Raw genomic sequence first — 57,671 nt, forward strand, 5'->3', positions numbered from 1 at the left:
CCGATTGAGTATAAAACACTAAAACAGGCAGCATGATTTTCTACGTGAGTTGTGTACTAAGTTTGGGGTATTTACATTTATCTGTTAGCATTGTTCTTGGCATGATGAATCGAGTTATGGTTGTTTTTGGCAGAATTATTATAACTCACATCATGCCGTCTAAAAATAATCACGAAAGATCAACACGCCCTAATATTTTATGATTAAAATACTCAACTGAAAACTTATAAGGCGTTAATTTTGTTTTTATGTATATTCATTGCAACATTTTTTTAATTACTTTAAACAATGCGATTAATTCCTACAGCTTATTTATAAAACTATCAAATGATTCAGATACTAAAACTAATTCTTTTTCATCCATCAGCCATATATATATTTCTCCATAATTTTCATTTTTTAATGAAAGTAAAAAACAATTTCCACCCTCATCATAAGCAAAAGGAATCATATCTTTTAAATTAGAAAAGTCATCAATTAAATTAGTGTAAATATCTTCTATAGTTAAATCGCCATATTTTATTGGATTAAAGCCACCTAATAAAAAGAAATTATGTTCACCGTTTTCGGGAGGGTAACCACCATTAAATTTAATGTAAAAATCAATAAATGAAAGTGGAATTTCTTTATCAAAATAGTTGCTAAATTCTTCAATTTCTTCAAAAGATAATTGTTTTTCCGATTCTTCGATTATTAGTTGCATTTGTTATTATCCTTTTTAACTGGAAATATATACTTTTTGATTGTTTTTGTGGGTAAATATTTTACCTTCATTTCAAACTTAAAACACACCGATTTACAACATTGCATAATAGAAATTAGTTATCGCAATCAAAGTAATAATCTTATAATTTGTGTGAATTTTAGAGTAAAATACAATCAATAAATTATATTAATAATCATACTTTGTTTTAGTCATGAAAATAGAACCGTATTGATCATTAATTAAACAAAAATTATACCAGTTTTACATAAATTATTACCCGTTTCGATACAGAAGTTTCTATTGATTCTGCATTTGGAATTGTAGTTCAACATATTTTGTTTAGCTTGGAGAAAGGAAATGTATTTATTAGAAATGGCACCAAAATTTTTATTAGCTTTAATTATTTTACTTGTTTATGTGAAGTTATCGGGTAAAAGCCAAATAGCACCTATGTCACAGCTTGATCAGGTTGGTAGTATGGTTATTGGTGCGTTGGTTGGGGGGGCCTTACTTAGTCCGACAGTATCTTCTTGGGAATCGGCTGGATTAGTGGCTATTTGGGCTGGCTTACTTGTTTTAATTCGATTTATCAAATCTAAAAACTCACGTTTACGCGATGCTATAGATGGCGAACCAATCCAACTTGTTAAAAATGGGCATTTAATAACGGATAATTTTGTTAAAGCCAACTTACCAGTAAGGGATTTTGAAACCTTAGTCAATATACAAGGCATAGCTTCTTTTGATGAGTTAAAAGAAGTTTGGTATGAATTAAATGGTTCGTTAACTGTTATCAAAAAAGGTGATAAAGATATTGCCGTGCTAATCATCGAAAATGGCGGTATTAGCCATGACAATTTAGAACAACTTAAAAAAGATGAAAATTGGGTTAAACAAGAAATTGCAAAACAAGGTTATGAAAAATTAGAAGATATTTTTTGTGCTGAATGGTTTGATAATAAATTAATTGTTTATCCTTATGACGCTGTTCGTGAAGGTAAAAAATAACTATTGTTTGTATCTTAGGGTGGGTAATAATCCACCCATCTTTTAGCTCAATTGGTTAAAAATGTATCTTCAAATTAACGTAGTTGGCTATCTTTGCTGCCACGACGATTATATAGACTTGATGTTTTAGCTAATTGTTTATCGATTTCTTGTTGGCAAGACAAACAATATTGTACGCCAGGCAATGCTGACCTTCTGGCTTCTATAATAGGCTCTCCACATTCAATACAAAAATGAGCACTAATTGTACCGTGATTGAGTTGTCTTCTTGCGTTTTCGATGGCATCAGCAATAGTGCCTTCGATTTGTTGATTAACGGCATCGTCAGACGCCCATCCACTTGCCATAAATGAATCCTTCCATAACTGAAATCGTTGACCAATGATATGGTGTTTTTTTAAACATTTTCAAGTAGTATGCTAATTTAAAGCAGTGTATTTTAGTGTTAATGATTATGCTGAAGTTAAGCAATAAATAGAAGAATTGTTTAACATATTAAGTGGGAGGTTATTATGCAACAATATGAACAAGCAACATTTGCTGGTGGTTGTTTTTGGTGTATGGTTAAACCCTTTGATCAGTATGAAGGGGTTATTAGTATTGTAGCAGGATATACTGGGGGGAATGTTATCAATCCAACCTATCAGCAAGTTTGCTCAGGCACAACAGGGCACACCGAAGCGGTACAAATTAAGTTTGATCCAAAAGTTATTAGTTATAAAAAATTGCTTGAAATTTTTTGGAAACAAATCGATCCAACGGATTCACAAGGGCAATTTGCTGATCGAGGTGATTCTTATCGTCCTGTTATTTTTTATCATAATGAATATCAACATAAAGTAGCATTATCGTCTAAACAAGCATTACAAGATAGTAAGAAGTTTAATAAGCCTATAGGTGTCGCTATCGAGCCAGCAGTTGCCTTTTACCTAGCTGAGGATTATCACCAAAATTATTATACAAAACAATCCCAGCATTATAATCAATATTATCAATTATCAGGGCGATCAAAGTTTTTAGCCCAGCATTGGCAAAAATAAAGAGGCAATTGAATTATGCAAAACTATCCGCAATATAGTAGTAAACAAAAATGGATTCATTGGTTAACATTGATACTGATTGTATTAACGTTTTTATTAGTGTTATTTAAGGTGACATTGTCACATTATTTGGGTGGTATGTTCACTATTTATTTATTGCATAAATCTTTTGGTGTGTTGATATTTGTAATAACATTGTGGCGTTTTACAATTATTAAAACCGAAGGTGTGCCTAATGTCTTGCCCAAAAATCAAAAACTACAACGTATTTTATCTAAGTCCATACAAGGATTTATTTACATTTTTTTAATTATTGTGCCTCTGTCTGGGTACTTAATGAGTAGTCGGTCGCTGAATTTTTTTGGCATCATTTCTATTCCGGCTATTGATATGCCTAACATGTTTTATGATTTTTTTCATATTATGCATAAGTTCAGCCCATATTTATTAGCAATTTTACTTATTTTACATATAGCTGGCGCCTTATATCATTATTTTTGGATTAAAGATAAAGTATTGCAATCAATGTTAAGTCGTAATTAATTCTATTATTTAAAATAAATAACATAAAGGTGACTTATGAATAAAACAATGAAAGAAAAAGCACTGTCTATATTAACACCTATGCAATATCACGTAACTCAAAAAAATGGGACTGAACCACCGTTCGAAAACGAATTTAATTCCAATAATGAGGAAGGGATATATGTTGATATTGTGTCTGGCGAGCCGTTATTTACTTCGTTAGATAAATTTGATTCAGGATGTGGCTGGCCTAGTTTTGCTAAACCGATAAACAAGAGCAATATTGTTGAAAAAAAGGACACTAGTTTTGGTATGCGACGTATTGAAGTGCGATCTGTGGAAGCTGATTCTCATCTTGGGCATGTCTTTAATGATGGTCCAAAAGAGTTAGGTGGATTACGTTATTGTATTAACTCGGCTTCCTTACGATTTATACCTAAAGAGGAACTGGAAGATGCAGGTTATGGGCAATATTTAAACCTGTTTGATAAACAATCACAGACAGCATAATCGTTACAATATAAAAATCCTATCATCTAAATCAGATGATAGGATAAAATTTTAAAAAACCTAGTTTTTTCGTTTAAATAAAATATAACTAATCAATAAAAATACGAAACTGGTTATAAGCGAACCAATAATAGGGTAAATACCAATAACAATACTTACTTGGGCAAACAAATTATCGGCAATATAAAATAAAAAGCCAAAGCTGATACCTATCACCACACGAATCCCCATTGATACGCTACGCAATGGACCAAAAATAAACGATAAAGCTAACAACATCATCACAGCAACTGAAATTGGTTTAATGATCTTTTTCCAAAACAGCAAATCATAATACTTAGTATCTTGCCCAGAGTTTTTTAGATATTGTGAATATTCATAAAGTCCTGAAGCCGACAACGAGTCAGGATCAAATGCGACAATATTTAATTTATCAGGAGTAATGCTTGTTTTCCAAGGTATGGATATCGTATTTACACCAACTACTTTATTGGGCACTGTTAGATCATTTTTTTCAACTTGCGATAATGTCCAAGTATCATTTTCATACACTCCATAAGCAGCATAGGTAATGGATTGAAGCTTATTTTGGTCAACTGAATAAATATAAACATTCGAAATCGAATTATCGTTATTTACATGGCCAATAAAAACATAATCATTACCATCTTTAGCCCAAAGACTGCCTTGTTCAGCCATTAACGAATTACCATAAAGCTTTTCAGAACGCATATTGCGTGCAGTTTGCTCGCTAACTGGAGCAACCCATTCACCAATCGCCATTGTAATTAGTACTAGTGGTAATGCTGTTTTCATCACCGCAAATGCAATTTTGAAACGACTAAAGCCAGATGTTTCCATTACAATTAATTCACTGCGGGATGCTAACAATCCTAAACCAATCAATGCACCCAATAACGCTGCCATCGGGAAGAATACTTCTAAATCTTTTGGAGCCATTAAAAGCGTATAAATACCGACAGAAAACGCATCATAATCAACTTTAATTTTTCGAAGCTGATCAATAAAACGGATGATACCCGACAAACTAATAAGTAAAAAAAGACTAACACCAATGGTGCTTAAAATAGTTTTACCGATATAACGATCTAAAATCGAAAACACGCTTTGCTCCTTAAGATGCAGAATATTTTAAGCGAAGTTTACGCATAAATAGGTTATCCCAACAATTCAATATTATCGCTAACACAAAATATCCTAAATTTAATATATAAAACCACAATTCGGGATCTAACCGACCTTTACCAGCATTAGCCTTAATTGAACTGGCCGATAAAAAGTAAACTAAATAGATCAGTAAAGCTGGTAAAACTTGCGCAAGGCGTCCTTGTCGTGGGTTTGATACGCTCAGTGGAATAACTAAAAAGGCCATTAATGGTACTGAAATAATTAGCGTTATCCGCCAATAAAATTCCGCAACAGCTTTAGGTGTATTAGTGTTAATAAGCTCTAATATTCCCAATTGCTGAACATCGATTTTATCGTTATCCTCGTTAGTATTTAACTCTTTGGGTTTTATGATACCTAAATAATTATGAAAGTTTGAAATTCTAAAATCTTTTAATTGTGCTGTTCCTTCATAACGATTAGCATTTTCAAGTGTAATAATTTGGTTACCTTCGTTATCGTGTCCAGTCTTACCTTTATTAGCAATAATAATAGAAGGTCGTTGATTTGCTTTTGGATTGATTTGAGCAATAAAGACATTCTCTAAATTGTTATTATCCACATTACCAATGTAAATAACTGAATTACCATCTGGCGTTTGTTGGAATTGTCCTGCTAATAATCCAGCTAAACTAGGATTGATCTTAGCATTAGCAACCAATTGATCTTGCTTAACGTTAGACCAAGGACCAAACCAGAGTGAATTCATTACGGTTAATATACTAGTTAAAATGCATAGAAGAAATACTACTTGATAAGTTAAGTTTTTCTTAACACCACATGCATGCATTGCTACCATTTCACTATCAGAATAAAGTCGCCCGAAAGTAACAAGTACACCAAGAAAAAGGCTCAGCGGCAAAATAAGATCGGCCATATTTGATACGCCTAAAACTAGTAACGGCATAATTAATTCACGAGGGATTGAACCATCGATTGCGCTCGACAAAATTCTAATTAATTTTTGAGAAAAGAAAATCAGCAACAAAATAAATAAAATTGCCCCTTGGGTTTTCAATGTTTCTTTCACTAAATATCGACGAATTATCACATCTTACCTTTATCTGTTGGCACAAAACCAGACTATTATAATCTGATTTGTTTCGTTTTAGTTATCTTTTTGTTGCTATCCAACAATGAACCGATAGAATATAAATTATCTGCACTAATTCATAAACGAGACGCACCATGGAATTTCAAATAAAAAACAGTACTATTATAACTAAACAAAAAACAGAGTGTTTAGTTGTTTCAATTGATTCAAGAAAAAACCAGTCTGATTTTGTCAAAGATATCGATAAATCAACCAATGGTTTAGTTAGTCAACTTATCAAATCAGGTGATATAAGTTGCGAACTAGGTAAAACTACTTTGCTATATCCAAATAACAATTTAAAACAAAAACTTTTATTTGTTGGTTGTGGCAAAGCAAAAACATTTGACTCAGTTCAAGCTAAAACCGTTATTAAAGCGGTAATAAAAGAACTACTAGCCAAAAAAATTAAAAATATCGCATGGGATCTATTAGCGTTCAATGAAGTAAATAGCCTTGAAATAGCCAAACAATTGCCGCAAATTATTAGCGATATAACTTATCGGTTTGATGATTTTAAAACGACTAAAGATCCTGTACCAAGCTTAACTAAAGTGACATTATTAATTCATAATAAGAAAGCGTTATCAGCATTAACTGATAACTTGTTACAAGGGCAAATTATTGCTAATGCTATTACCGTAACAAAAACAATTGCCAATATGCCGTCAAATATTTGTAACGCAAAATACTTAGCCGAACAAGGTAAACAACTAGGCAAACAGCATTCATCATTAAAAGTAACCTGCCTTGGCGAAAGCGAATTGGCAAAATTAAACATGAACGCTTATTTAGCAGTAGGGCGGGGTTCGCAAAACGAATCAATCATGACTATTATTGAATACAAAGGTGCTAAAGATAAAAAAGCCCAGCCGTATGTTTTAGTCGGCAAGGGACTAACCTTTGATTCAGGAGGAATATCAATCAAACCATCTGCAGGCATGGACGAAATGAAATACGATATGTGCGGTGCGGCAACCGTTTATGGTGTTATGCAGGCTGTGGCAGAGTTAAAATTACCTATTAACGTTGTTGGAGTCATGGCGGGTTGTGAAAACATGCCTGACGGCAACAGCTACCGTCCTGGCGACATATTGACAACCATGTCAGGTACTACAGTTGAAGTGATTAACACTGATGCTGAAGGTCGCTTAGTCTTATGTGATGCTTTAACATATGTTGAACGTTACAATCCAAAAACTGTTATTGATATTGCCACTTTAACTGGCGCTTGTATCGTTGCACTAGGACATCACTATACTGGAGTAATGGGTAATAACGACAAATTAGTTGCACAATTGATCTTATCATCCAACAAAGCAGGCGACAAAGCATGGGCGCTACCGATTGATAGTGAATTCCAAGAACAAATCAAATCAACCTGTGCTGATATTGTTAATACTGGTGGTCGAGATGGCGGCACCATTACTGCGGCATGCTTCTTATCACGTTTTACCGAAAAATATCAATGGGCACATCTAGATATTGCTGGCACAGCGTGGAAATCTGGTGGGCAAAAAGGAGCAACGGGTCGTCCAGTTGCCATGTTGATTCAATATCTACTAGATCAATAAATCGAGCTAAGATTTTATGAAAAAAGTGATCTTCTATTTACTTGAAAACCAAACAGAAGCCGACGAGTCTGGCGTGCTTTTTTACGAAAAACTAGCATGCAAAAAAATAGTTGAAGCATGGCACGCCAATCAGCGCGTGCAAGTTGCTTGTCAAGATCAGGGTCAAGCAGAACGAATAGACGAGTACCTATGGCAACTCGAAACCGACAATTTTGTTCCGCATAATTTGGCTGGTGAAGGCATGAAAGGGGGATCACCTGTTGAAATTAGCTGGCCACAAAAACGTAGCAGCGGCACACGTCAGCTACTTATTAATTTACAAGAACAATTTCCTGAATTTGCAGGTGTTTATCGTGATATTATCGATTTTGTGCCAGTGGATGAGCAGCTAAAGTCATTAGCAAGGAAACGGTACAAGTTATATAAAGAGGCAGGATTTAATCTTAAAACGATTTCAATTAATTGTGAATAATATTAGGGAAGTTTTTTTATTTCTTCACTGATTATTTTTTCTAAAACTTAACGTGAAAATTAAATAAAATCAATAGCCTACCTGAATGTTTTTTAATGGTGAAATCTGTGCATTATCCAAAAACTCAAAATTCACGCCAACCCTTTTTTTATTGATGGGTAAAAATTAATTAAAAACAATAAATTAAAATCATCTTGTAGAAAAGGGTATTTTAAAGTAGAAAACCTGTTTTGCTTTTGCAAAACTATGTTTATAGTATATCTGTTTCTCTATTAACGCCATATAGGTGGTTTAGAAAAACGCTCTTTTTTCGTTGTGCTTTCTTATATATTCCATTTTATAATTTGTTAGGTATGTTTAGGTTAGCACTATTACACTTTTATTTTTTAATAGCAAATTTAGGTTTTCTCAAGCTAAATTTTGTTGATTAATATTGCATCGATTATTGACTGTATCAAGACTATTTTGCCAGTTTATGATATAATTAGTGCCAAATTCAATTGCAATGAGTTATGGTGATTATGAGTTATCAAGTTCTGGCACGCAAATGGCGACCAAAATCATTTTCTGAGGTTGTGGGGCAGCAACATGTCCTTAAAATTTTGTCTAATGCACTTTCGCTAGGGCGAGTTCATCATGCTTATTTGTTTTCAGGCACTCGAGGAGTAGGTAAAACGTCAATTGCGCGTTTGTTAGCAAAAGGGCTGAATTGCGAAACAGGCATTACTGCTACACCATGTGGAGTTTGTGATAATTGTCGTGATATTGAACAAGGTCGTTTTGTTGATTTACTTGAAATTGATGCCGCATCTCGTACCAAGGTCGAAGACACTCGTGAAATACTTGATAACATCCAATATTTACCAACTAAAGGGCGCTTTAAGGTTTATTTGATTGATGAAGTGCATATGTTATCGCGCAGTAGCTTTAATGCACTTCTTAAAACCCTAGAGGAGCCACCTGAGCATGTTAAGTTTTTATTGGCAACTACAGATCCGCAAAAATTACCTATAACTATTTTATCACGTTGTTTGCATTTACATTTAAATGTATTAGATACAACATTAATTGGCCAGCAACTTGAACATATTTTAAAATTAGAGCAAATCAGCAGCGATCCGAAAGCGATTGGGTTATTAGCTAAAGCAGCTAATGGTAGTATGCGTGATGCGCTGAGTTTAACCGATCAAGCGATTGCTCTTGGTAACGGTAAGGTCGATGCAGAATCAGTGTCGGTAATGCTTGGTACACTTGATAAGTCGGTTCCTTTTGCAATTGTTGAAGCATTACATAATAGTGATGGTAATGCCTTAATGCAACAAATTGAAGCAGCTGCTATGCAGGGCGCTGATTTGGATAATCTGTTAGCCGAAACCATTACTTTATTGCATCAAATTGCGTTATTACAAGTAGTGCCAACTGCTTTGGGTGATTATATTGATAATGAAGAGCGCATACGTTTTTTAGCACAATATATGGCACCTAACGATGTGCAGTTGTTTTATCAAATTTTGCTAATGGGTCGTAAAGAGCTTTCTTTTTCGCCTGATAAAAAAATTGGTGTCGAGATGAGTTTTTTACGCGCTTTAGCCTTTATGCCAAAGGTGGTTGATGCTGTTACACCACCAGTTATGGCTAGTTCGGCATCTGTTCAAGGCAATAAGCAGACTCAAACTCAAAAGCAAACTAAAGAACCGCCTAATACCCAATCGCAATCACAAGCAGTAATGCATGCGAATGTATCAAGGCAAGCAGAAGCTAATAATCAGGCTGTAAATCAAACTAAAAAACAATCTCGAATTCAGCAATCTGATCCTATACTTGCAACAGTGAGCCAGCCAGTTAATCATACCGAACAGAATACACCACAATCGGTGATAAGTTCGTCATTAACAAATGAGCAAAGTCAGCACAACGACTTAAACGATTTAACCGTTTTGTCTTCAAAAACAGCGTCAACATCTAAAGCCAAACCAGCAACGGCGGATCTAACGATTCCTGATGGTGTGTCGTCGGTGACTAAAAGCATTTTAGAAATGCGTATGCAGTTGTTAAAAGAGGAACAATATCCAAAAAAGTCTGAATCGGTTGATGTAATTCAACCAAAAAATTTAGTAATAAATAAATCACTAACACGAATTAAACAGAGCGTTGTGCCAGTAAACGATATCGATAACAACGATAACGGCAATAGTAAAGAAGATATTACCGCTGAAAATTATCAATGGCAAGCCAGTGGTCTAACTGCAATGAAGGAAGAGTTGGTGGTCGATACTAAGGCTTTTCGTGAGTCACTAAATGGTGATAAAACTCCTGAAATGATTAAGAAATTAATTACCGAAATGGCGCAAAAAGATGCCTGGTGTGCCGAGATCGAGCAATTAGATTTACCGCCGTTAATTAAGCAAATCGTAGCTAATTCAGCTTTTGAACAAGTAGATAGTGGAACGATTGTGTTGCATTTGCGTTCAACCGTTAAGCATTTGATTAATTCGATATCGAATGTGATAAAGATAAAAAAAGCGCTATGCAAACATCGTAACCAAGAGCTTGATGTAGATATTATTATTGATGATGTAAATTATAAAACACCAGTTGAAATGCGCGAAGAGTTATACCAAGAAAAACTTGCGCAGGCGAAGATAGCCATTGCCGAAGATTCAAAAGTGGCTACAATTTGTCGATATTTTGATGCTAAGATTGATGAATCCAGTATTCGTCCTGTATAATGCAGACTATATTTTTTAATGAGGAATTATTATGTTTTCAGGTGGAAAAGGTGGTTTGGGCAATTTAATGAAACAAGCCCAACAAATGCAAGCTAAAATGCAACAAGCACAAGAGGAGATCGCTAAATTAGAAGTTACTGGCGAATCAGGTGCTGGTTTAGTTAAAGTCACCATTAATGGTACTCATAGTTGTAAGCGCGTTGAAATTGATCCATCACTTATGGCTGATGATGATAAAGAGATGTTAGAAGATCTTATTGCTGCGGCTTATAATGATGCGGCTCGCCGTTTAGATGAAGCACAAAAAGAAAGAATGGCTCAGGTTACTGGTGGCATGCAATTACCACCAGGTTTTAAAATGCCGTTTTAAGTTAATGCATTAATTCAGTTAGTTAAACTTTTTGCATTGCCGACTTTGAGTACCAAGTCGGCGATATTTTTTTGTTATTGCCTGTCTATTTATACAGTTTTTCTTTATTATTTTTTTGCTATCGGGTAAACTACACCTTATTATTTGCTTATTTGTTATGCTTTATTATTAAGGATATATTGTGATTGGTCGTTTACGTGGTACCATTATTGAAAAGCAACCACCTAAAGTCTTGATAGAAGTCGGTGGCATCGGTTACGATGTGTTTATGCCGATGACCTGTTTTTATGAATTACCCGAAAATGGACGAGAGGTCATTGTGTTAACACATTTTTCCGTGCGTGAAGATGCCCAAATCCTATATGGTTTTAATCAAGAACAAGAGCGTGAATTGTTTCGTGAACTTATTAAAGTTAATGGAGTTGGTCCTAAGTTGGCGTTAGCCATTTTATCGGGCATGTCAGCAGCACAATTTATTAGTGCTGTTGAACAAGGTGAAATTAAAACGCTAGTTAAATTGCCAGGCGTAGGTAATAAAACTGCACAACGATTAATTGTTGAGATGAAAGATCGCCTCAAACATTTTGGTGAGCAATCATCAAATGTTAGCTTGGTTTCTGATGTAGATAGTGTTCAAAAGTCAGCTAATCAAATTGAAAGCGAGGCTGTTTCAGCTTTAATTGCATTAGGTTATAAACCACAAGAAGCTAGCCGTATTATTAATAAAGTAATTAATCCTGATATGGATTGCGAAACGCTGATTCGTGAAGCCTTAAAATCAGCATTGTAAATAGAGATTTATTATGATTGAAGCGGATCGTTTGATTGCACCACAAGCGCAAAAGGAAGAAGAGTCATTAGATCGTGCAATTCGTCCAAAATATTTAGACGAATACATTGGTCAACCGCAAGTTCGTGAGCAAATGAAGATATTTATTCAAGCCGCTAAACAACGCAGTGATGCACTTGATCATGTGCTTATTTTTGGTCCTCCAGGGCTTGGAAAAACTACATTGGCTAATATTGTCGCAAACGAAATGAATGTAAATTTACGCACTACATCAGGCCCTGTTTTAGAAAAAGCCGGCGATTTAGCCGCTATGCTAACTAATCTAGAGCCAAACGATGTGCTGTTTATTGATGAGATTCATCGGCTTTCGCCTGTAGTTGAAGAAATTTTATATCCAGCTATGGAAGATTATCAATTAGATATTATGATTGGTGAAGGACCTGCTGCACGTTCAATCAAAATCGATCTTCCCCCCTTTACATTAATAGGTGCAACAACTCGTGCAGGGTCGTTAACTTCGCCATTGCGGGATCGTTTTGGTATTGTACAAAGACTTGAGTTTTATCGGGTTGAGGATTTGGAATATATTGTTAGCCGTAGCGCTAAATTTTTGGGCATGGATCTGTCAGACGAAGGTGCGCATTTAATTGCCCAACGTTCACGCGGTACCCCCCGAATTGCAAATCGACTTTTGCGCCGAGTGCGCGATTATGCCGATGTAAAATCAAAAGGTGTTATCGACAAAAAAATTGCTATTCAAGCGCTAGATATGCTTGATGTTGATAATGAAGGTTTTGATTATATGGATCGCAAATTATTACTGGCCATTATAGAAAAATTTATGGGTGGCCCTGTTGGTTTAGATAACATTGCCGCGGCAATTGGTGAAGAGCGTGAAACGATCGAAGATGTACTTGAACCTTTTTTAATTCAGCAAGGTTATATTCAAAGAACGCCACGTGGTAGAATTGCAACACCACATGCTTATCGTCATTTTGGGATAATTCAGGATAATTGAACAGTTAAAATTATACTAGTTTATGTCAACAAAAAGCGTGGCTATTTGATCAGCCACGCTTTTTTATTAATCAAGTTTAATTCTATTTGGAATTTAACCGAGCTCTTTTTCAGTAAACATGCCACTAAATAAGTCAGTACTTAAGTAGCGTTCACCAGAAGAAGGTAAAATGACTACAATAGTTTTATTAGCATTTTCTGGTAATTTTGCTAATCGATCGGCAGCATAAACGGCGGCACCAGATGAAATTCCTGCTAAAATACCTTCTTTTTCCATCAAATTACGGGCTGTTTTGATCGCTTCTTCATTTGATACTTTTTCCACCACATCAATTAAACTTAAATCAAGATTTGCAGGAATAAAACCAGCTCCAATACCTTGAATTTTGTGAGGTCCCGGCTTAATTGGTTCACCTGCTAGTGTTTGACTGATTACTGGTGAGTTGGTTGGCTCAATGGCAACAGCAGTTATATTTTTACCCTGCGTTTTTTTGATATAACGTGTTACACCTGTAAATGTACCGCCCGTTCCTACTCCAGCAATAAAAATATCGACTTTACCATCGGTATCTTGCCAAATTTCAGGACCCGTTGTTTTTTCGTGAATTTCTGGATTAGCAGGATTACTAAATTGTTGTAGCATCAGGTTCTTTTTAGGATCCCTTGCCATCATTTCCTCTGCTTTTTCGATTGCACCTTTCATACCTTTAGCAGCTTCAGTTAATACTAAGTTAGCTCCTAAGGCTTTTAGTAGCTTTCTGCGTTCAATACTCATGCTTTCAGGCATGGTTAAAGTTAGTTTATAGCCTCGAGCAGCGGCTACAGCTGCAAGTGCAATTCCAGTATTACCACTTGTTGGTTCAATTAATTCAACATCAGTAGTTAATAAACCACGCTTTTCAGCATCCCAAATCATGTTTGAGGCAATGCGGCATTTGACGCTAAAACTTGGATTGCGAGACTCAACTTTGGCTAAAATATTACCGTTACCAAAATGCTTTAATCTCACTAATGGTGTATACCCAATAGTTTGTGAATTATCATCAAAAATCTTACTCATAATAAAGTCCTTCTTTAGTTTCAATTAGCTCAAGAGAAACTCTCTCTAATTACTTAATCATATTTATCATTATAAATACTACCTAAAAAGATGGTACTAATTAATTATTATAATGATATTCATTTGAGCTATAAGGTGATCTTTGTTTGTAGGAGTTTTTTATAAATGTTAGTAATTGCCAAGATTCTAAAATTGAATTTTTGTTAAAAAATATGTTATTACAAAATATATGACTTTAAATCAACAAATTCTGGATCGGCTACACTAATTAGTACCAGTTTTATAAGGTCATTGTTATGATAAACTAAAAATAAATTAATGAAGCAAATATAAATTAGTACAGGTTAGGTAATTTTTTACGATGTTTATTTTGACTATTTTTCTCATATCAGTAATAGGGGGTATGGCTAGGGCTTAATACAGCTGAATTTTAATTGAATAGATGATAATCTGGTTTATTTGGGTAATTTTAAATAGACCATCATATGGTACGCCCGGGTGGACTCGAACCACTGACCCCCACCATGTCAAGGTGATGCTCTAACCAACTGAGCTACGGGCGTATATTTGAAACACGTAAATATTAACTGTCAAATCGGTTTGTATCAAGTAAAAAAATAAAAAAATAGCTTTTTTTTTAGTCTGTTGAACTAAATTTATTATAGAATTAACATTATATGTAATAAATTCTAAAAATTACAATAGATATTGTTTAATGCAGCTGTTTAAAAAACATTTTATTTTTCGGATTGAATTACCAGTTTTCGAAAATTGATGGTGGTTTGTTTACTTTAATTTAGCTATACTCGCTAGCCCAAGTCGGATTTTATATGTTTAGGTTAGTATGTCAATAAAAGATCATATTGAAGATGTTTTACAAAATGTTTTTGGTTACAAGTCATTTCGAAATCAACAAAGAGAAATTATTGAATCTATTATTGATGGTCGTGATACTTTAACAATTATTCCAACTGGGGGCGGAAAATCTTTATGTTATCAAATTCCCGCAGTTTTATTACCAGGAACAGCAATAGTTGTTTCACCCTTAATTTCTTTGATGAAAGATCAGGTTGATCAATTATTAGCTAATGGTATTGCTGCTGCCTATCTTAATGCCTCACAATCATCTATAGAACAACAAAAAGTTATCAAGCAATATTTGGATCATTCAATAAAACTATTATACGTTTCTCCTGAAAGATTGGGTGTTTACTCTTTTTCTTCATTAATTGATGAGTATCCTCCTTCATTAATAGCTATTGATGAGGCGCATTGCATTTCTCAATGGGGGCATGATTTTAGGCCTGATTATAGGCAATTAGGACAACTTTCTATTCGTTTCCCTAAAGTCCCTATTGTTGCATTGACTGCAACAGCAGACACAATGACACAAAAGGATATTATTCATCAACTTAATTTGGTTAATCCATTGGTTGTAGTAAGAAGCTTTGATCGGTCTAATATTCGTTATACAGTTGTTGAAAAATTTAATCAATTTGAACAAGTTGTTTCTTTTATTGAGACGCAAAAAGGTAATAGTGGAATTATTTATTGTTCAAGCCGTTCTAGAGTTGAAGATATGACAACTAGGCTTGCTTCCCGTGGGTTTTCTGTTAAGGCTTATCATGCTGGGTTGACTAATAATGAACGTCAACAGGCCCAAGAAGATTTTATAAAAGATAATGTGCAAATTATTGTAGCTACCGTTGCATTTGGTATGGGAATTAACAAACCTAATGTGCGTTTTGTTGTTCATGCTGATAGCCCAAGAACGATTGAATCTTATTATCAAGAAACAGGCCGTGCAGGTCGTGATGGTGTACCAGCTGAAGCTATACTATTATTTAATAGTAAAGATCTTAATTGGTATCAGCAACAAGTTATTAAAAAAGGGAATGGTCAACATCAAGATATAGAATTACAAAAGATCAATGCAATGGAGGCTTTTGCACAAAGTTTGACTTGTCGGCGCATTGTGTTGCTTAATTATTTTGGTGAAGAGAGGACCGAACCATGTAATAACTGCGATGTTTGTTTATATCCTCCAGAGCTTTATAACGGTTTAATTGATGCACAAAAAGTTTTATCTTGTGTTTATCGTGTAGAACAGCATTATGGTGCTCAATATATTATTGACGTGTTACGTGGTTCTGGGCGATCTCAAATTAAAGAAAATGGTCATGATAAGTTATCGGTTTATGGTATCGGTAAGCAGTATTCATCAGATTATTGGCTTAGTGTTATTAGACAACTAGTTTATTTGGGGTATTTAAGTCAAAATATATCTGCATTTACTACGCTTCAGTTAACACAAAAAGCGCGTCTAATACTTAGAGGTGAAATATCATTATCATTAGCTAAACCACGTTTAGAAATTGTTAAGAAAAGCAGAATTAATCGCTATGCAAGAGCGATTAATTTAACAACAATTCTATCTTACGAAGAACGTATTTTATTTAATAATCTCAAAAGATTACGCAAAAGTATTGCCGATGTTGAAGATATTCCTCCCTATATTGTTTTTAGTGATGCAACATTGCTTGAGATGGTTCAGACTAAACCTGAAAGTAAAAAACAGCTAATTAACATTACTGGTGTGGGTAAAATTAAGTTACAAAAATATGGTAATTTGTTTTTAGATGAAATAAATGAATTTATGATAAAAAATATGTAACAATTTTATACTGAAAAATATTTCTTGAGCTTTTACATCGTTTGGTTCTGGTAATCTTCAAAAGATACCAAATGGTTACATTTCATGTGTTGTTTCCTTCTTTCTGTATCTAATTAATAAAATAATCTACTGTTTTTTCTTTTAATTTTATAATTATTAAAATTATATCTTACTAATTTATTTTAAATGTTATTGATATCTAATTTGATTGAATATCAAGCTGATTAAGCTATAATGCAACGACTTCAAATAATTTACAGTTGTAATGATTATTGGTTTTATCGGTGCAGGTAAAGTAGGTTGTACTTTAGCTAAGTATTTTTCTTTATGTGGAATGCAGATTTCTGGATTTTATAGCCAAACCTATGAACATGCAAAAGAGGCAAGTGATTTTACTCAAAGCCAACATTATACTTTTTTACCTGAATTAGTTAATGATAGTGATTGCATATTAGTCACAGTACCTGATGGTCAAATAGTCACAGTTTGGCAAGAACTTTGTCAATTATCTATTGCTAACAAATGGATTGGTCATTGTAGTGGTCTGTTAACATCGCATATTTTTAGTCAACATAAGGTTGTTCACCCATTTGCGTTTTCGTTGCATCCTTTATATGCTATTTATGATAGATTTAGTTGCTATATGGCAATGTCAGGTATCTCTTTTACTCTTGAAGCAAATGAAAATATTATCCCTCAATTACGAGCCACATTAGCTCCACTAAATAATCCTTTAGCAATTTTACCTGCAAGTAAAAAACCGTTGTATCATGCTGCTTGTGTTATGTTAAGCAATCAAGTTATTGCATTGGTTCAAATTGGTGTTGATTTGTTTAAACAATGTACACTAGATGCTGAATTTAGTGAACAGGCTTGGCATCCATTATTTCTAGGAAATGCAAATAATATTGGTAAAGTAGGAGTGATCAATGCTTTGACTGGACCTGTCGAACGTGGTGATATTGAAACTATCAAACAACATATTATGGCAATGCCTGATGAACTCAAGCCGATTTATCTACAATTATCAACTATTTTACTTAATATTAGTCGGAAAAAACATCCAAATAAGGATTATCGACAATTAGAGCTGGAGCTGTTACCTTGAAAAATACAATTCTTACACTACAAAAACGCAAGCAAAATCAACAAAAAATTACCATGTTAACTGCATACGATTATACTACAGCCAAATTAATGGACGAAAGTGGTATAGATTGTCTGTTAGTCGGTGATTCTTTAGGAATGGTGATGTTAGGTTACGATAGTACTGTATCGGTTACTATGGAGGATATGATTCACCATTCCAAAGCAGTAGCAAGAGCCGCTAAGTCAGCTTTTGTGGTGACAGATTTACCTTTTATGTCTTATCACACGTCTGTATATGATGCGGTTTTAAATGCAGGTCGTTTAATCAAAGAAGGGCAAGCTCAAGCAGTGAAACTTGAAGGTGGGCAAGCATTTTATGAACATATCAAAATGATTACACAAGCATCTATTCCTGTTGTAGCGCATATTGGGTTAATGCCACAATCTGTACTTGCTTTAGGTGGGTATAAAGTTCAAGGTAAGGATTATGAACATGCTAAAAATATTGTTCTTGATGCATTAGCGGTTGAAAAAGCTGGTGCTGCAGCTATTTTGCTTGAGTGTGTTCCGGCAGGTTTAGCGAAATTTATCACACAATTAGTTAATATTCCGACGATTGGCATTGGAGCGGGGGGGGATTGTGATGGGCAAGTGCTAGTTTATCAAGATATGTTATCAATGTATGATGGTATTTCGTCAAAATTTGTGAAATCTTTTGCATCGATTGGTGAACAAATGAAACAAGCTTTTAAATTGTATTGCCAAGAAGTTAATAATCGACAGTTCCCAGCTACAAATCATGAGTTTTCTATTGAAGATAATGTTATAGAGAAACTCAAGCTTGAATTTACTATTAACCATAAGGGCTAATACAAATGAATATTGTAAGTACAATTAAAGAAGTCCAAGCACAAGTAAAAGCTTGGCGTCAAGCTGGGTATAGTATAGGACTTGTTCCAACAATGGGATATTTGCATGAGGGTCACCAAAGTCTAATGGCTGCGGCTAAAAAGGAAAACCAAAAAGTAATTGTGAGCATTTTTGTTAACCCTATCCAGTTTGGTCCTTCTGAGGATTTAGCCAGCTATCCTAGTGATTTAAATAGAGATAAAGTTGCTTGTGAGCAGATGGGGGTAGATTTGATTTTTTGCCCAACGGTTAATGAAATGTATGTTCCTAATTTTAGCAGCTATGTTGACGTTAATGGTTTAACCAACGCATTATGTGGACAAAAGCGTCCAGGGCATTTTAAAGGTGTTTGCACTGTTGTCACAAAATTATTCAATATTACGCAACCTGATCGTGCTTATTTTGGGCAGAAAGATGCACAGCAGCTAGCTGTAATTAAACGTATGGTAAATGATCTGAATTTTAATATTGAGATTGTTGGTTGTCCGATTGTGCGTGAAGCTGATGGGCTAGCTAAAAGCTCGCGTAATAGTTATTTGTCCGAAAACGAACGATCCGCATCTGTTTGCCTTTATCAAGCTATAGAAAGTGCCAAAGCAATGATAAAGCAGGGAGAAAAGTCAGTAACTGTTATTACAAAAGTTATGCATGAGCTTATAAACAATCAACCCTTAGCTAAAATTGATTATATTGAATTTGTTGATCTAGCATCTTTACAATCGGTTGATATGCTTGAGCAAGATAGCTTATGTGCATTAGCCGTTTATATTGGTAAAACACGGTTAATTGATAATTTTATATATCAACATCCCTAGTTATAACAATATTTTCGTGATAGATATATAAAACCGCTTGATATAAAGCGGTTTTTTTTGTCATTTGTCGTGTAATAAAAATTTTTTAAGAAGATTAAATCAACGAGTTTATTATTCTGCCAATTTATTGTTTAGCTATTTTACTGTAGAATGGTCAAAATTTTATGCCTTAAATCAGGATTTATGCATTAATTATGAAAAATACGACTTATAATCCACAAGAAATTGAACAACCTATCTACAAACATTGGGAAGAAAGTGGGTATTTCAAACCCAATGGCGATAAGTCCCAACCAAGTTACTGTATTGCTATCCCACCACCAAATGTAACTGGGAGTTTACATATGGGGCATGCATTTCAACAAACTATTATGGATGCCTTAATTCGTTATCATCGTATGCAAGGCAATAATACTTTGTGGCAATCAGGAACCGATCATGCAGGTATAGCAACGCAAATGGTTGTAGAGCGGAAAATTGCTGCAGAAGAAAACAAAACTCGTCATGATTATGGTCGTGATGTATTTATCGAAAAAATCTGGCAATGGAAAGCTGAGTCAGGTGGCAGCATTACAAAGCAAATGCGCCGTTTAGGGGATTCAGTTGATTGGGAGCGTGAGCGTTTTACAATGGACCAAGGCTTATCCAATGCCGTTAAGGAAGTTTTTGTTAGATTATATCAAGAAGATCTGATTTATCGCGGCAAACGTTTAGTTAATTGGGATCCAAAACTGCGTACAGCTATTTCTGATCTTGAAGTCGAAAATCGTGAAGTAAAAGGTTCAATGTGGCACTTACGTTATCCTCTTGCTGATGGTATGAAAACATCAGAAGGAAAAGATTATTTAGTTGTCGCCACAACTCGTCCTGAAACACTATTCGGTGACACAGGTGTTGCTGTTAACCCTGAAGATCCACGCTATAAAGATCTGATTGGTAAATTTGTAGTATTACCGTTCGTAAATCGTCGCATTCCTATTATTGGTGATGAACATGCCGATATGACTAAAGGTACTGGTTGTGTAAAAATCACACCTGCTCATGACTTTAATGACTACGAAGTTGGGCGTCGTCATCAGTTACCAATGATAAATATCCTAACTTTTGATGGTGATATTCGTACACAAGCTGAAGTATTTGATACTAATGGGGAACCTAGCACGTTATATTCAACTGATATACCATTAGAATTTCAGAATTTAGAGCGTTTTGCTGCCCGTAAAACTGTTCTTGCACAATGTGAAAAACTAGGTATTTTGGAAAAAATAGAACCTCATGATTTAACCATTCCTTATGGTGATCGTGGCGGTGTTGTTATTGAACCTATGTTGACGGACCAATGGTATGTGCGAGCCAAAGTGCTTGCAAAACCAGCCATTGATGCCGTCAAAAATGGTGATATTCAGTTCGTACCAAAACAATACGAAAACATGTATTTTTCTTGGATGAATGATATTCAAGATTGGTGTATTTCCCGTCAATTATGGTGGGGACACCGTATTCCAGCTTGGTATGATAAACAAGGTAATGTATATGTGGGGCGTGATGAAGCTGAAGTACGACGTGAAAATAATTTGCCAAATGATATTGAGTTAGAGCAAGATGAAGATGTGCTTGATACTTGGTTCTCGTCAGCGCTTTGGACATTTTCAACGTTAGGTTGGCCAGAAAATACTGACGACTTAACCACGTTCCATCCAACGAATGTGCTAGTGACCGGTTTTGATATTATATTCTTCTGGGTAGCTAGAATGATCATGATGACCATGCATTTTATAAAAGATGAACATGGAAAACCGCAAGTCCCATTTAAAACGGTGTATGTCACAGGTCTAATTCGTGATGAAGAAGGACAAAAAATGTCAAAATCTAAAGGAAACGTTATCGATCCTTTAGATATGATTGATGGTATTTCATTAGCTGATTTGTTAAAAAAACGAACAGGCAATATGATGCAACCACAACTTGCTGAGAAAATTGCTAAGCGAACAGAAAAGCAATTTCCAAATGGCATTGAAGCGCATGGTACTGATGCGCTACGATTTACACTCGCAGCACTAGCATCAACAGGGCGTGATATTAATTGGGATTTAAAACGTTTAGAAGGTTATCGTAATTTCTGTAATAAACTATGGAATGCAAGCCGTTATGTGTTAATGAATACTGAGCAGCATGATTGTGGTTTTAAAGGAGGAGATTTAGATTATTCGCTAGCTGATAAATGGATTTTGGCTGAATTTAATCAAACAGTTAAAACTTATCGTGAGGCATTTGATACTTATCGTTTTGATTTGGCTGCTAATATTTTATATGAGTTCACTTGGAACCAGTTCTGTGATTGGTATTTAGAACTAACGAAATCCATTTTAGCTAATGGCGAAGCATCGCAGCAACGTGCTGCCCGTCATACGTTAGTGACTGTATTAGAAGCTCTATTACGTCTGGCTCATCCAATTATTCCATTTATAACGGAAGAAATTTGGCAAAATGTAAAACTACTAATGGGTATTAAAGCTGATACCATTATGTTACAACCAATGCCTATTTTTGATAACCAGTCTTCAAATGATGAGGCAGTTGCAGATATTAATTGGATAAAAGATGCGGTAATTGCTGTACGTAATATTCGTGCAGAAATGAACATTGCACCAAGTAAGCCTCTGCAGTTATTAATTCGTAAAGCGTCACCAACAGTGCATCGAATTACTAGTAATAATATTAGTTTTATTGAATCATTAGCAAGATTATCTGAAATAGTCTTATTAGATGAAAATGAAACTGGACCTTTATCAGTAACTAAATTAGTTGACGGTGCAGAATTATTAATACCTATGGCAGGATTAATTAATAAAGAAAATGAACTTGCTCGTTTAGAAAAAGAAATTGCACGCATTGAAGGTGAAATTATGCGGATTGCAAACAAGTTATCTAACGCAAGCTTTGTTGATAAAGCACCTGCGGCAGTGGTCACTAAAGAGAAAGAAAAACAACAAGGTTATATTAATGATAAAGCCAAACTGCAAGAACAGTATTTGTTGATAAAAAATCTTTAATATTAATAATAAAAAGCCTCTCAAATGAGAGGCTTTTATACTTATTAAATCAAAATTTGTACCCAACTCCAATCATAGCAACCCAAGGATCAAGCTTATAATTGGCTGTTACTTTTGTATTGCCTAAATGTGTAGTTGCTTTCGTTTCAATATCAATATAACGTATTTGAGCATTAACGAGCCAATTTTCATTGAAAGTATAATCAGCACCAACCTGTGCTGCCCAGCCCCAGGAACTATCAAGATCTAAACCATGGAACCCAGCCTTTTTAGCTTCACCATTGAGTTTTTCATCAAAAAAGAAGGTGTAGTTTATGCCCATTCCAAGATAAGGTTGAAACTCATATTGCGAATCAAGCGGATACCAAACAGCACTTAATGTTGGCGGTAGGTGTTTAATTTTTCCTAAATGAGCACCAGAAAGGCCTGTTGAATTACCACCACCTAACTTAAGCTGATGGCTAAAAGGCGTTGCAGCTAGCAATTCGACACCAATATTATCAGTAACCATATATTGAAAGTTTAATCCAAGTTGGGTATCGTTATCTGCCTTTGCTTTTAGATCGCTTTTTACTCCACCTACTTTAACATGATCACTTTTATCTTGAGGATGAACATAAACCGGTCCTCCACGAATTATAATTTCATTTGCTGTATGAGCATAAGCCAAAGAGCTTACTAATCCCATTGAGATAAGCATTGTAATTGATGATACTTTCATTTTTGCCTCCAAAGTTAAATTGCGAATTAATGTAAATTATGACAACAAGTTTTAGTTAGATAAATAATATTGATTTTATAACTAATTTTATTTTACAATATTATAATACTGAATTTGATATTTCTGAGATTTATATCAAAATTCCTGACAAATAAAATTAAATTGATAACTTGCATTATTAATATAATTTATATAAAATAAACGGAAATGTTTAAGTGGGTTGTTAGCTCAGTCGGTAGAGCAGTTGACTCTTAATCAATTGGTCGCGGGTTCGATCCCCTCACAACCCACCATTCTTCTTATTTAAACTCTTATCTAATTCCAAAAAATATTATAAGATAAATAGCTAAGCTAAAAGTTATTTGCATCAAGTTGCACTGAATTGTGTATATGTTTTGTATACAAACTTTCTTGACTAAGTTGGCTAGTAATAAACTGTAGGAAAACGCCGAGTTGTTTACACTTCATGGTTAAAATAATCCTTTAAAAACTCATAAGGCGTTTTCCCTGAAATCGCTTTATGTGGTTTAACGGTATTATAAAAATTAATAAAGCGTTTTAGTTTTTGTTTTCTATCTATTGAATCGCTAAATATATGCTGATTATGCCACATCGCAATTCAAAGTTCGTATCACTCTTTCGGCTTTCCCATTCGTTTGTGGGCAGGCGGGTTTGGTGAATTTTTGATTAATACGGTGGTTGTTACACGTTTTAACAAATAAGTGTTCGCTGGAGCCTTGATATTCACGTCCATTATCGGAATAAACACATTCAATAGTATAAGGACATTGGGTTAACACATCGTTTTGTAAAAATTGTGCCGCGCTAAATTGGGATTTATCAGGGTAAATACCCGCATAAAGCTCACGTGAAAAATCATCAATACCGACAAATAAATATTCTCTAGTTTGCTGTTTCGTTTCATTTTTAAGTAAAGGTAAACGTTTGGTATCAACGTGTAGCATTTCTCCCGGATAGGTTTTGTTATAGCGTTTAGCTTGCTGTCTTAATTTATCTTCAATCCATTTTTCGACTTTAACCAGACGTTTAATTCCATAACGAATGGTTTTATAACGTTCATTCTTACATTTCTTACTGGTTAAAAACACAAACAGCTTCAATCGTTCTTTTTAGTACGTTATAAATGACTTAACGAATGGCAATAAAACGTTTAGCTAAATCAATGACCGTTATTTTTTCTTTTGCTATATCTCTTGTCTATGATAAGGCGTTAATTTTGTTTTTTTATGTATATTTATTACAGTATTTTTTTAATCACTGTAAACAATGTGAGTAAATTTTATATATTTCTAATTAATCACTTTTCTTAATAATTAAATTAATGTTATATTTACAATATATTTACAAGAAATCTAATCATTTCATTTACTTTAAAAAGTTATGTTGTTTAGTTTATAGTTATTTTAATTTTTTTGTGAATAGGTAATATTAGTATTTTATGTTTTTAAAAGCGCAATATTTACTCGTATTTTCACAAAACGTAATTAGTTAATAAAAGAACTTTAATAAATTTTATTATATAAAATCATAGGGTTAAGTGATGAAAAAATTGCAATATGGACGAAGAAATGATATAATTAATAGTAAGGTACACAGGTACACAGGTCACCCTCTGAACAACTTAAAAAGTTATTTTTATACATACTGTTAATTTTCACGTATTCAAGTCTTTATAGTTCCAAGTTGTACTTAATTAAAACTTCATTTTTGCTACTTTGGATAAAACCGAAGTTTCTGACTAAAATAGCAAAGTTTTGTAAACTAATTCCACGGTTAACGCAACCAAATATAAAAAATTATGCTTTTGGAATGATTTTGGTATTGTTAGGTTTAACGATATCAAGTAATGCAATTGCACTATCAGCAATAACAGTAAAGACAATTCAAGGTAGTGCGCCTTATTTATCGTTTGATAGAAAGGGGACTAAAGCAAATTCAACAGAACATTTATTGAGTATTACATTGTCTGATGGTAGGCAATATAGTATCCGTAATAATCCGTCATCGGAAAATAACCCAATTGAGTTGCCTGCTGTAGATCAAAAACTGAAAGATATTAAGAAATTCATTCCCGAAGGGAAATCAGTAGTTACTTTAACAGATGTAGTATCAACTAACAAATTTTGGAAAGATGATGATGGCGATAGTTCGATCTCTGTAACAGGTAATCTTACAATGACCGTGCAAAATGTTGATGGAAAAATAGTTAATGAGAATACAGAATTAAATGCTTGTTATTCGCCTTATAAAATCACTTTAACGAGTGATAGTGGTATTTTATCTACCCAATACGGAAAGCCAAGATCAACTGAGTTTAAAGGTGGAAGCGTTAGTTATTATCTAACACCTAAAGTTGCAGTTCCTTATGCATGCTTTGCTCAACCAACGTTAAGGTATAATGGAAATGTACTTGTTAGTTATCGTGGTCCAGTTGAACAGTGGGATGATGATAAAGGCTTTAAACCACAAGATATAAATTCCCCCGCATCAAATTTCCCAACTATAGGGGCTAAGGGGATGTACTTTGATTTAACGGTGGCAGGAGCATCGGCAAAAGAGTTAACTTACAGCAAATGGCCAACAGATTCAAATATAGATTTAAGTATAAAACAAGGAAGCCGTTACAATATTGCTAGAATAGAATTAACCGGACCTAGTGATTCAAATAAAGGTCAAACCTCATCAGTTGTTCCAACTTACTTTAATATTTATTCAGATAAAGCAAAGACAAATGTTATATACCGTTTTATGATAAGTAAATGGTTTGTTGCAAAGCCGACTTATAGCGGAGGTTTAGAGGCAGCCAAAGCGTACTGTAGTAGTTTAGGAAATGGTTATAGGCTTCCCCATATTGTTGAAATGACAAATGCAAATAATGATATTGTTGCTTGGGCAGGAGGATTATCTGGTCAACCTAATAATTTCCAACGTCGGATCGGGGGAGGATTCTTTGCAGAGTGGGGGTATACGGATAATGAATACTACGTGAATAGTGATTTTATACGGGATGATATCAATTTTGATTACTGGACTGCTGACCCTTTTTATGGTGGAGTACAAAATTATACTGTTTTTTCAAAGCAAGGTAATATTGGGCACTATTATTTTGTGCATAATGAAACTAGAGTTGTGTGCGTACGTTAATTATCAAGAAATGGAATTAAAAATTTTAGTTCCATCACAATTAGGTTTATGAGATAAAAACAAAAAACATCTAGTGTACTAGTTTAAGAATAAAAATGGTTATTGTAAGATAAAGTTATGGATTAAAAGACATTTAAGTTTGTAAGGTGATGATAAATTATTTGGTTACGTGTTGGTAAAATTATAGGATTGTGATTAGTTGTATCGAAGTTAAAGTCAATCGAATAATAAGACACGAATGAATTGTTACTGAAAGTATATATTCAAACAAAATTTCTACGCATCATGATGGAGATTAGACCTAGCTTTCTTATAACCATAATTTTTTAAGTAAATAAGATAGCAATTGTAGCTATTTTATAAAATAGTACAGCAAAAAAGTAGAAAATTTTCCATGATAAAAGTAAAAAGAGAAAATGACAGGCACTAAATCATATTGATCTTAAAAGAAGTTGAAGACGGTATTCTGGTTAAAGAGTTTTGCTGGAAATAAAGTATGGGAAATTCTATTTTTTATAAATAGTGAGAGAAATCTAACGATATAGAAAGCTTATATATCAAATGTTTAAAAGAATTAGAAGCGGGAAATCACAAGATTAAGTAGAAGTTTGCCGATTTGCAAGGATCAAATAACATGATGTGTTCTTATATTTTTTGATAATTGACTTATATAATTTAAGGAGGGAGAATATGATATGAAAAACAGACAAAATCATATTATGAAAGTACGGCAAACATTACCTGATAATGTAAGCTTTATTGCAGAAGAAATCGATTATTTAGATTGTCAAAAAAAAGATATTTCTAAAAAATTGACAGCCTATGAAGCTTATAAAATGATGACATCCTATCAACCTAGATGGCTAAAAATACTATTTAAAATAAGGGATTGTTTAGTGAAATTAATCGGTGTTAAAGCGATTAATGGATTTGATAGTTCTGCGGAAAATAAGCATCAACCAGACGAAAGCAATATGGCCGATTTTTTTACCATAACAGAGGAAACCAACGATAAACTGACATTAGTTGTAAAAGATTGCCATTTAGATGTATGTGTTTGTATTCGTGTTGTAGATAAAGGTAATGACATAAGTAAAAATACAGTATATTTAATTGCATCAGTTAAAAATCACAATATCTGGGGGAAATTATATATGTTACCCGTTGCTATTTTACATCCTTATATTGTTAATAAATTATTTGAAAATATAAAATAATAAGTCTTTTATTATAAATAACTTATCAAGTTGCAATGAGCATATCAGCTTTATTGCATAATATAATGATGTTATTAATTTCAAATCTATAAATAAAATATAAAACCATCCTGCTTATTTTTTTAGCTTTTATTGCGATTGTTTTATGAACAGATATTATTTGCCATAAACATTTGATACTATTTAAACGATGCAATTGATTAGGCCATAACGATTTGTTATCTCGTTAAAAATTATTATGAATCGTTTTAAAAAAATAAGGTGTTATATGAAAAATATAAGCAGGAAATGGATTGTTATTGCAGTTGTTATTATTTCTATTATTTTTATTTTATGGCAGCAATTAAAAACTGATGGGTATGGTTCAGATTTTATTAGTGGCAACGGACGTATTGAAGCGACTGAAATCAATATTTCAGCTAAATTAGCTGGTAGAATAGAAAAAATTAATGTTGATGAGGGCGATTTTGTTAAAGCCGGTCAAGCTTTAGTCGTCATGCAAACTGATACCTTACAAGCACAACTTAATGAAGCCCAAGCACAATACCGCCAAGCGGTTAGTAATGAAGCAAGTGCTAAAGCGCAAGTGGCATTAAAAATGAGTGATAAAGTTGCAGCGCAAGCAGGCGTAAGCCAAAAGGAAAGTGACTTAGATATCGCCTCAAAACATTTACAACGAACTACCGCACTATATCAAAAAGGTGCAATATCTATTCAACAATTTGATGACGATACTGCTAAAGTAAACAATGCTAAAGCAGCACTAGATTCAGCCAAATCACAAGTTACTGCCGCTGACGCAGCGATTGCAGTAGCCGAAGCGGGGGTTGATAGCGCCACATCGGCAATCAATGTTGCAAGTGCTAATATTAAAAGAATTCAAGCTGATATTGATGATAGTACTTTAAATGCCCCTGTTGACGGTCGTATTCAATACCGAATAGCACAATTAGGTGAAGTTTTACCTTCAGGCGGAAAAGTATTAAATTTAGTTAATTTGTATGATGTTTATCTTACATTCTTTTTACCTGAAACGGTCGCAGGTAAAGTGGGTATTGGTGATGAAGTGAGATTGATTTTAGATGCACTACCAGATAAAGCAATTTCTGCCAAAATATCGTTTGTATCAAGCGTTGCGCAGTTTACGCCTAAAACTGTTGAAACTAAAGATGAGCGTCAAAAATTGATGTTTAGAGTAAAAGCGCAATTAAGCCCTGAATTATTAAAATGTTTTATAAATCAAGTTAAAACAGGTTTACCAGGTGTAGCTTGGGTAAAACTTGATCCAAAAGCTTCGTGGCCGTCAGGCTTAGCTGATATTGCAAAATGTCCAACAAAATAATTGGGGATAGCATATGTCAGAATCCGACAATAAAGATTTAGCTTTATCAACCGAAGCTAAATCGTTTGATGATGCAGTGGTAAAAATTAGTGATGTATCACTGCATTATAAAAAGAACCTTGCTCTTGATAGTATCACTTTAGCTATACCGCCAAGATGTATGGTTGGATTGATAGGACCAGACGGTGTTGGAAAATCAAGTTTATTATCATTAATTGCTGGTTCGCATGTTATTCAAGATGGGTTAGTATATGTACTTGACGGTGATATGAAAGATAAAACACACCGTAAAAATGTTTGCACACGTATTGCTTATATGCCGCAAGGGTTAGGCAAAAACCTTTATCCTACTTTATCCGTTGAAGAAAATTTACAATTTTTTGCTCGTCTGTTTGGTAATGATGCGGCCGAACGTCGACGCCGTATTGATGAATTAACGCGTAGTACTGGGTTATATCCATTTTTATCAAGACCAGCAGGGCGGCTGTCCGGTGGTATGAAGCAAAAAGTTAGCTTATGTTCGGCTTTAATCCACGATCCTGATTTGTTAATTCTTGATGAACCTACAACTGGGGTGGATCCACTTTCCAGAGCCCAATTTTGGCAGTTAATTAACAAAATTCGTGAACAAAGACCCCAAATGAGTGTGATTGTTGCAACAGCCTACATGGACGAAGCTCAAAATTTTGATTGGTTGGTGGCGATGTATGGCGGTAAGATTCTTGAAACTGGCACACCAAAATCCTTACTAGTTAAGACAGGAAAAGATAATTTAGATGATGCATTCATTCAGCTAATGCCAGAAAGTTCTAGACAAGGTTATCAAACTGTCGAAATTCCACCTTTAGATCTTAATAAAGATTTGCAAACAGCCATAGAAGCAAAAGATTTAACTAAACAATTTGGTAATTTTATCGCAGTTGATCATGTTAATTTTTCAATTAAACAAGGTGAAATATTTGGCTTTTTAGGTTCAAATGGCTGTGGTAAATCAACCACCATGAAAATGTTAACGGGTTTATTGCCGATTTCATCAGGAGAAGCATGGTTATTTGGTAAACCTGTTGATGCTAGTGATATTAACGTTAGGCGTCATTTGGGGTATATGTCTCAGGCATTTTCTTTATATAGTGAATTAACGGTCAAACAAAATTTAGTTCTACATGCACGCCTGTTTGGTATTGAAGAAAGTAAAATACCTGCCCGCATTGAAAAATTACTAAAACGTTTTGGTTTAGAACAAGATGCAGAAAATCTACCCGATAGCTTACCTTTAGGGGTAAAGCAACGGCTTTCATTGTCAGTTGCTGTTGTGCATAATCCACAGATTCTTATCCTTGATGAACCAACATCCGGCGTTGACCCGATTGCTCGAGATGATTTTTGGCGTTTAATTATCGAACTGTCTAGAAAAGATAAAGTAACAGTGTTTATCACAACTCATTTTATGAATGAGGCTGCAAGGTGTGATAGAATTTCATTAATGCATGCAGGTAAAGTATTAGCAAGCGATACGCCAGATAACATTATCAGCTCCAAAAATGCTAAAACACTAGAAGAGGCCTTTATTAACTATCTTGTTGATGCAGGAGCTGATGATAGTAATGCAGAAGAACACTCTGTTGAACCACCAAAAGAAATACTCAATCAAGCAACAAAAACATTACCACATCATCATGTTCAAGGGTTTAGTCTTAACCGTATGATAGGTTGCTTATGGCGTGAAACACTTGAGTTATCTAGAGATCCTTTACGAGCATTATTAGCGTTATTAGGTTCAGCAATTTTAATGTTAGTTATGGGATATGGTATTACGATGGATGTTGAAGATCTGAATTTTGCTGTGCTTGATCGAGATCAAAGTGTAATTAGTCAAAATTATATTCTTAATTTATCAGGTTCTAAACGTTATTTTATTGAAAGAGCGCCAATTACAGATTATAACGATATGGACGCGCGGTTAAGAAGTAATGAAATCGCTTTAGCGATTGAAATCCCTCCCAATTTTGGGCGAGATATACAACGAGGTGATCCTGTTGATATTGCTATTTGGATTGATGGGGCAATGCCGCTACGAGCTGAAACAATTAAAGGTTACGTTCAAGGAATGCATCTTGCTTGGCTAAGTGAAAAAGTAAAAGAAGTAACAGGAAAATCCTCAACTAGTTTGGCAAATATAGAAACAAGATACCGTTATAATCCTGATATTAAAAGCTTACCTTCTATGGTGCCGGCTGTAATACCAATTTTATTATTGATGATTCCATCTATGCTGGCAGCTTTATCGGTTGTGCGTGAAAAAGAGATGGGTTCAATTATCAATTTATATGTAACTCCAGTAACTAAAGCTGAATTTTTGCTAGGTAAGCAAGTGCCTTATATCATTATTTCCATGTTTAGCTTTTTATTATTGTTATTTATGGCAATCACCATTTTTGCTGTTCCCGTAAAAGGAAGTCTATTTACTTTATGCCTTGCTGCCTTTGCTTATTGCATTATTTCAACGGGTTTTGGTTTGTTAGCTTCAACTGTTACTCGTAGTCAAATTGCTGTTATCTTTTTAACTTGTGTAGGTACAATGCTACCAGCAATTCAATTCTCGGGATTACTCAATCCTGTCGCATCTTTAGAAGGTGGTGGTCGTTATATTGGTGAGGTTTATCCAACAACACATATGCTAATTATTGCTCGCGGTGTGTTTAATAAAGCACTTGGTTTTATGGATTTGCATAATTCAATATTTGCTTTATTGGTCACAATCCCCATTGTTCTTGGGGCAAGTATTTTTCTTCTTAAAAAACAAGAAGGATAGATATTATGCAAAGTTTAATTAATATTTATCGCTTAGGAATAAAAGAGTTATGGGGGTTATTGCGTGATCCTATCATGTTGTTGTTAATTGCCTATTGCTTTACCTTTGATATTTACATTGCCGCAACAGCTACATCTGATTCGTTGCACCATGCTTCGATTGCAGTTGTTGATGAAGATGACTCACCGTTATCACGGCAAATTATTGCAGCATTTTATCCGCCGATGTTTAATGATCCCGTTAAATTATACTCAATGAACGATGTTGATCATGGTATGGATACGGATAATTATACGTTTGCTTTAAATATTCCGCCTAATTTTCAGCGTGATGTGCTAAATAGCCAAAGTCCAGAACTTCAACTTAATATTGATGCAACACGAATGGGACAAGCGTTTGTTGGAAATGGTTATATAACACAGATTGTTACTGGTGAAGTGACTGAATATGTTAATCGTTACAGTAAGACAACTAATTTGCCAGTTAATATACAAGTGCATACTGCATTTAATCCTAATTTAACGCGATCTTGGTTTGGTTCAGTCATGGAGATTATCAATATTGTGACAACATTATCTATTATTTTAACTGGGGCAGCCTTAATGAAAGAGCGGGAACATGGTACGATTGACCATCTTCTTGCTATGCCTGTTACCCCTTTTGAAATTATGCTCTCCAAAGTATGGTCAATGGGACTTGTGGTATTAATATCAACTTGGGTGGCATTGTTGTTAGTTGTTCATAGTTGGCTAAAAGTACCAATTGCAGGTTCGGTAAGCTTATTTTTGATTGGAGCTGCATTGCATCTTTTTGTTACAACGTCACTTGGGATATTTATGGCAACAGTAGCAAAATCCACTGCCCAATTCGCAATGTTACTAATTTTAGTTTTATTACCACTACAAATGCTATCTGGGGGTAGTACTCCGCGTGAAAGCATGCCTGAAATTGTGCAAAACATTATGATGTTTGCTCCAACCACGCATTTTGTTGAATTAGGGCAGGCAATACTGTATCGAGGTGCTGGCTTACGCGTTGTTTGGACTTCATTTGCTTGGTTATTGGCAATTGGTGCTGTATTCTTTTTAATTGCTTTAAGGCGTTTTCGTAGTTCAATTGTGAATATGGGCTCATAATGTCCTATATTTTATCGCAAAATTAGTTGCAAGGATTACTCGTATTGTTTACAAAAATTTGAGAAACGACATAATATGGATACTAAGAATTGAATAGATTCATTTTCAATATTTTATTAATAAAAGAAGACAGCAATGTTTAACACCTAATAACGTCATTGTTTATGTCAAAGATATCAATATAAATATTATAAAAAATACTGGAATGTACTTCCGTTAGATTTATAAGCAACACAACATGATTTGATTGAATTAGAAAGTGCCACACTAAAAGCAAAGGAGAAACATAATCAATTATTCAAAGAGTTTGGATTACCATAGTTGCTTTAAATCTCAAATTCAAGTCTTAATCTGTCTTTCCTCTCTCTTTCTTGGGGAGGGGAGAATGCATTGAATTATTTGTGGTAAGTGATATATTGTGAAATAGCTATAAGTTACGTAATATGCTGTTAAACAGCAGATAACAGAATTACAAATATGAATAAATTCATCCAATGTAAAATGTGTGAAGGACATTATGTTATACGAGACGGAAAATATGGGATATTTGCAGGTTGCTCCCATTATCCAGTTTGTAAATCAACTTTAAAGATCCCCGAATTAGTTTATGAATTCATTCGTAAATATGGTGTCAATATTTATCAATGGCAAAAACAGTGTTGGAAATGTCAGCAAGAAACGCCAGTCTATTCATACTATTTGTATTACGAGCTATCCGAATTAGATCCAATTTTTTCTGTATTACACGGGATTGGAGTCGGTGATATTTCCAGTATTGATCGCCTGCTTAGCTTAAATGTACCAACTGTTAAAATGAAGTACAGTAAAACACTCAATGAACATTATATGGCAAATGTTTGTCTACATTGTGGAGCCATACAAGGTCATAACTATGTAGTCACTGATCCCCATGAAATCATCAATTCACTGTGCATAATCATGATATGAATAACTATTTCTTTAAAAACTTAAAAATTGATACAAGCACATTATTAGGTGAATTGAAAAGATGTATGGAATGGAGCTAATATTCTCATGTTTTGTCTGAAATCATCACCTTTAATACCAGTATACTAATTTAGTAAATATCAACAATCCTATTTTCCATGGATATTACCGTGTTCGTAGTACTCAATCATTACTTAAGATTTATTTATCCCTTATCGTTCTATTTTAATAAGATATGATAAATTAGAAAGGAATTATGTCTGCATGTTATCTCTGGCATTCATACTTATGTGGCTACCAATGCATTGTTGATTAATACATGAATACAAAAGATCAACAATCCCTAACAAAGGATAAATATTTTTTAATCGTTAACACATATAACAGTATATATTTTATTGCGTATTTAAGTGTTTGGCTTTATATTATTTTCAATACTATTATTGCAATTTTGCTTTAACCTTTATAAGCCCAATTTATGCATAAAAAACGTTTTTCTTTGATTGTAGCGATCATTGCTGTTATTGCTATGGTTGTTATTATATATTTTGCTTATCAACCTAGTACTATTATTTTGCAAGGTGAAGTTGAATCTAATCGTGTTGATGTTGCTGCCAGAGTTCAAGGTCGAGTAAATCAATTTAATTATGATGTTGGTGACGATGTTAAGCAGGGTGAAGTTCTTCTTACTCTTTCAAATCCTGCATTGTTAGCTCAGCTTGCAACAGCAGAAGCGCAATTAAAAGTAGCAATGGCGAGTCGTGATAATACTTATAGCACTAGACCAGAAACAATTGATGTGCAAAAAGCGCAGTTAGATAAAGCTAAATCAGATTTAGATTTAGCTCAAACTAGCTATGAAAGAATTAATCGCTTAGCTAAAAATGGCACTGTTTCAAAGCAAAGCTATGATGAATCCTTTAATCAATATCAAGCGGCCATGAAAGCTTATGAAGCCGCTAAAGCTAACTTATCACTAGCCGAAAACGGTAGCAGTGTAGAACAGAAAAAATTAGCCGATGTGCAAGTTGAACAATCAGAAGCAGCATTGGCGCAAGTAAAAGCTGATGTTAATGAATTAACTTTAGTTTCTCCAATTAACGGTCAAATTACGACTCGAGTTGCTGAAACAGGGCAATTATACAGTCCAGGTACTCCGCTTTATTCTATTATTGATTTAAATGATATTTGGTTTACTTTTAATATACGTGAAGATTTGCTGGGAAACCTTAAAGTTGGTGATACGTTTCAAGTAAGAGTACCGGCATTAAATAATCAGATTATAGATGTTAAAGTCACTGTATTAAATGCTTTAGGTCAATATGCGAATTGGCAGGCGACTAAAGCAACGGGTGATTTTGACTTAAAGACTTTTGAAATGCGTGCTAAACCAATTAATAAAGTGTCAGGTCTCCGCCCAGGAATGAGTGTTACTACAAAGTGGCAATCTCGCTAGCTTGAATAATATCGAGATTTTAGACAAAAAGGAACGATATTAATGTATCACCGGCTATTTCAAGTAATTGGATGGGAACTTCGTAAATTAATTAAACAACGTATTTTGTGTTTATTAGTTTTCATCTATCCTTTATTATTTATTTTTTTATTTGTTTATATGTACCATGCCGGTGTTATTACTCAGGTACCTATTGCTGTTGTTGATCAAGATACAACCAAATCATCTCGCTTATTGATTCAACAAGTTGCTGCTTCACCTCAGCTACAGGTAGCTGAACGTTATCAAGATCTTACCTCAGCTAAACATGCGTTGATTAAAGGTGATGTTTATGCTGTGCTTTTCATTCAGCATGAGTTTGAAAAAGATCTTATAGCTGGTCATCAGCCAGAAGTTGTCGCTTTTTATAATAATCAGTATATGTCAGCTGGAACGATTATTTTTCGGGCGATGAGTTCCGCATTGAAAACAGCAAATAGTCAAATAGTATTGCAAGGATTATTAGAAAAAGGAATTGCTTCACCAGTTGCACAAAGCCAAATGCAAACTATACCGACAAGTTTACATCCTTTATATAATCCAACTTTAAATTATCTATATACGTTAATTAGTGGTTTAATTCCTACTATATTACAAATCATTATTATGATGGCCATGGTTACTAGTATTACTCGTGATCGTTTTACTGGAACGGGGTATCAGCAAATATTAAAATTAGCTAATCATAATATTTTTATCTTTTTATTAGGACGCATTATTCCTTATTTTATCTATTTTTTATTTTGCTTGATTCTATTTGATACCGTTTTAATTGCTAATTTTAATTTACCTTTAAATGGACATTTAATATTGCTTATACTTGGTGATATAGGCTTTATTTTGACTTCATGTTTGTATGGCATTTTCTTTGGTTTAACGGGATCAACACTAGCACAAGCTTATGGCACTGCAAGCTTAGTAGCATCACCAGCGTTTGGATTTACTGGGCTTATTTTCCCTCGGATTGCAATGAATACCTTTGCTTATATTTGGAGTGCTTTATTACCTGTAACATGGTATATACAAATTCGTCTTGATCAAACATTAAGATCGCCAAATATAGTAACTTCCTTACAACCGTTTGTTTATTTAGTGATCCAATTAAGTGTTATGGCTATTCTTGTTTATCTTTTTTTACGAAAGATCCGTAGGCGGTTGATATGATTAAATCTTTACTATTAACTTCCTATGATGAATTAAAACGAATTTTCCAAACCAAAGCGATAGTTAGCGTTATGTTTGTGGGAATATTTATCTATTTCATCTTTTACCCACAACCTTATTTACATGAAGCAATCCGAGATGTTCCTATTGCTGTTATTGACCAAGATAATACCAATTACAGTCGAGATCTAGTAAGACAACTTAATGCTAATAAGTCCATCAATATAGACTTACATATTGCAGACTTAGAAACGGCTAAAAAACTTATCGAAGAACGTAAAATATATGGAGTTGTACTCATACCTTACCGTTTTCAAAAGAATATATTAGAAGGAAAAACTAGCCCAGTGTCATATTATGGCGATGCGAGCTATATTTTAATTTATAGTAATGTTGCTACCGCCATTAATACCGTTGCCAGTAATTTTGGCGCTAAAATTTCAATTTCACGCAAAATAGCGCAAGGTATCGATCCTGCAGTGGCAAATAATAATGTTTCTCCTTTTAATAGCCAGTTAATTAGTTTATTTAATCCTCAATCAGGATATGCAACCTATATTATTCCAGCCGCTTTTATTTTGATCTTAAATCAGACATTATTTATCGGTAGTATTTTATGCCGTCTATTTAGTAAAAATTCTGATTTTGAAATAGCCTTTATTAATAAACAGAATCACACGGTTTCATCGGCATTATTCCTGCTTTCTGGTAAATTATTGACTTATTTAGTGCTTTATTTAATCTATTTTATTATTTATACCGTATTTGCTAACTATTGGTATGACTTACCGCGCCTAAGTCATCTATCTGTATCCTTACTATTTATTCTTCCTTTTATTTTGTCCACTTCGTTATTAGGTAAAATTGTTTCACATTTTGTCCATACGGTAAGTGATGTGTTTTGCTTAATTATACCGTCAAGTATGATTATCTTTTTTGTTACAGGATTATCTTGGCCAAAAGAATTGATGCCTCCTTTGTTCTATTTTATTGGCTATATATTTCCAGCTGTACCAGCTATAGTTGGGTCAGTAAAAATAAATCAAATGGGAGCAAGTTTTTCCGAATTTAGTCAGCAATATTGGCATTTGTGGATATTAACCATTGTCTATTTTTGTATCGCATTTATTTTAGAAAAACGTTATGTTCAAAAGATAATGTCGACAAATGCTAGGAGAGAAAATTAAATTAGCAATAGTTCATTTATTATAAATAATCAAATAAAAATTGATTGATACAACAACGTCATCAATGGCACTAATTTGCAGCTGTATTAATATGTTTGAATTTCTTTTTTAGCTTTATGATAAACCTCATTTGTTATATATAAAAATATGTCAGTTTCATAAAGTTAGATATAGAATTTTAGTTTTTTCCTTGAAGGTTAGTGTGTATAGCTATATCATAATTGGCCGACTAAGATCTTAGTTAGCTAGACCCCAAAAAATAGAAAACAAAATAAATGAGTCCCCATGTTAATTAATGCTAAAAATATTCTCGAAAAATTAAATCCACATAATAAAGTAAATTACGATTCTGTTTTAAAAGAAGTGATTAATAATTGGCAATCAGAATCAGTTCGACCAAAGTTATTAATTCATAGTTGTTGTGCACCTTGTAGTACCTATGTTTTAGAGTATTTAGCACAATATGCAGATATTACGATTTATTTTGCTAATTCTAATATCCATCCCAGAGTTGAATATGAGCACCGTAGTGTGGTGCAACAGAAATTTATTGCTGATTTTAATCAAAAAACAGGTAATAACGTTCAATTCTTAGAAGCACCTTATCAGCCAGCAGAATTTATTAAACAAGTTGGTCATTTGCGTAATGCGCCCGAAGGTGGCGAGCGTTGCCATATTTGTTATAAAATGCGATTAGATCTGGCCGCAATTAAAGCAAAAGAATTGGGCTTTGACTATTTTGCAAGTGCTTTAACACTAAGCCCTAAAAAGAATAGCCAAAAAATAAACGAACTGGGGTTTGAAATTCAAGAGATCTTTTCGGTCAATTATCTGCCTTCTGATTTCAAAAAAAATAACGGTTATAAACGCTCTATTGAATTATGCAAGGAGTATGATGTGTATCGTCAATGTTATTGCGGTTGTATTTTTGCCGCCAAATCACAAGGTGTTGATTTGAAAAATGTGATTGCGATAGCTAAGCAAGGTTTAGAAAAAGGTTTATAACTATTAGGGACATTTAATTATAGACCATACTCAAACGTATAGTTACCTGAAACTTTTTGACACTGTTATTATCTGCGGAAAGATATTTTTTAAACAGAACTATTAAAAAATTTGAACATTTAACTATAATTATCATTTATAAAATTAATTTTCTGATAGTCAGTTATATTCTTGCTAAATGTGAGTTTATTATGTCAAAACTTTATAAGTTAGGATTGGATGTTGGTTCTACAACAGCTAAATGTGTGTTGCTTGATGAGCATGGCAATTTTGTTTATACCAATTATGTTCGCCATAATACCCATATTATAGCAACTGTGTTGCGATTATTAGATGAGATAGTACAAAAACTTGGCAATAATATTATCTTGTCGGTGAAAGTGACTGGTTCGGCAGGGATGGGGATTTCGGAAAAAGCAGAGATTGCTTTTATTCAAGAAGTGGTAGCTGCTTCAGAAGTTGTGCAACGAAAATATCCCGAAGTAAGAACATTGATTGATATAGGGGGAGAAGATAGTAAGATGATCTTCTTCTTCCCAGATCGTCCACCAGATATTCGTATGAATGGCAGTTGTGCTGGAGGAACTGGAGCGTTTATCGATCAGATGGCAACGTTACTTAATACTCCAGTTCAACAATTCGATCTCCTCGCCCAAAATCACAACCAAATTTACCCAATCGCTTCTCGTTGTGGTGTTTTTGCTAAAACCGATGTCCAAAATCTGATTAGTCGTAACGTTTCAAAAGAAAATATCGCATATTCTGTTTTGCATGCCGTTTGTATTCAGTTAGTTAACACCTTAGCGCGTGGTTATGACGTTGTACCAAAAGTGATGTTAATTGGTGGACCATTTTCATTTATTCCAACACTTGGTAAAGCGGCTTTAGAGACTTTAAAGCTAACTGAAGATCAAATTGTAAAAACTGAACATCCCACGTTATTGTCGGCTTGGGGAGCTGCAATTCATCTTTTGGATCGTACTGAACTTTCAATTACTGATTTTATTGCAAAATTAAATGCCTCAACAAAAATAACCACTAATCAGTCTTTTAGATTAAATCCATTATTTAATAAATTATTGTCTTTTAATGATTGGAAAAAACAAAGAAAATATATTGAAATTCCTAAAATTAAGCTAGCTGATTATCAAAAACAAAACGCTTTTTTAGGTATTGATAGTGGATCTACAACTACAAAAATTACCTTAATTGGTGAAGATGACGAGTTGCTTTTTACCTATTATGCACCAAATAATGGTCACTCTATTGGTGCTTTAAGCAAAGGTTTAACACAATTAAAGCAAGAAATTGCATCATCAAGCAAAAACATTGTTATTGCTCGCACAGGTGTTACAGGTTATGGCGAAGAGCTATTAAAAGCAGCTTTTGCTTTTGACGATGGACTTGTTGAAACGATGGCGCATTTTGCCGCTGCAAAACATATCGATCATGAGGTAAGCTTTGTGATGGATATCGGCGGCCAAGATATGAAAGCTATTTTTATATCCAATGGTGTTGTTAATCATATTGAACTTAATGAAGCTTGTTCATCAGGATGTGGGTCGTTTATTGAAACATTTGCTAAATCACTTAATTTTAATACGATCGACTTTGCTGATGCAGCTTGTAAATCAACAAGCCCTTGCGATTTAGGTACACGATGCACTGTTTTTATGAATTCTAAAGTTAAACAAGCTTTGCGCGAGAATGCTACCGTTGGTGATATTTCAGCTGGGTTGGCTTTTTCAGTCATAAAAAATGCGATTCACAAAGTATTAAAACTCCACGATATGCGAAAACTAGGTGATCATATTGTGGTACAAGGTGGAACTTTTAAAAATCCAGCAGTTTTTAGAGCGTTAGAACAATTAACTGGTGCACAAATTACGAGTTCTAATATACCTGAATTAATGGGGGCTTATGGCTCTGCATTAGTAGCAAAAAATCACTATCAACAAAACCCAATAGCATCAACGTTTATTGGTTTAAACAATTTATACAAAGCCGAAGATAACAAAGCTAAACCTTCGCGTTGTAAAGGGTGCGAAAATAAATGCGATATTGTAATTTATCGTTTTGCTAATGGGCAACGCTATTATTCAGGCAATAAATGTGAACGTTTTTTAAGTAATAATCCTCAAAAAGATAACAATTCATTTAATATGTTTGATTATAAAAATGCGTTGTTATTTGATCGTATTGCAATTTCAACTTCTAATGCAAAAATCAATATTGGCATTCCGCGAGTGTTAGGGCAATACGAAAATTTTCCTTTTTGGCATACGTTATTAACTCACAGTGGCATTAAGGTTACTCTTTCGCCATTTTCAACCAATGCTATTTATGAAAAAGGGGCAGGAACAGTCATGTCTGATAGTGTTTGTTTTCCTGCTAAGTTGGTACATGGGCACATTATGGAACTTATTGAACAAAAGGTTCATCGTATTTTTATGCCCATGGTGGTTTTTGAGTCTGCGCAGTTTGATAATGCTGTGAATAGTTATAACTGTCCAATAGTCAGTAGTTATGCTGAAGTGGTAAATAGTGCGATTAATCCCGAAATTAAATATGGCTTGCCAATTGATCATCCGGTTGTTAATTTCACCAATATTAAATTACTTAAAAAAGGCTGTATTAAGAATTTAACTTCGTTAGGTATTAATAAAGCTGTGGCAGAGAAAGCATTTTCTAGTGCAATAATTGCTCAATCTGAATTTAAAAAATCACTTTATAATAAAGCAATTGAGGTCTTAAATAATGCTAAACAAACAGGAAGTTATGTATTTGTTTTAGCGGGGCGCCCTTATCATAGTGACAGTTTAATAAACCATAAAACTCCCGAAATCTTAAATGCACTTGGTTGCGATGTGATTACTGAAGATTCGGTATTGGGAGCGATCAATCAATTGTCACCAGAACTACAAATCTGTTCACAGTGGAGTTATCCAAATCGTTTATATGCTGCGGCAACCTTTGTGGCACAACAAGCAAATAATATTCAATTCGTTCAACTCAATTCATTCGGTTGCGGACCTGATGCGATTGTCACCGATGAATGTAAGGCGATATTAGAATCAAAAGGCAAAACCTGTACGATTATTCGTGTTGATGAAATTTCAGCAACGGGATCCGTTCGCTTACGTTTGCGGTCAATAATTGAATCCATCCGTATGAATCACCAACAGCCATTAAAATCTGTTGAACGTAAAAAAATAGCTATTTTTAATAAACAAGATAAACAGCGTAGGACGATACTAGCTCCGTTTCTTTCTGACTTTTATTCGCCAATTTTACCGTCAGTATTTGCATTATTGGGCTATAAACTAGAAACATTGCCAAAACCAGATAAAACTTCGGTTGAGTGGGGATTAAAATATTGTAATAACGAGATTTGCTATCCAGCAACCATTATTGTTGGCGATATTATCAAAGCTCTTCAATCTGGTAAGTATAATCGTGACGAAGTTGCGATTGGAATTACTCAGACAGGGGGACAGTGTCGTGCAAGTAGTTATCTATCATTAATTAAAAAGGCCATGATTAGTAATGGTTTTGAAGATATACCAATCATATCACTTAGTCTTAAGAACATGAATCAGAGTGAACAGCCAGGTTTTAAAATTAATTGGCTTAAAGCACTGCCAACTTCTTTTTTTGCTATGTTGTTTACTGATTCATTAGCTAAAATGTATTACGCTGTAGCGCCTAGAGCAAAGATAAAACAACAAGTTGATCAACTCAAGGATCTTTACATAAGAAAATTAGAGCAGGCTATTAGTCAGTATAAAGGTCATAAAGCAATTTATACACTATTAGCCGAAGCAGTTGCTGATTTTAACCAAGTAGAAGTTCTAAACAAAAATTGCCCACAAATTGGTATTGTAGGTGAAATCTATGTTAAATATAATAATTTTGGTAACCAACACAGTATTGATTGGTTAATTGATCAAGGCATTGAGCCAGTGATACCTCCAATGCTCGAATTTTTTGTTCAAGGCTTTGTAAATTTTGATAGTAATATTGATAATCACCTTGAATCGAAAAGGTATCTTTCCTATTTATTACACTTTTTTGAGAAGATTGCACAACGTTATATTGATAAAACTAATCAAATTCTGGCTAATTTTAAATATTATCAACCATTTCATAATATCCGTGATATAGCAAAAAAAGCTGAACAAATTCTTAATTTAAGTAACCAATTTGGAGAAGGCTGGTTGATTCCAGCAGGCATCATGAGTTTTGCTGAGTATGGTATTAACAATGTCATTAGTTTGCAACCTTTTGGCTGTATTGCTAATCATGTGGTTTCAAAAGGTGTTGAAAAACGTATGCGTGACTTGAATCCTAAACTTAATTTATTGTATTTGGATTTTGATGATGGGGCAGGAGAAGTAAACGTGCTAAATCGTTTACATTTTATGGTTAGCTCATTAAAGTATACGCAATTACAACGTATTGTTTAATAACTATAATGGCTTATGGTTATGTGATAATGTATAAAATTATTCATAGTAATGGATTTACAAGGAGGATCAGTTAGTTGTGTTGTCGATTTATCAATTAAAACCAAAATTTCAAGCATTACTTAGACCATATGCCAATGCTCTTTATAAAGCAAATTTTACAGCCAATCAAGTAACATTAATAGCTGGATTTGGATCGATTTTTATCGCTTTCATTGTTGGAGTATTAGCCAAATATCAATGGATTTTTTTTCTTATTCCAATATGGATGTTTATCCGTATGGCACTTAATGCCATTGATGGTATATTAGCAAGAGAATATTACCAAAAATCAAATTTAGGTGCTTATTTAAACGAAATTTGTGATGTTGTGTCTGATAGCGCATTGTTACTCATTTTTACACAAATTGAATGTGTCAATAACTATTTAGTCATTTTAGTGGTTTTATTGTCGTTATTAACAGAATACAGTGGCGTGCTAGGTGTTATGATTGGTGCTTCACGGCGGTATGATGGACCAATGGGTAAGAGCGATCGAGCATTTGTGCTTGGTGGAATTAGTCTAGCGATTGCCACTTATTTATTACCTTTAAGTTACATCAATGCGCTATTATGGATCATTAGTATTTTGCTTGTTTGTACTGTAATTAACAGAATACGAAATGGCATTCAAGAAGTCCAAAAATAACGAGGGGAAATATGCGTCAACAGCAACAAAAAACATTTATTAGTTATGATGGCTGTCAGTTATTCTATCGCTATTGGCCTGTTATTGATAGCAATGCTAATCAACCTAAAGCAATAGTCATTTTTCATCGTGGGCATGAACATTCAGGACGTGTTGCACATTTTGCTGATGAATTAAATCTACCAGATTATCAAATCTTTGCTTGGGATGCTAGAGGTAATGGTCAATCAGAAGGTGAGCGAGGTGATGCTCCTAATTTTGCAACATTAATTAAAGATGCTAACTGTTTCATTGAACACATCATGCAGGAGTATAACCTCCGTCAAGAAGATATTGCTATTATAGCCCAAAGTGTTGGTGCTGTGATTGCTTCGGCATGGGTACATGACTATGTGCCAAATATTCGTGCCTTGGTATTAGGTTCACCAGCTTTTAGCGTAAAATTATATGTACCATTAGCGGTGCCAGGATTGAAATTACTATATAATTTGAAAGGGAATTTTTTTGTTAATAGTTATGTCAAACCTAATTTATTAACGCATGATTTAGAAAGAGCAACTTCGTTTACAAAAGACCCATTAATTACTCGACCTATTTCTGTACGACTTTTGCTTGATTTATATTCAGTATCAGATCGTGTTGTTAAAGATGCAAATGCAATTACCGTCCCAACACAATTGTTAGTTTCTGGATCGGATTATGTAGTAAGACGAAAACCGCAAAGACAGTTTTACGATAATTTGGGCACACAACAAAAAGAATTTCACATTCTCCCAGGGTTTTATCATGATACATTTGGCGAAAAAGAACGAAAATTCGCTATCGATCGTGCAAGACGATTTATTATTGGTTGTTTCGCCAATCAAATTTGTGTACCGCCATTAGTTAATGCTGATCTTGTAGGATATACTAGGCAAGAAGCAGATAATTTAACGATGCCTCCATCGGGTTTGATTAAACCTATATACTGGAAGTTTATTAAAGCCAATTTAAAATATGTCAGTAAAATATCTGACGGAATTAGGCTTGGTATCGATACGGGATTTGATTCGGGTAGTACGCTTGACTATGTTTACCGTAATGAACCATCGGGAACATCAAAATTGGGGCGTTTTTTTGATTATGTTTATTTACAATCTATTGGTTGGCGAGGAATTCGACAACGAAAAGTACATCTTGAAGAGCTATTAAAACTAGCTATCAATAAATTATATGATCAGAACTATTCTGTCGATATTGTTGATATAGCAGCAGGGCATGGGCGTTATATTTTAGAAACGATTAATCAAATTGCCAATAAACCCAATTCGATTTTACTACGAGATTATAGTGATATTAATGTGCTTGCAGGTCAAACATTAATAGAAGAGAAAGGATTAGTAAATATAGCACGTTTTGAAAAAGGTGATGCTTTTAATCGTGAGCAACTAGCCCAATTATCACCTAAACCAACTTTAGCTGTTGTATCTGGTTTGTATGAGCTGTTTAGTGATAATCAGTTGCTACGTAACTCTTTATCTGGCCTTGCTGACTCAATACCTGAAGGGGGATATTTAATTTATACCAATCAGCCATGGCATCCTCAATTGGAATTTATAGCAAGAGCGTTAACATCACATCGTGATGGTCAACCATGGATTATGCGAAGACGAACTCAACGTGAAATGGATCAGTTGGTTGCAACTGCTGGGTTTAAAAAAATAACAATGCGTATTGATCAGTGGGGGATTTTTACTGTATCGCTAGCACAACGAATAAAATAATGGATAAAGTAAAACTAGGATTTAATAAGCTAACTATTTATAAGTTTATATGGTTAATTTGTTTAGCTATTTTCTTTTTTACTAGCTATAATTTTGCCAATTGGTTTACCTCTACACGTAGTGATGTAGGAAGTATAGTTTTTAAATGGGAACATTCAATTCCATTGTGGTCTTGGTCTATCGTACCTTATTGGTCGATAGACCTTATGTATGGACTAGCAATATTACTTGTTTGCTCTCATCGAGCTCTAAAAATACTTTGTCTTCGACTTTTATCCGCTCAGATTATTTGTATTATCTGTTTTTTGATTTTTCCGCTTAAGTTTTCTTTTGAGCGCCCAACATTAGATGGATTATCGGGATTATTATTTGATATTTTGATGGGATTTGATAAACCTTTTAATCAAGCGCCATCGCTTCACATTACATTATTGGTTATTTTATGGCAATTTTATGCTAGCTATTTTCGTGGTGTGTGGCGCTATATTTTACATATTTGGTGTTTATTAATTGCTTTATCTGTATTAACAACTTGGCAACATCACTTTTTTGACGTCCCTACAGGGGTCGGAGTAGGGTGTTTCTGTATTTGGTTATGGCCAAATGATAGTCTATCACCAATAAAAAATTACCAATTACCTAAGCAGTATTTTTGGAGTAGTGTTTATTTTTTACTGTTCGCATTTTCCTTTTATATTGCTATTTACTTTTATTCATGGGCATTGTGGTTATTATGGTTTTCTGTTGCATTTTTATTAGTTTCAGTAAACTATTTACTAGTTGGCACAGTCGGTTTTCAAAAACAGACTAATGGAAAATTTAATCTTGTAGTTACTATTTTATATCTGCCTTATTTTGTGATTATATGGGTTAATTCACGATTGTGGACATTTAAAAACAAGTCGGTAGATTTGATTTGTGATAATGTTTATTTAGGTAGAATACCTTCCAATAATACTTTGCGCACAAATCATTTTTTCTCAATTGTTGATCTTTGCGCTGAATTACCAATTCCTCATTTTAATGGTCAGTACAATCTCATCCCTGTATTAGATATGACGCCACTGACGATTGAACAATGTCAACAAGCAGCTGAAATTATTAATCAGCATTACAAAAAAGGTAAATTATTAGTCTGTTGTGCTTTGGGATATTCGCGCAGTGCTACCGCTATTATTGCTTGGTTATTGTTAACTAAAAGAGCATCGAACTTAGATGAAGCAATAAGTATGGTAAAAGAACGCCGTCATACAATTGTTATTACAGCCAAGCAACGAATAATTTTGTTAGACTGGTTTTTACAAATAAAAAAAGGAAGTCAGTATGTTAAATCATGATGAATCAAAAAAATTAACAACAGATTGTCAAACATCACTTGTGATATTTTGTGGATTACTGACTATCAGTTTATTAATTGGTTTATTATTGTTGTTTTTCACTATTACAGCATTATGCTTTGGATTGATCTCAAATTGGATGATTAACGATGCTTTACCATTAACCTTATTTTGTTTTGCTGCCTTTATTATGGGATTGATTGGGATTTATTACACATTAAGAATTCAATTTGATAAACAACTGTTTAATTATTTGTCTACTCGCAACAAACAACTCGCTAATACACTTATTGAGTTAGATAATGTTCTGTTAACCCTTCATTTAATTAAGTCCAATCAGTTAATAAAACGAACTATCATTGAACGCCAACAAGGTACATTAAGGTTGTTTAGAAAACAAATAACATCACTGATTATACAAATTATATTGTTAATAGGAGCATGGTTTAGTGGCATTATTCAATCTTGGTAATTCAGTTAAAGTAAAATTGGTTCATATTTAACAGCGGACAAGCAATAAGGAGAAAGGAATATGTCTAATTATCAAAATGATACCTTATTACTATTTGCTGGTATTGGTATTTTACTTGTTATTGCCTCTACTATAGGTTGGTTATTAAAACGGCATCTTAGTAGTCCAAATAATGTAATTGATAATCTTATCACTCGCATTAATGCATGGTGGGTAATTGTGGCTGTTATAGGTATTGCATTCTTGATAGGAAAATTTGCGGTAGTTTTTCTATTTTTCGTAGCATCTGCTATTGCATTACGAGAGTTTTTAATTTTAACGCCTGCTAGTCGTTATGATTCTTATGCATTGGTATTTGCCTATTTCATTGCTTTACCTTTGCAATATATTTTAGTTGCTATATCGTGGTATGGATTATTTAGTATTTTTATCCCTGTTTATGGTTTTTTATTATTAGCCATTTTGGCGGCAATAGCTGGTTCAACTTATAATTTTTTGGAGAGAACAGCTGAAGTACAATGGGGATTAATGACTACAGTATATAATATTTCTTGCGTACCAGCATTATTAATATTACCAATTGATAATTATCAGGATCGCAATCTTCTTTTGATTGCTTTTTTATTATTGGTTGTAGAGCTTTCAGATGTGTTGCAATATGTGTTTGGAAAATTATTTGGCAAACATAAAATTACTCCAAATCTATCGCCATCTAAAACGGTTGAAGGATTTATTGGAGGAACCTTATCAGCAAGTTTAATTGGTGCGTGCTTATTTTGGATCACACCTTTTAGTTTTATCCAAGCAGGGTTTATTTCACTCATGCTTACATTATTTGGTTTTTTAGGCGGTTTGGTTATGTCTGCCATCAAACGAGATAGAGGTATAAAAGATTGGGGAAATTTAATTAGTGGTCATGGTGGTGTGCTCGATCGTTTAGATTCTGTTTGTTTTGCCGCACCGATCTTTTTTCATCTTGTACGTTATTTTTGGGTCTAACTTTAATATTAACTTTAGATAAGCAAACTAGTTTATCTAAATTATACAAATTCACATGCAAAAAAAGAGCAAAATCGTTTAATTTATGATATAAATACAGTTATAGTTTTAAATTTAAAATATAAATAAGGACTTTATTATGTTAAAAGAGCAAATGGTAGTAAAAAATTCAACGGGCTTGCATGCTCGCCCTGTAACAACACTAGTTAAATTAGCTGGTCGTTATAAATCATCAATTGAGCTTGTTTATAATGATAAAGCAATTAAATTAAAAAGTATGATGGGTTTACTTGGTGCTGGGGTTAAAGGTGGTTCAACTGTAGAAATCATCTGTGATGGTGAAGATGAACAAGCAGCAATGGACGAAATCCGTGAACTATTTGCTACAGGTTTTGGTGAGTAATTACAACATTAGCTAGCTAATAATTATTTTTTTATTTGATTCCGTCGACTTAGGTCGACGGAGTTGTTTTTTGAAAGGCGTAACTAGATACTTTTAAGTAGACCTAATTTAAAAAGATTAAGTTAATCTTTAATTATTGAATTCAATTCGCTATGATCAATTGATGGCAACGTTTTGGTAAAACCTTTAGTTAGATAAATTAAATAAATAACCCCAATTGCTAACCAAACTAAACCAACAATCATCGCTGTTGCATCAAGACTTGTCCACAACCACAATGAAAGCAAAACGCCAATTGCAGGTAATAGTCCATACTTAAATAGCATTGATGCTGTTTTTGTATTACCACTAAGGTAGCTTTTGATCACACATAGATTGACAAAAGTAAACGCCACTAATGCACCAAAGCTTATCATTGAGAAAACCAAACTAAGATCTAATACTAATGATAGTAATGAAAAACAAGCGACAAAGATAATCGATAAATAAGGCGTTCTAAAGCGTGGGTGAATTTTATAAAAGATCTGTTTAGGTAGCACGCCTTCACGTCCCATTGCATAAAAAATCCGTGATACGCTAGTCTGTGCAGTCATTGCCGATGCAAAGACGCCAGTTAGATATGCCGCTTGGAAGAAATTGTACATAAAATTGTTACTAATTTGTCTAATAAATTCTATACGATTGATTTTATCAAGGTGGTGCATCACATCAAGGCTTGCCGTATCTTGGTTATCAACAAAACTACTCCACATAGGAAAAATCAGATGACCACAATAAGAGACAACCAAAAAGATACAGCCAGCAATAAGAACTGTCCAAATAATGGCTTTAGGCAGAGATCTTTTTGCATCATTGGATTCTTCTGCCAACGTTGCTATCGCGTCAAAGCCTAAAAAAGCAAGGCAAAGTACTGCGGCTCCTGACATTAATCCGCTAAAATCATTAGCATTGATCTTAAGTGGTTTTATTATCACTTCTGGGGTTAAATGGGTATTAGCAAAAGTGAAAAATATAAATAATCCAATAAAAATCATCTGAACAATAATTAAGGTGAAATTTACCGAATTGATCAACTTAATACCCAGATAATTTAAGAGACTAACCCCAATCAATGACCCAAGTACAAATACATAAGCAGGAACGCTAGGAAATGCTTCGTTAAGATAAATACCTAAAACCAAATAATTTAATATTGGTAAAAATAGGTAATCAAGGATTTGTGCCCAACCCACCAAAAATCCAGCTTTTCCACCAAAAGTACGTTGTACATAAGAATAAGCAGAACCAGCAATAGGTAGTTTATTTGCCATACGACAATAGCTTAATGCAGTGAAAAAAATCATGGCAAGGGTGATGATATAGGCTATAGGTAAGTGTCCATTACTTTTAACAGTTACTTCCCCATAAGTGGTAAAGATCCCTAAAGGAACCATATAAGCTAAACCAAATGCAATTAATGCAGGTGTGGTTAAAACTCGTTTCATTTTTATTGCGGACATGACTTACTTTGCTCCTCTGTCCCAAAAAACAATAAAAAACTACTAAGTATAGTTTTGCCTTTTTACCCGCTTAAAGCGGCAGGGAATTCTGCCATATTATAATAATTATGCAAGCTAATTTTTTGTAAAAAATATTAAAGCTGGCAAATTATAAACTTTAAAGTATATTAGCTGTTAATTAAGACCTATTTAATTTAAACGGGTTAGTTAAAACTTTGAATTTCTATTTTTACATATGAGTAGCAACAGAAATACTAATTTAACAAATCAGTTTATAAAATAAGTATAGATTATTGTATTGATCTTTAGTGGAATTATGAGGTATGGTCAGGAGCTATATGGTATGTGATTGATATGTTTATCGGAGTATTGATTATTGCTGCTATCTTACATTTCACAAAAACGACAGCGGGGAAACAGAAAAAGCAAAAGCAATTGGAGTTGATTAAAGCTTGGATAATTATTTATGCTACACCACTAATAATTGTGGTGTAGTAATTTGACATAAAAAAGTTAAATTTTAAATTACATCATTTTGATAAACCGTTTTACCGCCAACAATAGTTGTTAACACGTTAACGTTTTGGATATCATTAGTTGGTATGGTAAATGGGTTGCGATCTAAAATAATTAAATCAGCAAATTTACCTTTTTCAATTGAACCAATATATTCATCTTGATTTAATACATATGCAGCATTGATAGTAGCACTACGCAATACTTCAGTAATAGTTAAATTACGATCGCTGTCTAATCGTGGATGATCAGCATCAATTTGTCGAGTCATAGCAATTTGGAAATCATACCATTCGTTTAAAGGATCAATTGGCCAATCGCTACCAAATGCACAGTCTACACCAGCATCAATGTATTGCCCGTGCGCTTCTAATCCATTATAACGTTCTGGACCAAATAGAGTTTGATACTGCTCAACCATTGCTGAACTACAACCAGCCCACTGAAAAGAAAATACTACGCAAGCATTTAATTGTTTATATCTGGCAAACTGGTGTGTTGCGCTTAGTTCGTTATGTGCAGTGCTTGGACGGATATCTGCATCAGGTAAGGCTTTTCGCATTTTTTCAATAGCGTCAAGTACTACTTCAATTGCCCCTTCACCAACAGTATGCATATGTGGATGAAAACCTGCTTTTGCGGATTCAAGTATTAATGCATCTAACATTTCAGTGGAATAATAAAGATCACCGTAACGATCTTTTTCGTTTTCTAACTGATATGGTTTAAGTAATCGTGCCGTCATCAAAGGTGCTTGCATTACGCCATCTACAAATAACTTAGTATGTGATATTTTAATGCCTGGTTTAGGTTGCCAGTTTTTATCATCATAACGAGTGGCAAACTGTTTTACTTTCTCAATGACATTTGGAATATCGGCAATTGATGACACATCATCAGGTGGCAATTCCCGAGCGCCGAACAGGCGGATAGAAAGCCCATCTTGTTGCTGTAGTCTTAAAAAGGCATCGGCTTGAGTTTCAGTAATTCGAGCATCCATAACAGCAGTAACGCCTTGTTTATTTAATTCTGCTTGCGATAATTTAGCAATATTAAGTGCTTGTTCATCAGTTAATTTAGAAATACTATCAAAAGCACGCATGGCTGGGGCATCTTCTAATATACCATTTAATTCGCCGTCATCAGTACGACCAATTTTACCATCCGATGGTTCTGGAGTGTTTCTATCTAAACCAAATTTCTCTAATGCTATACTGTTAGCAACCAAAGTATGGCAATCATTTGAAAACAAAATAACAGGGCGTTTTGTATTGAGTTTATCAAGATCAAAACGAGTAATGTCTGTACCAATTGGCAACACTTCTTGGCGTAACCAACCACGGACTTGCAACCAATTAGCGTTATGATTGGGATTATCTTTATCTAAATAGTCTTGGATAATAGCTAAAGTCTCATCAATAGTTAAACTTTGATAATTTAAATTACATGATGATAATTGCATGCCACCCCAAAAGGTGTGTAAATGTGAGTCAATAATGCCAGGCATCATTGTTTTACCTTGCAAATCATAAATTATTGTATGATTATCAACATAGTGACTGTTATTTATTTCTTGCGTGGAGCCTGTTGCAATAATATAGCCATTTTCAATTGCGATAGCTTCACACACGCTGTCTTGCTTATCTGCGGTGTAAATATAGCCATTAATATAAATAACATCAGCTTTAACCATTATGTAGGATTCCTTAAATAAAGATAGAAATGAAAGGCTCACGATAACAGATTTATAAAAAATTTGTCAAACGCAATAATTTTCTTTATTGTGTGAGCAGATTATGCTACAAATAGCTATTTAGTTACAGCGTCACAAGGTGAACGGATGAAATATCAACAGCTAGAAAACCTTGAATGCGGTTGGAAATGGAACTATCTAGTTAAGAGACACTTAGAAGGTGAGTTAATTACACGCTATATTGAAAAAAGTGCTGCGCAACATGCGGTCAATGAGTTATTGTTGTTAGAACATAACCCAACTGGTGTTGTTGATTGGATAAAAAAGCATTTAAACCCTGACTTAGATAATCGCTTGAAGCAAACTATTCGGGCAAGGCGAAAGCGCCATTTTAATGCAGAACAACAATATACTCGGAAAAAATCCATTGATTTGGAATTTTTAGTCTGGCAACGATTGGCTAATTTAGCTAAACGCCGTGGATGCACGTTGTCACAAACCATTACTCAATTAATTGAAGATGCAGAGCAGAAAGAACAATATGCAACGAAAGTATCAACAATTAAAGATGATTTACTATCACTCTTAGATGTAAATATTGATAGTAAATAATACAAACAACAGAATAGAAAGGTTTAATTATGGGAAAATCCCTTGTTATTGTCGAATCACCAGCTAAAGCAAAAACGATCAATAAATATCTTGGTAAAGATTTCGTGGTTAAATCAAGTGTAGGTCATATTCGCGATCTACCTGTGAGTGGTAGTAGCCAACGAGCTGAAAAATCAACAAAAGACAAAAAAGATAAAGCAGATAAAAAAGTTAAACGTTCAGAAAGACAGGTCTTGGTTGATCGCATGAGCGTCGATCCATATAACGGTTGGAAAGCGCATTACGAAATTCTACCAGGTAAAGAAAGGGTAGTATCTGAACTGAAAAAACTGGCTAAAGATGCTGACATGATCTATCTTGCAACCGATTTAGATAGAGAAGGGGAAGCCATTGCATGGCATCTTAAAGACGTGATAGGTGGTGAAGATAGCAAATATCGTCGTGTTGTTTTTAACGAAATTACCAAAACGGCGATCAAAAATGCTTTTAATGAACCATCGATGCTTGATATGGATCGTGTTAACGCCCAGCAAGCACGTAGATTTATGGATCGGGTAGTTGGCTTTATGCTATCGCCATTACTTTGGAAAAAGGTTGCTAGGGGGTTATCAGCTGGTCGTGTACAATCTGTTGCTGTACGCCTTGTTGTTGAACGTGAACGCGAAATTCATGCTTTCATTCCTGAAGAATACTGGGATCTGTTTGCTGATTTGAACACGAGTAAAAATGAGCCATTAAGTTTGCAAGTTACTCATTATAAAAACGAAGCATTCGAACCTAAAGATAAAGTTGCCATTGATATTGCGCTAGCTGAACTTAGTAAAAACCAATATCAAGTAACTAATATTGAACAAAAGCCAACTAAAAGTAATCCAACAGCACCTTTTATTACCTCAACTTTACAGCAAGCAGCAAGTACTCGTCTTGGTTTTGGTGTTAAAAAAACCATGATGTTGGCTCAAAGATTATATGAAGCAGGTTACATTACCTATATGCGTACTGACTCGACCAATTTAAGTCAGGATGCGCTATCGATGGTACGTGATTATATCGGTAAAAATTTTGGCGATAAATATCTACCAAAATCGGCTAATGTATACAGTAGTAAAAAGAACTCGCAAGAAGCACATGAAGCGATTCGCCCATCAGATGTTACTATCTTAGCTGATAATCTTAGTGATGTTGAAGCTGATGCCACTAAATTATACCAACTAATTTGGCGCCAATTTGTAGCTTGCCAAATGACATCGGCTGAATATAACTCAACAACAATTACGGTTAATTCAGGTGATTTTACTTTAAAAGCCAAAGGTCGGACATTGCGTTTTGATGGTTGGACTAAAGTGCAGCCACAGCTAGCCAAAAATAATGAAGATAAAATATTACCATCACTATCGATAAACGATAAGCTTGATTTAATTAACTTAAATCCAAATCAACATTTTACCAAACCACCAGCAAGATATAACGAAGCATCTCTTGTTAAAGAGCTTGAAAAGCGAGAAATTGGGCGACCATCGACTTATGCAACCATTATTTCGACAATACAAGATCGTGGTTATGTACGTTTAGATAATCGTCGGTTTTATGCTGAAAAAATTGGTGAAATTGTTACCGATAGACTTAGTGAAAACTTCAATGATCTCATGAGTTATGATTTTACAGCACGTATGGAACATGCTCTGGATGAGATTGCTCATAAAAAACAAGAATGGCGTGAAGTGCTTGATCAGTTTTTTAGTGACTTTAGTCAGCATCTTGAGGTTGCTGAACAAGCACCAGATAAAGGTGGAATGCAGCTTAATCCATTGGTGCTAACACCTGAAATTAAATGTCCAAATTGTGGGCGTGAAATGGGTATTAAAACTGCCGGTACCGGTGTATTTTTAGCTTGTTCAGGCTATGCGTTGCCACCTAAAGAGCGTTGTAAACAGACCATTAACTTAATTCCTGAGCACGAAACATTAAATATTCTAGAAGAAGCTGAAACAGCAGAAACTGATGCTTTAAGAGCCCGTAAACGCTGTCCAAAATGTCACACGGCTATGGATAGTTATCTACTTGATAATGAAAGAAAACTGCATATCTGTGGCAATAACCCGATTTGTGATGGTTTTATTGTTGAAAAAGGTAACTTTAAGGTTAAAAGTTATGAAGGGCCAATTATTGAATGCGAAAAATGTGGTTCAGAAATGCATTTAAAATCAGGGCGATTTGGCCTATATATGGGCTGTACTAATCCTGATTGTAAAAATACGCGTAAGATCTTAAAAAATGGTGATGTTGCACCACCAAAAGAAGACCCAGTTGATCTACCTGAACTAAAATGCACCAAGTCAGATGCACATTTTGTATTACGTGACGGTGCTGCGGGCATCTTTTTGGCGGCGCATAATTTTCCAAAATCAAGAGAAACACGCGCACCTTTGATAGAAGAGTTACAACGTTTTAAAGAGCGCTTACCCGAAAAATTCATTTATTTGACCGAAGCACCAAATAAAGATCCTAATGGTAATCCATCAATTGTTCGTTTTAGCCGTAAAAATAAACAACAATATGTTACTTCTGAAGTTAATGGAAAATCGACAGGTTGGGTGATGCAATATGTAGATGGCAAATGGATCAATAGCAAAAAGTAGGTAGGCACGTCTGAATTTTGTTAAAAACTTTCAGGAAAGTATGCGTTTTAGTATAAAATAATTATTCTTTTGCGCTAAGCTGTGAAATGACTTACCTTAGCAATTCTTCCTTTTGTAATGTTATTAAAAAGGAAGAAAGGCATACAGTTAAAGGAGCGTTTGAGTGTTATGAAATTGCAACAATTACGCTATATTGTTGAGGTCGCAAATAACGACCTCAATGTATCGCTAACATCCGAAAAACTGTATACCTCTCAACCCGGTATAAGCAAACAAATAAAATTATTAGAAGACGAGCTCGGCGTTCAGATATTTACTCGAGTGGGTAAACACCTTTCTCAAATCACACCGGTTGGTGAAAAAATCATTGCTCTTGCCCGAGAGATCCTCAATAAGTCCAATGATATTAAGATTATCGCCAAAGAGTTTAGTCAACCAAATCAAGGCTCATTAACAATTACCACTACCTATACTCAAGCTCGTTATACATTGCCAGTTGTGATTCAACAGTTTATGCAGCAATATCCAAGTATTACATTGCATATGGAGCAAGGATCTTCTCCTCAATGTATTTTACAAACTCAAGAAGGTCTGGCTGAATTTGCTATTGTGACCGATATCTCACAGCTTAGCGATGATATGATAGCCTTACCTTGTTATCACTGGAACCAAGCTGTGATTGTGATGAAAGATCATCCGCTTGCCAAAAGTAAATTAATTTCGATTGAAGAGCTTTCAAAATATCCGTTAGTTAGTTATGATTTTTCTAATGATGGTTCAGATTTAAATCAAGCTTTCTTGCGTGCTAACCAATCACCTAATATTGTTTTTAGCACAACGGATGGCGAGTTAATTAAAACTTATGTTAAATTAGGTGTCGGCGTTGGTATTGTGGCAAAAATGGCGGTGATCAATACTTCAGATGACGATTTAGTTGTACTTAATGCTGGACATATTTTTCCTTACAGCACGACCTATATCGTTTTTCCTCGCTCATTATATTTACGCAGTTATATGTATGATTTTATCAGTCAGTTTTCGCCTCATTTGAATCGACAAGCTGTAGACAAACTTATGTTATGTGAAAACAATTCCGAAGTATTAACGATGTTTAACGGGGTAAAATTACCCGTTTACTAATTTATTCTATCTTTTTATGAGAATAAAAGTTGAACCAAAGTGCGATATAACTCGCACTTTGGATGGATTATAACTATTTATGTCTTGCTTTTAAAATACCAATGACATCTTGTAAAGACAGATTCTGGTCTTGGAGTAAAACTAATAAATGATAAATTAAATCGGCAGATTCATTTTTTAGTTCCTCGCTGTCATGAACTGTTGCAGCAAGGGCTGTTTCAACGCCTTCTTCTCCCACTTTTTGGGCTATGCGCTTAGTACCGTCATGATACAGTTTTGCGGTATATGATGATTTAGGATCGCCATTTTTACGCCCTGCAATTATCTGTTCTAATTCAAATAGGAATCCCCATTGGGTTTTAGTCGAAGCAAAACAACTTGTTGAGCCGGTATGGCAAGTTGGGCCAACTGGATCAACTAAAATCAATAACGTATCATTATCACAATCCGTTGAAATATTCACAACATTAAGAAAATTGCCAGAAGTTTCACCCTTTGTCCAAAGGCGCTGTTTGGTTCGTGAATAAAAAGTGACTTTGCCGCTATTTTGTGTTTGTGCTAACGCTTCTTGATTCATATAGCCAAGCATTAACACATCGCCCGAAACATAATGCTGAATAATGACCGGCA

The 57,671-nt window shown here is 34.2% G+C and carries 46 protein-coding genes, 2 tRNA genes and 1 pseudogene (1 of these 49 running past the window's edge); 37 read left to right on the plus strand and 12 right to left on the minus strand.

Annotation, left to right across the window (positions count from 1 at the left end; all coding sequences use genetic code 11):
* Nucleotides 1-301: 301 nt before the first annotated feature.
* Nucleotides 302-703, minus strand: coding sequence for an SMI1/KNR4 family protein (locus tag B9N71_RS02590; RefSeq protein ID WP_065589761.1), 402 nt, complete (start codon nt 701-703; stop codon nt 302-304).
* Between the two features lie 360 nt (nt 704-1,063).
* Between B9N71_RS02590 and B9N71_RS02595 the strand changes: the two genes are divergently transcribed.
* Nucleotides 1,064-1,714 (plus strand): DUF421 domain-containing protein, encoded by a 651-nt coding sequence (locus B9N71_RS02595; protein WP_034912801.1) that lies wholly within the window; start codon nt 1,064-1,066, stop codon nt 1,712-1,714.
* Between the two features lie 74 nt (nt 1,715-1,788).
* Here B9N71_RS02595 and B9N71_RS02600 read toward each other — a convergent pair whose 3' ends face one another.
* Complete coding sequence (locus B9N71_RS02600) at nt 1,789-2,061, minus strand: DksA/TraR family C4-type zinc finger protein (protein WP_065589760.1); 273 nt, start codon at nt 2,059-2,061, stop codon at nt 1,789-1,791.
* A gap of 165 nt (nt 2,062-2,226) precedes the next feature.
* Between B9N71_RS02600 and msrA the strand changes: the two genes are divergently transcribed.
* Genes msrA through msrB form a run of 3 tightly spaced genes read left to right on the plus strand, consistent with a single transcriptional unit; the run spans nt 2,227 to nt 3,789 of the window.
* Nucleotides 2,227-2,754, plus strand: a complete 528-nt coding sequence (gene msrA, locus B9N71_RS02605; protein ID WP_085164012.1) for a peptide-methionine (S)-S-oxide reductase MsrA — start codon at nt 2,227-2,229, stop codon at nt 2,752-2,754.
* Between the two features lie 15 nt (nt 2,755-2,769).
* Complete coding sequence (locus tag B9N71_RS02610) at nt 2,770-3,297, plus strand: cytochrome b (protein WP_085164013.1); 528 nt, start codon at nt 2,770-2,772, stop codon at nt 3,295-3,297.
* A gap of 48 nt (nt 3,298-3,345) precedes the next feature.
* Nucleotides 3,346-3,789, plus strand: coding sequence for a peptide-methionine (R)-S-oxide reductase MsrB (msrB, locus tag B9N71_RS02615; RefSeq protein ID WP_065589763.1), 444 nt, complete (start codon nt 3,346-3,348; stop codon nt 3,787-3,789).
* A 60-nt stretch (nt 3,790-3,849) separates the two neighbouring features.
* On the opposite strand, the gene lptG is transcribed toward msrB, so the two are convergent.
* Together lptG and lptF are read right to left on the minus strand one after the other, a co-directional pair.
* Nucleotides 3,850-4,914 carry an LPS export ABC transporter permease LptG gene (gene lptG, locus B9N71_RS02620; protein ID WP_085164014.1) on the minus strand — a complete coding sequence of 355 codons (1,065 nt, stop codon included), beginning with the start codon at nt 4,912-4,914 and terminating at the stop codon, nt 3,850-3,852.
* Between the two features lie 10 nt (nt 4,915-4,924).
* Complete coding sequence (gene lptF / locus B9N71_RS02625) at nt 4,925-6,028, minus strand: LPS export ABC transporter permease LptF (RefSeq protein WP_065589756.1); 1,104 nt, start codon at nt 6,026-6,028, stop codon at nt 4,925-4,927.
* A 137-nt stretch (nt 6,029-6,165) separates the two neighbouring features.
* Here lptF and B9N71_RS02630 point away from each other — a divergent pair, with 137 nt between their 5' ends.
* The 6 genes from B9N71_RS02630 to ruvB all read left to right on the plus strand — a co-directional run bounded on the left by B9N71_RS02630 (nt 6,166) and on the right by ruvB (nt 13,023).
* Entirely contained in the window at nt 6,166-7,644 is a 1,479-nt protein-coding gene (locus B9N71_RS02630; protein ID WP_065589755.1) for a leucyl aminopeptidase, read from the plus strand.
* Between the two features lie 16 nt (nt 7,645-7,660).
* On the plus strand, nt 7,661-8,116 hold the full coding sequence (locus tag B9N71_RS02635; protein ID WP_065610897.1) for a DNA polymerase III subunit chi: 456 nt from the start codon (nt 7,661-7,663) through the stop codon (nt 8,114-8,116).
* A gap of 521 nt (nt 8,117-8,637) precedes the next feature.
* Complete coding sequence (gene dnaX, locus B9N71_RS02640; protein ID WP_085164015.1) at nt 8,638-10,845, plus strand: DNA polymerase III subunit gamma/tau; 2,208 nt, start codon at nt 8,638-8,640, stop codon at nt 10,843-10,845.
* Between the two features lie 31 nt (nt 10,846-10,876).
* Complete coding sequence (locus tag B9N71_RS02645; protein WP_065561174.1) at nt 10,877-11,215, plus strand: YbaB/EbfC family nucleoid-associated protein; 339 nt, start codon at nt 10,877-10,879, stop codon at nt 11,213-11,215.
* 181 nt (nt 11,216-11,396) lie between these two features.
* Nucleotides 11,397-12,005, plus strand: a complete 609-nt coding sequence (gene ruvA, locus B9N71_RS02650) for a Holliday junction branch migration protein RuvA (protein WP_065589753.1) — start codon at nt 11,397-11,399, stop codon at nt 12,003-12,005.
* A 13-nt stretch (nt 12,006-12,018) separates the two neighbouring features.
* Nucleotides 12,019-13,023, plus strand: coding sequence for a Holliday junction branch migration DNA helicase RuvB (gene ruvB / locus B9N71_RS02655; protein ID WP_034912838.1), 1,005 nt, complete (start codon nt 12,019-12,021; stop codon nt 13,021-13,023).
* Nucleotides 13,024-13,116: 93 nt separating this feature from the next.
* Here ruvB and cysK read toward each other — a convergent pair whose 3' ends face one another.
* Complete coding sequence (gene cysK / locus B9N71_RS02660; RefSeq protein WP_065589751.1) at nt 13,117-14,082, minus strand: cysteine synthase A; 966 nt, start codon at nt 14,080-14,082, stop codon at nt 13,117-13,119.
* A 486-nt stretch (nt 14,083-14,568) separates the two neighbouring features.
* Nucleotides 14,569-14,645: transfer RNA gene (locus B9N71_RS02665), tRNA-Val, on the minus strand.
* Nucleotides 14,646-14,926: 281 nt separating this feature from the next.
* Here B9N71_RS02665 and recQ point away from each other — a divergent pair.
* The 5 genes from recQ (at nt 14,927) to B9N71_RS02690 (ending at nt 22,622) form a co-directional block, all read left to right on the plus strand.
* A complete protein-coding gene (recQ, locus tag B9N71_RS02670; RefSeq protein ID WP_085164016.1) occupies nt 14,927-16,756 on the plus strand; it encodes a DNA helicase RecQ in 1,830 nt (609 codons plus the stop codon).
* Between the two features lie 265 nt (nt 16,757-17,021).
* On the plus strand, nt 17,022-17,864 hold the full coding sequence (locus tag B9N71_RS02675) for a Rossmann-like and DUF2520 domain-containing protein (protein WP_085164017.1): 843 nt from the start codon (nt 17,022-17,024) through the stop codon (nt 17,862-17,864).
* The gene (gene panB / locus B9N71_RS02680) at nt 17,861-18,715 is read left to right on the plus strand and encodes a 3-methyl-2-oxobutanoate hydroxymethyltransferase (protein WP_065574775.1); all 855 of its coding nucleotides are present in this window, start codon (nt 17,861-17,863) and stop codon (nt 18,713-18,715) included. Before B9N71_RS02675 ends, panB begins: the two co-directional genes overlap by 4 nt.
* A 5-nt stretch (nt 18,716-18,720) precedes the next feature.
* Complete coding sequence (gene panC / locus B9N71_RS02685; RefSeq protein ID WP_085164018.1) at nt 18,721-19,569, plus strand: pantoate--beta-alanine ligase; 849 nt, start codon at nt 18,721-18,723, stop codon at nt 19,567-19,569.
* A gap of 194 nt (nt 19,570-19,763) precedes the next feature.
* Nucleotides 19,764-22,622, plus strand: a complete 2,859-nt coding sequence (locus tag B9N71_RS02690; protein WP_085164019.1) for a valine--tRNA ligase — start codon at nt 19,764-19,766, stop codon at nt 22,620-22,622.
* A 49-nt stretch (nt 22,623-22,671) separates the two neighbouring features.
* Here B9N71_RS02690 and B9N71_RS02695 read toward each other — a convergent pair whose 3' ends face one another.
* Nucleotides 22,672-23,343, minus strand: a complete 672-nt coding sequence (locus B9N71_RS02695) for an OmpW family outer membrane protein (protein ID WP_085164020.1) — start codon at nt 23,341-23,343, stop codon at nt 22,672-22,674.
* A gap of 217 nt (nt 23,344-23,560) precedes the next feature.
* Between B9N71_RS02695 and B9N71_RS02700 the strand changes: the two genes are divergently transcribed.
* A tRNA-Lys gene (locus B9N71_RS02700) sits at nt 23,561-23,636 on the plus strand.
* A gap of 164 nt (nt 23,637-23,800) precedes the next feature.
* On the opposite strand, the gene B9N71_RS13465 is transcribed toward B9N71_RS02700, so the two are convergent.
* Together B9N71_RS13465 and B9N71_RS13220 are read right to left on the minus strand one after the other, a co-directional pair.
* Nucleotides 23,801-23,956: an integrase core domain-containing protein gene (locus B9N71_RS13465; protein WP_141672694.1), complete on the minus strand. Its 156-nt coding sequence runs from the start codon at nt 23,954-23,956 to the stop codon at nt 23,801-23,803.
* Nucleotides 23,946-24,464 carry a DDE-type integrase/transposase/recombinase gene (locus tag B9N71_RS13220; protein ID WP_208610413.1) on the minus strand — a complete coding sequence of 173 codons (519 nt, stop codon included), beginning with the start codon at nt 24,462-24,464 and terminating at the stop codon, nt 23,946-23,948. The genes B9N71_RS13465 and B9N71_RS13220 overlap by 11 nt, the downstream gene beginning before the upstream one ends.
* 715 nt (nt 24,465-25,179) lie before the next feature.
* Here B9N71_RS13220 and B9N71_RS02710 point away from each other — a divergent pair.
* The 18 genes and pseudogenes from B9N71_RS02710 to B9N71_RS02790 all read left to right on the plus strand — a co-directional run bounded on the left by B9N71_RS02710 (nt 25,180) and on the right by B9N71_RS02790 (nt 48,942).
* The gene (locus B9N71_RS02710; RefSeq protein WP_085164021.1) at nt 25,180-26,508 is read left to right on the plus strand and encodes a hypothetical protein; all 1,329 of its coding nucleotides are present in this window, start codon (nt 25,180-25,182) and stop codon (nt 26,506-26,508) included.
* A gap of 695 nt (nt 26,509-27,203) precedes the next feature.
* Complete coding sequence (locus tag B9N71_RS02715; protein ID WP_085164022.1) at nt 27,204-27,725, plus strand: DUF2867 domain-containing protein; 522 nt, start codon at nt 27,204-27,206, stop codon at nt 27,723-27,725.
* Nucleotides 27,726-27,993: 268 nt separating this feature from the next.
* The gene (locus B9N71_RS02720) at nt 27,994-29,067 is read left to right on the plus strand and encodes an HlyD family secretion protein (RefSeq protein ID WP_085164023.1); all 1,074 of its coding nucleotides are present in this window, start codon (nt 27,994-27,996) and stop codon (nt 29,065-29,067) included.
* 13 nt (nt 29,068-29,080) lie between these two features.
* Nucleotides 29,081-31,879: a ribosome-associated ATPase/putative transporter RbbA gene (gene rbbA, locus B9N71_RS02725; RefSeq protein WP_085164024.1), complete on the plus strand. Its 2,799-nt coding sequence runs from the start codon at nt 29,081-29,083 to the stop codon at nt 31,877-31,879.
* A 5-nt stretch (nt 31,880-31,884) separates the two neighbouring features.
* Nucleotides 31,885-33,015: an ABC transporter permease gene (locus tag B9N71_RS02730; RefSeq protein WP_085164025.1), complete on the plus strand. Its 1,131-nt coding sequence runs from the start codon at nt 31,885-31,887 to the stop codon at nt 33,013-33,015.
* Nucleotides 33,016-33,492: 477 nt separating this feature from the next.
* Entirely contained in the window at nt 33,493-33,963 is a 471-nt protein-coding gene (locus B9N71_RS02735) for a topoisomerase DNA-binding C4 zinc finger domain-containing protein (protein ID WP_085164026.1), read from the plus strand.
* A gap of 213 nt (nt 33,964-34,176) precedes the next feature.
* Nucleotides 34,177-34,275: pseudogene (locus B9N71_RS12745) on the plus strand (IS5/IS1182 family transposase); the annotation flags it as partial.
* Between the two features lie 166 nt (nt 34,276-34,441).
* On the plus strand, nt 34,442-35,419 hold the full coding sequence (locus B9N71_RS02740; RefSeq protein ID WP_085164027.1) for an HlyD family secretion protein: 978 nt from the start codon (nt 34,442-34,444) through the stop codon (nt 35,417-35,419).
* Nucleotides 35,420-35,461: 42 nt separating this feature from the next.
* Nucleotides 35,462-36,622, plus strand: a complete 1,161-nt coding sequence (locus tag B9N71_RS02745) for an ABC transporter permease (RefSeq protein WP_065590981.1) — start codon at nt 35,462-35,464, stop codon at nt 36,620-36,622.
* Nucleotides 36,619-37,809, plus strand: coding sequence for an ABC transporter permease (locus B9N71_RS02750; protein WP_085164028.1), 1,191 nt, complete (start codon nt 36,619-36,621; stop codon nt 37,807-37,809). The genes B9N71_RS02745 and B9N71_RS02750 overlap by 4 nt, the downstream gene beginning before the upstream one ends.
* A gap of 285 nt (nt 37,810-38,094) precedes the next feature.
* Entirely contained in the window at nt 38,095-38,814 is a 720-nt protein-coding gene (locus B9N71_RS02755) for an epoxyqueuosine reductase QueH (RefSeq protein ID WP_085164029.1), read from the plus strand.
* Between the two features lie 191 nt (nt 38,815-39,005).
* On the plus strand, nt 39,006-43,280 hold the full coding sequence (locus tag B9N71_RS02760) for an acyl-CoA dehydratase activase-related protein (RefSeq protein ID WP_085164030.1): 4,275 nt from the start codon (nt 39,006-39,008) through the stop codon (nt 43,278-43,280).
* A gap of 79 nt (nt 43,281-43,359) precedes the next feature.
* Complete coding sequence (locus tag B9N71_RS02765) at nt 43,360-43,968, plus strand: CDP-alcohol phosphatidyltransferase family protein (protein WP_065560077.1); 609 nt, start codon at nt 43,360-43,362, stop codon at nt 43,966-43,968.
* A gap of 11 nt (nt 43,969-43,979) precedes the next feature.
* Entirely contained in the window at nt 43,980-45,731 is a 1,752-nt protein-coding gene (locus B9N71_RS02770; RefSeq protein WP_085164031.1) for a bifunctional alpha/beta hydrolase/class I SAM-dependent methyltransferase, read from the plus strand.
* The gene (locus tag B9N71_RS02775; protein WP_085164032.1) at nt 45,731-47,068 is read left to right on the plus strand and encodes a phosphatase PAP2/dual specificity phosphatase family protein; all 1,338 of its coding nucleotides are present in this window, start codon (nt 45,731-45,733) and stop codon (nt 47,066-47,068) included. The genes B9N71_RS02770 and B9N71_RS02775 overlap by 1 nt, the downstream gene beginning before the upstream one ends.
* The gene (locus B9N71_RS02780; protein WP_065609500.1) at nt 47,055-47,540 is read left to right on the plus strand and encodes a hypothetical protein; all 486 of its coding nucleotides are present in this window, start codon (nt 47,055-47,057) and stop codon (nt 47,538-47,540) included. The genes B9N71_RS02775 and B9N71_RS02780 overlap by 14 nt, the downstream gene beginning before the upstream one ends.
* 60 nt (nt 47,541-47,600) lie before the next feature.
* On the plus strand, nt 47,601-48,539 hold the full coding sequence (locus B9N71_RS02785) for a phosphatidate cytidylyltransferase (RefSeq protein WP_065609502.1): 939 nt from the start codon (nt 47,601-47,603) through the stop codon (nt 48,537-48,539).
* Between the two features lie 139 nt (nt 48,540-48,678).
* Nucleotides 48,679-48,942: an HPr family phosphocarrier protein gene (locus B9N71_RS02790; protein WP_034913021.1), complete on the plus strand. Its 264-nt coding sequence runs from the start codon at nt 48,679-48,681 to the stop codon at nt 48,940-48,942.
* 122 nt (nt 48,943-49,064) lie between these two features.
* Here the strand turns inward: B9N71_RS02790 and B9N71_RS02795 are convergent, their stop codons facing one another.
* Both B9N71_RS02795 and B9N71_RS02800 read right to left on the minus strand, forming a co-directional pair.
* Nucleotides 49,065-50,441, minus strand: a complete 1,377-nt coding sequence (locus B9N71_RS02795) for an APC family permease (RefSeq protein ID WP_085164033.1) — start codon at nt 50,439-50,441, stop codon at nt 49,065-49,067.
* Nucleotides 50,442-50,961: 520 nt separating this feature from the next.
* The gene (locus B9N71_RS02800; RefSeq protein ID WP_085164034.1) at nt 50,962-52,650 is read right to left on the minus strand and encodes an amidohydrolase; all 1,689 of its coding nucleotides are present in this window, start codon (nt 52,648-52,650) and stop codon (nt 50,962-50,964) included.
* A gap of 147 nt (nt 52,651-52,797) precedes the next feature.
* On the opposite strand from B9N71_RS02800, the gene matP reads away from it, so the two are divergent.
* From matP to cysB, 3 genes are all read left to right on the plus strand, one after another.
* Nucleotides 52,798-53,262: a macrodomain Ter protein MatP gene (matP, locus tag B9N71_RS02805; protein ID WP_085164035.1), complete on the plus strand. Its 465-nt coding sequence runs from the start codon at nt 52,798-52,800 to the stop codon at nt 53,260-53,262.
* A 29-nt stretch (nt 53,263-53,291) separates the two neighbouring features.
* A complete protein-coding gene (gene topA, locus B9N71_RS02810; protein ID WP_085164036.1) occupies nt 53,292-55,901 on the plus strand; it encodes a type I DNA topoisomerase in 2,610 nt (869 codons plus the stop codon).
* Between the two features lie 168 nt (nt 55,902-56,069).
* Complete coding sequence (gene cysB, locus B9N71_RS02815) at nt 56,070-57,041, plus strand: HTH-type transcriptional regulator CysB (RefSeq protein WP_085164037.1); 972 nt, start codon at nt 56,070-56,072, stop codon at nt 57,039-57,041.
* Nucleotides 57,042-57,114: 73 nt separating this feature from the next.
* On the opposite strand, the gene hisIE is transcribed toward cysB, so the two are convergent.
* Nucleotides 57,115-57,671, minus strand: the 3' portion of a protein-coding gene (gene hisIE / locus B9N71_RS02820; protein WP_085164038.1) for a bifunctional phosphoribosyl-AMP cyclohydrolase/phosphoribosyl-ATP diphosphatase HisIE. 70 nt of this gene lie beyond the right edge of the window; the window shows 557 of its 627 coding nt (coding positions 71-627); the start codon falls outside the window, past its right edge; it ends in the stop codon at nt 57,115-57,117.

The organism is Gilliamella bombi, assembly GCF_900103255.1.
Classification (GTDB): Bacteria; Pseudomonadota; Gammaproteobacteria; order Enterobacterales; family Orbaceae; genus Gilliamella; species Gilliamella bombi.

Bases quoted from the DNA above. Each gene is read 5' to 3' on its own strand.
- B9N71_RS02755 (WP_085164029.1), top strand. From the start codon at position 38,095: ATGTTAATTAATGCTAAAAATATTCTCGAAAAATTAAATCCACATAAT.
- B9N71_RS02730 (WP_085164025.1), top strand. From the start codon at position 31,885: ATGCAAAGTTTAATTAATATTTATCGCTTAGGAATAAAAGAGTTATGG.
- B9N71_RS02635 (WP_065610897.1), top strand. From the start codon at position 7,661: ATGAAAAAAGTGATCTTCTATTTACTTGAAAACCAAACAGAAGCCGAC.
- B9N71_RS02800 (WP_085164034.1), bottom strand. From the start codon at position 52,650: ATGGTTAAAGCTGATGTTATTTATATTAATGGCTATATTTACACCGCA.
- B9N71_RS02630 (WP_065589755.1), top strand. From the start codon at position 6,166: ATGGAATTTCAAATAAAAAACAGTACTATTATAACTAAACAAAAAACA.
- cysK (WP_065589751.1), bottom strand. From the start codon at position 14,082: ATGAGTAAGATTTTTGATGATAATTCACAAACTATTGGGTATACACCA.
- B9N71_RS02695 (WP_085164020.1), bottom strand. From the start codon at position 23,343: ATGAAAGTATCATCAATTACAATGCTTATCTCAATGGGATTAGTAAGC.
- B9N71_RS02775 (WP_085164032.1), top strand. From the start codon at position 45,731: ATGGATAAAGTAAAACTAGGATTTAATAAGCTAACTATTTATAAGTTT.
- B9N71_RS02770 (WP_085164031.1), top strand. From the start codon at position 43,980: ATGCGTCAACAGCAACAAAAAACATTTATTAGTTATGATGGCTGTCAG.
- B9N71_RS02735 (WP_085164026.1), top strand. From the start codon at position 33,493: ATGAATAAATTCATCCAATGTAAAATGTGTGAAGGACATTATGTTATA.
- B9N71_RS02590 (WP_065589761.1), bottom strand. From the start codon at position 703: ATGCAACTAATAATCGAAGAATCGGAAAAACAATTATCTTTTGAAGAA.
- B9N71_RS02720 (WP_085164023.1), top strand. From the start codon at position 27,994: ATGAAAAATATAAGCAGGAAATGGATTGTTATTGCAGTTGTTATTATT.
- B9N71_RS02645 (WP_065561174.1), top strand. From the start codon at position 10,877: ATGTTTTCAGGTGGAAAAGGTGGTTTGGGCAATTTAATGAAACAAGCC.
- rbbA (WP_085164024.1), top strand. From the start codon at position 29,081: ATGTCAGAATCCGACAATAAAGATTTAGCTTTATCAACCGAAGCTAAA.
- B9N71_RS02715 (WP_085164022.1), top strand. From the start codon at position 27,204: ATGAAAAACAGACAAAATCATATTATGAAAGTACGGCAAACATTACCT.
- ruvB (WP_034912838.1), top strand. From the start codon at position 12,019: ATGATTGAAGCGGATCGTTTGATTGCACCACAAGCGCAAAAGGAAGAA.
- cysB (WP_085164037.1), top strand. From the start codon at position 56,070: ATGAAATTGCAACAATTACGCTATATTGTTGAGGTCGCAAATAACGAC.
- B9N71_RS02760 (WP_085164030.1), top strand. From the start codon at position 39,006: ATGTCAAAACTTTATAAGTTAGGATTGGATGTTGGTTCTACAACAGCT.
- B9N71_RS02675 (WP_085164017.1), top strand. From the start codon at position 17,022: ATGATTATTGGTTTTATCGGTGCAGGTAAAGTAGGTTGTACTTTAGCT.
- panC (WP_085164018.1), top strand. From the start codon at position 18,721: ATGAATATTGTAAGTACAATTAAAGAAGTCCAAGCACAAGTAAAAGCT.
- msrB (WP_065589763.1), top strand. From the start codon at position 3,346: ATGAAAGAAAAAGCACTGTCTATATTAACACCTATGCAATATCACGTA.
- B9N71_RS13465 (WP_141672694.1), bottom strand. From the start codon at position 23,956: ATGTGGCATAATCAGCATATATTTAGCGATTCAATAGATAGAAAACAA.
- B9N71_RS02745 (WP_065590981.1), top strand. From the start codon at position 35,462: ATGTATCACCGGCTATTTCAAGTAATTGGATGGGAACTTCGTAAATTA.
- B9N71_RS02790 (WP_034913021.1), top strand. From the start codon at position 48,679: ATGTTAAAAGAGCAAATGGTAGTAAAAAATTCAACGGGCTTGCATGCT.
- matP (WP_085164035.1), top strand. From the start codon at position 52,798: ATGAAATATCAACAGCTAGAAAACCTTGAATGCGGTTGGAAATGGAAC.
- topA (WP_085164036.1), top strand. From the start codon at position 53,292: ATGGGAAAATCCCTTGTTATTGTCGAATCACCAGCTAAAGCAAAAACG.
- B9N71_RS02690 (WP_085164019.1), top strand. From the start codon at position 19,764: ATGAAAAATACGACTTATAATCCACAAGAAATTGAACAACCTATCTAC.
- B9N71_RS02610 (WP_085164013.1), top strand. From the start codon at position 2,770: ATGCAAAACTATCCGCAATATAGTAGTAAACAAAAATGGATTCATTGG.
- B9N71_RS02750 (WP_085164028.1), top strand. From the start codon at position 36,619: ATGATTAAATCTTTACTATTAACTTCCTATGATGAATTAAAACGAATT.
- B9N71_RS02785 (WP_065609502.1), top strand. From the start codon at position 47,601: ATGTCTAATTATCAAAATGATACCTTATTACTATTTGCTGGTATTGGT.
- B9N71_RS02795 (WP_085164033.1), bottom strand. From the start codon at position 50,441: ATGTCCGCAATAAAAATGAAACGAGTTTTAACCACACCTGCATTAATT.
- B9N71_RS02740 (WP_085164027.1), top strand. From the start codon at position 34,442: ATGCATAAAAAACGTTTTTCTTTGATTGTAGCGATCATTGCTGTTATT.
- recQ (WP_085164016.1), top strand. From the start codon at position 14,927: ATGTCAATAAAAGATCATATTGAAGATGTTTTACAAAATGTTTTTGGT.
- msrA (WP_085164012.1), top strand. From the start codon at position 2,227: ATGCAACAATATGAACAAGCAACATTTGCTGGTGGTTGTTTTTGGTGT.
- B9N71_RS02595 (WP_034912801.1), top strand. From the start codon at position 1,064: ATGTATTTATTAGAAATGGCACCAAAATTTTTATTAGCTTTAATTATT.
- dnaX (WP_085164015.1), top strand. From the start codon at position 8,638: ATGAGTTATCAAGTTCTGGCACGCAAATGGCGACCAAAATCATTTTCT.
- B9N71_RS02600 (WP_065589760.1), bottom strand. From the start codon at position 2,061: ATGGCAAGTGGATGGGCGTCTGACGATGCCGTTAATCAACAAATCGAA.
- B9N71_RS02780 (WP_065609500.1), top strand. From the start codon at position 47,055: ATGTTAAATCATGATGAATCAAAAAAATTAACAACAGATTGTCAAACA.